The following is a 43,739-nucleotide window of genomic DNA, read 5'->3' on the forward strand; positions in this document are numbered from 1 at the left end:
AAGGCATTATCTGCTGTTGATGAGGCGTTACTGACTAGAGCGCCCTGGCTTTATTATGAGGCTGGGTACGATGAACGCTTCCGGCGCTCCTTCAATCTTGCAGCCGATGTGCAAGAAGCCATGCAGCACAATCAACTGTATCTGGTTTTCCAACCGCGTCTTACGTTAGCCGAAAAAACCCTGGCAGGTGCCGAAGTCTTACTTCGCTGGCAGCATCCGATCCGCGGGCTAATTCCCCCTAATGAGTTCATACCTGTTATAGAAAAGACTCCACTTATTAACCAGGTGACTCATTGGGTTATTGATAAGGCCTTGGCTCAGCTTGCCACCTGGGGCAGTGCCTTTATGGGAACGTTATCCATCAACCTGTCTCCCCGTGACTTTGATGATCGGAGACTGGTTGAATGCTTCGTCAAATCCTGTGCCGAACACCATATCGATCCCAATCGTATTGAGCTTGAAATTACGGAAGGTGAATGGCTGAGAAACAGCCCACACATCCTTATGCAGCTTACCGATCTCCGATTGCTTGGTGCTCACGTAGCAATTGACGACTTTGGAAGCGGTTACAGTAACTTTGCCTACTTGCATGAGATTCCGGCTGATGTTGTGAAACTCGACCGCTCGTTGATCTATGGCATCGAGACTGACGCAAGAAAACAGGTTTTAGCAGAGCATATAGTCAGTTTGGTCAGTCAACTGGGTTATCGCACGGTGGCCGAAGGTATCGAGACTGAAGAAAGTTTCAAACAACTTGAAGCGTATGGGTGTACAGAGGCACAAGGGTATTGGCTGACAAAACCACTAGCGTCTTCTGACTTTTCGCTTTGGTGTGACGCGTGGAAAGCGACAAGTGCTGGAGCCGCTTGATAAGCCCACTGAATGATAACTTCGAACTCAAGCTCTACTGCACGCCTGAGAGGTTATAAAGCCTGTCGCATCGTTGGCATGCCTACAGTCGTAGGCTACTCAGCGTGTTTCATTAGCCCATGAGCCCGTAGCTTGTGACAGCCAACCTGTTCAAAGGCGGATGGCTATCCGCGAATCCTGAGGCAAGCCATAGCAGCCATCATTAATGCCTAAAGTCACTTCAGGTATTAATGATGGCGCAGCAACCGTAACTTACTGGAGCCGATACAAAAATCGCACGCAGCCTTATCGGACATTTTTAGAGCCAATAGGCTGCTGGTCGAGTTGAGTGGCTACCCTTTACCCGATAGCCATCTGCTGTCAGGTAGTACCCCGTACTGAGGTCAAGTCGCTGGGACGACAAAATTACCATCGGGCCGGCGAAAGCCCAGCATGTTGCCATAACGCATGACGCCCCACGTCTCTACAACCGGGCCGGAGCGCAACATCATGCGTACTTTGACTTCACGTTGATAACTGGGAATAACGGTACAGGCCTTGGCCTGTTCGACGGGAATCTGAAAGGTGCTCTGCGGATCCAGCGCTGCCTGCGGACAACGATCGAAACCAAAGACCGGCACTTTTGCACCATTCACCACGATTTTGAAACCAGGGCCCATTGTGATCACGGAAGGGAGATCAGCCAATGCAAAGCCACTGGAAACACTCAGGGCCATCGTTGCCGCTAACATACGGATTGCCTTCATAGACTGGCTCTCCTCTACCTTATAAAGCACTACCACATAAGACTAGAACCGCTAATCACGGAGGGGTTCCCCAACGTCTTGTAGAGCAGGCCCAACGGTCCTGACGATACGGCGTCTATATTTCAAATGATCGCGTGATCATCTGAACTACGAAGCACCGTTTTACAGGTAAAGGCAATGCTCATTTACTAGACGCTAAGACGATGCGCAGAAGACACAGGCAAACACCCTTTTTTCAGGAAATATTGCATGTGCTGGAAGGGAGGTACTGCTGAAAGGAAAAGGTAGCACTACAACAAGCGCGAAGCCCTCCGTCCTGCGCGGACGAAAGGCTTGTGGAATAGCTTAATCGAGCAGATCGGCGGGAACATTACCCCCGTTTTCAGAAAGCTTTTGCAGTACTGCTTTGTGCAGCCACATGTTCATCTGCGCAGAATCCTGCAATTTGTCCGCTGGGCAATTCAGCTCTTTAGCCAGCTCCTGGCGGGCTGACAGGCTGCTGTCCAAATCAAGCAGCTTAAGCAGGTCAACAATAGAGGTCTTCCAATTGAGCTTCTCGGCATGATTAGCTGCTAATCCCTCCAGCTTGGCAGCAACATCAACCTGGCTCATGGCTTGGGGTGTGGCGCCAGTAGCTGCGCCAGCGGTCGAGGAAGACGTACCCGCAGGCGTACCCGCGGCTGCATCGGTGCTACCGGGCTGTTGTGCGGTAGGTTCGGCAGCGTGTGCTTCTTTACCAATACCAAGCTTGGACAGGATATTGCCAAATAGGCTCATATGAATTCCTCATTTATCAATCAAGACGATGACCTGCTTATGCAGGCCTTGCCTATCTTCCGACCGTCACGGTGAGGGATTAGTTTGAAATAAATGCATGCATTTTGAGATCACTACCCGTGAGGTCAAAGAGGATGTTTGTGGCAACGAGTCCCGTCAGTACATGACCATACGCTGGCAATACTAGTGAGCGCCTACCCAGCCCGGCAAAGCTTTATGCCTTCCTAAAATCATTAAGCGCTACCCGCACAGGCAGGGAAGTCTTGCCGCACTGCGCTAACGGCATTGTGCAAAGCATTCGAAAAGCTAAAGAAAATTATTGATCTCAAGAATAAGGGTCTCCAGGCCGAAAACAAGAGATCAATAAAAGCGCTAAGCAAATATTGCCCTCTCTAGGTGTCTAGGTGGGTGACGTTCTACCATCACGGCCACTAATCACCGATTCGCACTTCGTCTGGCTAATTTTCGATCAACGTCATTAAGTTTTTCTAACAGTGCGCGATAACCAAGCAAAGCGGTTTTCTGCGTAATTGACTTAATGGCGGTGACGTAATGCCCCCCTCATCAAACACTTCTCTTGCTGTTTCCTCTTTCCAGCGTGCGGCACCCTCAACGGCCGGTATCACATTAACGACTGTTGCAGTATGTGTTGTCCTGGGTGTTGCCGGTACGCTGTGGGCAGGCGGTGCATCAGCACTTAGCTGGATGCTTGCTGCTGCCCTCATTGTACTAGGCGCTCTAGCCGCGGGTTGGGGTTATGCTCGCCATCAGCAGGCGCAAAAGAACGCGGCACAAGCTTTTGCTGCGGATCTGGAACACTCCGTCAAACATAGTGCTGCGCAAGGCACTGAGCTGGATGGCGTCTGTATTGAGGTATTACCCGTCTGGGCCGAGCAGATCGAGGCGGCCCGCAGCCATACCGAAGATGCTATTACCCAGTTGACCCAGCGTTTCGCCGAGTTGGCCGGTCGTATCCATATGACTGTGGAAGGGTCTCAGGACGGTAATGCACAAGGCCTGGTATCTCTTCTGTCGTCCAGCCAGAAGGAGCTGGATGGCATCGTGACGGGTTTGCGTAAAGCTTTGTCCAGCAAGGAAATCCTGCAGCGCGAGATCACCCATCTGCATGATTTCACCGGCCAACTTCAGGCCATGGCCAAAGACGTTGCAGATGTTGCCAAGCAGACCAACCTCCTGGCGCTGAACGCAGCTATCGAGGCAGCCCGTGCTGGCGAGGCAGGGCGTGGCTTTGCGGTCGTCGCGGATGAGGTCCGTAAGCTTTCAACCCTTTCCGGCAATACCGGCCAGAAGATCAGCGAAACGGTGGAAACTGTGAACTCCGCCATTCTGCGTACCCTGGAAGCCTCCGAGCAGTATGCCCGCCAGGACGCCGAAACACTGGCAACCTCTGGTGAGGTGATTGAAAACGTCATTACTCAGTTCAATGCCAGTGCCAGTGGCCTGCTTCAACAGAGCAACACACTGCGTGAGCAGAGTGAAGCGGTAGGCGCTGAGATTGCTGACGTGCTGGTAGCCCTTCAGTTCCAGGACCGGGTCAGCCAGATGCTGAGCCATATCCGCAACGACCTCAACAAGCTTGAGCAGCATTTGCTTGAGCGTCGTTCGCTGGCCGCCCAAGGGCAGGCGTTGAAGCCTATCGATACCAAGGCCTGGCTCAATGAGCTGGCTAAGACTTACACCATGGCGGAGCAGTTGGCGGTACACCAGGGCAAGGCGCCCGCGTCCACTGCACCCTCCGACATTACCTTTTTCTAAGCCACCCCCTGTTCGAGACCATTATGAGCACGAAAAAAACCATTCTTATCGTTGATGACTCCATCTCGATCCGCCAGGTCGTCAGCATGACCCTTAAAGGGGCCGGCTATGACGTAATCGAAGGTTGCGACGGTAAAGACGCATTGACCAAGCTCGACGGCCGCAAAATTCATCTGATCGTCAGTGACGTGAACATGCCCAATATGGATGGCATCGCTTTCGTCACCGCGGCCAAGAAGCTGCCTGCTTACAAGTTCACGCCGGTCATCATGCTGACTACCGAATCGGGAGCCGACAAGAAATCAGCGGGACAAGCCGCCGGTGCCAAGGCGTGGATGGTCAAGCCCTTCCAGCCGGCCCAAATGTTGGCTGCTGTTTCAAAGCTGATTCTGCCATAACCCCTGCCGCGAGATCGTCACCATGACCGAAGCCGCTACTGAACTGCATCACCGCGTGGCCCTGGATGGCCCATTGACTATTTATACAGCAGCTGAGAGCAAGGCCAAGGTGCTCGATCCGCTCAAGGCCGGCACTCATATCGAATTTGATCTGGCGGGTGTAGATGAATTCGACTCGGCTGGCCTGCAGCTGCTCATCCTTGCAAAACAGGAAGCAGCCAGGCGTGGCTGCTCGCTTAGCCTGTGCGACCACAGCCCTGCGGTTGTCGAGTTGCTCGAGCTAAGCGGGCTAGTCAGCTTTTTTGGCGACCCACTTCTTATTCAGCCGCATCTCGCTTGAAGGCCACGCCGTGAATATCGATGACGTATTAAAGATTTTTATTGCCGAGAGCCAGGAACTCCTCCAGCAGATGGAAGATGCCCTGTTGCAGATCGAGCAGAATCCGCATGATCCGGACATCATTAATGCCATATTCCGTGCCGCTCACACTATCAAGGGCTCTGCAGGACTCTTTGGACTGGACGCTATCGTCAGCTTCACTCATGTGGCTGAAAGCGTTCTTGACCGTATCCGCAGCGGAGAAATGGCATTTAATGACACCCTGACAGCACTGTTTCTTCAGGTGTGCGATCAACTCAATGCCTTGATTGCTCATGTTGACGCTGGCGGCTCGCTCGATGAGCTTGAGCCAGCCCTCCAGAAGCAAGGTGTTGCACTGACGACGAACCTGAGTCACTACCTGTCCGGTGAGCTGGCCGTCGCTGCCGCTGCCCCACAGCGGGCAACGCAGGTTGTGCGTGAGTCATCCGATACGCCTAATGAACATTGGCACCTGTCTTTGCGCTTTGGTCCTGACGTCTTACGCAATGGCATGGATCCTCTGGCATTTTTGCGTTACCTCAATACCTTCGGGCAAATCGTTCATATCGTCACGCTGACAGAGCATGTACCTGCTGCTGATGAGATGGACCCGGAAACGAATTATCTGGGCTTCGAAGTAGCGTTTGCGACCGAGGCTGACAAGGAAACCATCGAGGGAGCCTTTGAATTCGTTCGTGAAGACAGCCAGATTCGTATTTTCCCACCGAACAGCAAGACAGTTGATTACATCCAGCTGATCAATGAGCTGCCGGAAGAAGACCTGCGCCTGGGTGAAATGCTGGTACGTTGCGGTGCCCTGACCCAGTCCGAACTGGAAAAGGCATTGCTCAAACAGTCCGAGCCGGAAGCATCGCCAGCGCCTATTGGTGAGGTGTTGATCAATGAGCAGAATGTCCAGCCACAAGTTGTGACCGCCGCGCTACAGAAGCAAAAGCAGGTCAAGGACAACCGTACGGCTGAAGGCAACCTGATTCGTGTAGATGCCAACAAGCTTGACCAGCTCATCAACCTGATCGGTGAGCTGATCATTGCAGGAGCGGGCACTCAACTGGCCGCACAGCAAAGTGGCGCAGCCCAGCTGGTAGAGTCTACTGGCGTGCTGTCCCGTCTGGTGGAAGAAGTGCGCGACTCCGCCTTGACCCTGCGAATGGTGCAGATCGGTACAACCTTCAACCGCTTCCAGCGCGTGGTACGGGATGTATCCAAGGAGTTGGGCAAGGATATCGTTCTGGAGATCAGCGGTGGCGACACCGAGCTGGACAAAACGGTAGTCGAGAAGATCGGCGATCCGCTTACGCACCTGATACGAAACTCCATGGACCACGGCATCGAGCCGGCGTCTGTGCGTCTTGAGCGCGGCAAACCTGCTCAAGGGACTGTGCGTCTGAATGCCTATCACGAGTCCAGCAGTATTGTTATTGAAGTATCGGATGACGGCGGTGGCCTTAATAAGGACCGCATCCTGCGTAAAGCGATTGAGCGCGGACTTGTCAGCGATAACCAGAGCCTGACAGACAAGGAAATCTTCAATCTGATTTTCGAACCGGGCTTTTCCACTGCCGATCAGGTCAGCAGCCTGTCAGGCCGTGGCGTAGGCATGGACGTAGTAAAGAAAAACATCACCGCCCTACGCGGTACGGTAGACCTGGACAGCATTGAAGGCGTAGGCACCACGACCCGGATTCGCCTGCCTCTGACGCTGGCCATTATCGACGGCTTCCTGATTGGTGTTGGCAAAGCTACCTATGTCGTCCCGCTGGATATGGTCGAGGAATGTATCGAGCTGACCAGCGATCAGTCTTCGGCGGCGCGCCAAAGCACGAGTGACTACATCGATTTGCGAGGCGATGCCCTCCCCTTCATTCGGCTGCGTGAACTGTTTGCCGTTGAAGACGAGCCGCCACGTCGTGAAAACGTGGTAGTCGTGAATTACGCAGGCAATCGTGCAGGCTTGGTCGTAGACCAGCTCATGGGTGAGTTTCAGACCGTTATCAAGCCACTCGGCAAGATTTTCGACAACAACCGTGCCTTGGGCGGCTTCACCATCTTGGGTAGCGGCGCCGTAGCATTAATCCTCAGTGTGCCGGGAATGATCGGCGCAATCGCACAACGGCAGGCTGCTCCCAGCACCGCCATGACCATTAATTCCTGATTGAGACAGCTATCATGAACGAAACGAGAAAAATGATGCTACTGGTAGTCTCTGCACTACTAGGCATCCTGGTCTTGGCAGGTGCTGCACAATACCAGATCAGCCGTGTATTCGAGGCAGCCAACTTTGGCAATCAGAACTCAATACCGAGCCTGCTAGCTATCGCCGCGATCAACGATCCAGCCAATAGATCTGTAAGAGCCATGTTTCTTCACTTACAGAGCAATGATCCCGTTGAAAAAGGCCAACTGGCTCAAGAAGTCAATGACCTGCAAGGAAAGGTTCAGGCTGCGCTGAAAGACTACGAAGCCCTGTTGATCAGCGACGAAGACCGTCGGTTGCTTGAACAGGACAGTCAGGCTGTTAGTGCGCTGGCCACGCTTCAGGATAAGTTGCTTCAGCTGTCCCAACGGGGCCAGTTAGACGAAGCCAGAGAAACAGTAATGGCCAACCGCCCGGTGTTTATCAAGCTGGCCGAAGCCTTGAATAATCATCGGCTGTTTAATCAGCGTGTGGCCGATGAAAATGCGGAGTTAGCTGCGAGCATCAAGGCTAACGCGACCATGATGTCTATTGCAATTGCATTGGTTACACTACTGGCGATCGGCCTGATCGGTTTCTTCATCATCCGCAGCCTGCAAAAAGTCGTGGCCGTAGCCAATCGTGTAGCAAAAGGCGATCTGCCGGATGATATTGCAGTCAAGGCAAGCGATACGACCAGCCTCATGGCAGCCATGAGCCGCATGGTGGGTACATTGCGTAGTCTGCTGGACGAAATGAACCATATGTCGAAAGAGCACGACAAGGGTGATATTGAAGTGTTCATCCCGGCTGAGCGTTTCGACGGCAGCTACCGCACCATGGCACAGGGCGTAAACGCCATGGTATCGAGCCACCTCGAAGTCCAGCAAAAAGCCATGGCCTGCGTGAAAGCATTTGGTGAAGGCAACCTGGACGCCTCTCTTGAGCGGTTCCCCGGTAAAAAGGCATTCATCAACGACAATATCGAGCAGGTCCGTGCCAACATCATGCAGCTGATCGATGAAATGCAGCGCATGTCCCGTGCTCATGACAAAGGTGACATCGACGTCTTCATTGAAGCGGCGCGTTTCAGCGGCTCCTATCAAGCGCTGGCAGAAGGCATCAATACCATGGTGGGTGGCCACCTTGAGGTACAACGCAAGGCGATGGCCTGCGTGCAGGCCTTTGGCGAGGGTAACCTTTCTACACCGCTGGAACGCTTCCCCGGCAAGAAGGCAGTTATCAATGACAACATCGAACAGGTACGCGCCAACATTCAGCGCCTGGTAGATGATGCCAGTGCGCTCAGCAATGCAGCCATGGCGGGCCAGCTGGCCACGCGGGCGGATGCCAGCCAGCACAAGGGTGACTTCCGCCGTATTGTCGAAGGTATCAACGGTACATTGGACGCCATTGTCAGCCCGGTTAATGAAGCCATGAGCGTAATGGCCGGTATTGCCCAGGGTGACCTTAGCCGTACGGTGCAAGGCAATTATCAGGGTCAGTTGCTGGAGCTTAAGCAGTCCATCAACAGTACCGTTAGCAAGCTGAACCAGATCATCACCGATGTCCGTGAGTCGGCCGATGCATTGGCCAGCGCCTCGGAAGAAATTTCGGCAACCGCCCAGTGCATGAGCCAGGCCTCAACGGAGCAGGCCGCATCGGTTGAAGAAACCAGCGCATCCATGGAGCAGATGTCCGCGTCTATCGGCCAGAATACCGAGAACGCCAAGGTTACCGACGGCATGGCCAGCAAGGCCGCTCAGGAAGCGTCCGAAGGTGGTAAGGCCGTGAAGGATACGGTCGCAGCGATGAAGACCATTGCCGACAAGATTGGCATCGTGGACGACATTGCCTACCAGACCAACCTGCTGGCCTTGAACGCAGCGATCGAAGCCGCCCGTGCGGGTGAGCACGGCAAGGGCTTTGCGGTTGTAGCGGCTGAAGTGCGCAAGCTGGCCGAGCGTAGTCAGATTGCAGCTCAGGAAATCGGCAACGTAGCCAAGGGCAGCGTTGACCTTGCCGAGCGTGCCGGTACATTGCTGGATGAAATCGTGCCCTCGATCGGCAAAACGTCCGATCTGGTGCAAGAGATTGCGGCCGCATCGGAGGAGCAGAGTTCAGGCGTCAGCCAGATCAACGCGGCCATGGGTCAGTTGAGCCAGATTACGCAACAAAATGCTTCTGCCTCTGAAGAGTTGGCGGCAACGGCCGAAGAAATGAGCAGTCAGGCTGAGCAGTTGCAGCGTCTGATGAGTTTTTTCAACAGCGATGGTCACACAGCTACGGCTGATCTTCAGCGTGCAATGGATCATGTTCGTCCGCTCACGGAGCAGGTACGCACCAAAGCTCAGGCCCATCCGCATGCTGCAACGGCATCCGGGACGTTACCAGAAGGCTTCATCCGCTTCCAAGGCTGATGGCCATAGGGCGCCTGCATCTCTGCAGGCGCCCTTCTATTTAAATCTTTTTAACCCAGGTTTCCAAAAGGTTTACCTGTGAGGCTGATCATGACTGTTTCAAAGAAGATGCTTCTTCTGGTGCTTTCCGCATTGCTCGGTATTGTGCTGCTGGCAGGAACAGGCCAGTACCAGATCAACCGCGTATTCCATGCGGCCAACTATGGCAATGACAATACAATACCTAGCCTGGTTTCAATCAACACCATCAGCGGCTATGTCGATGACGCAATCAAGAGCATGTATCTCCACATCTTGAGTGGCGACCAGACTCGTATGAGCGAGCTTGAGCGAGACCAGGCGGCACTTCGTAACCGAATCGAAGATGAGCTAAAGCACTACGAAACCATCGTATCGAATGATGAGGATCGTCGACTGCTGGAGGCGGACCGCCAAGCTATCAATGGGCTTAAAGATCTTGAAGGAAAAGTTCTTCCCCTGTCGAGGCAGGACCAGGCAGAGGAAGCCACGACCAGTCTGCTGGCTAATCTTCACGTTATAACTCAAGTCAATCATGCGTTGGATGTGCACCGTGACTTTAACCGGAAGTTAGGAACCCAGGGTGCGGAAACTGCCGATACCTTAAGAGGCACGGCTACGCTGATCTCCGTCTTGATTGCCTTGGCTACACTGGTAGCGGTAGGTCTGATCGGCTTTGTGATTACCCGCAGCCTGCTTCGCCAACTTGGCGGCGAGCCTGCCGATGTTGCAGCCATGGCTAATCGTGTTGCGGCCGGTGACTTGCCTAACGAGATTGCACTGAAAGCAGGCGACTCCACCAGCCTCATGGCAGCCATGAGCCGTATGGTAGAAAGCATACGGGGCCTGCTCACTGAAATGAATCGCATGTCTACCGAACACGACAAGGGTGAAACCGACGCGTTCATTCCGGCCGATCGTTTCGAGGGTAGCTACCGCACCATGGCACAAGGCGTAAATGATATGGTCAAGGGCCATATCGACGACCAGCGCAGCGCCATGGCCTGCGTAAAAGGCTTTGGTGAAGGCAACCTGGACGCTCCCCTGGCTCGCCTGCCGGGTAAAAAAGCATTTATTAATGACAACATTGAGCAGGTGCGCGCCAACATCAAAGCGCTTGTGGTCGATACCCAGCAGCTCAGTCAGTCCGCTATGGCAGGCCAGCTTGGGGATCGCGCTGACGTCGCTCAACATCAGGGCGAGTTCCGCCGTATCGTCGAAGGCATCAACGGTACCTTAGACGCCATCGTCGCGCCGCTAAGCGAAGCGATGGACGTCATGGGCGCGCTATCCAATGGCGACCTGGGCCGCACTATCCAGGGTGACTATCAAGGTCAGCTGCTAGAGCTCAAGCAGTCGGTCAATAGCACCGTTAACAAGCTGTCCCAGATCATCATGGATGTCCGTGACTCGGCCGATGCATTAGCCAGTGCATCGGAGGAAATTTCAGCCACCGCGCAGAGCATGAGCCAGGCGTCTTCAGAACAGGCCGCATCGGTTGAAGAAACCAGTGCATCTATGGAAGAGATGTCTGCCTCCATTTCGCAGAACACCGAAAACGCCAAGGTTACTGATGGCATGGCCAGCAAGGCCGCAAAAGAAGCCATTGAAGGCGGCCAGGCTGTTCGTGAGACCACCAGTGCCATGCAGAGCATTGCCGACAAGATTGGTATCGTGGACGACATCGCCTACCAGACCAATCTGCTGGCCTTGAACGCGGCAATCGAAGCCGCCCGTGCGGGTGAGCACGGCAAGGGCTTTGCGGTTGTAGCGGCTGAAGTGCGCAAGCTGGCCGAGCGTAGCCAGGTGGCGGCGCAGGAGATTGGCAACGTGGCCAAGGGCAGCGTTGCTCTGGCTGAGCGCGCCGGTACGTTACTGGATCAGATCGTTCCTTCGATTACCAAAACCTCTGATCTGGTACAGGAAATCGCGGCCGCATCGGAGGAGCAGAGCTCGGGCGTAGGTCAGATCAACGCTGCGATGGGCCAGCTCAATCAAATTACGCAACAAAATGCATCTGCCTCTGAAGAATTGGCGGCAACGGCCGAAGAAATGAGTAGCCAAGCAGAAAAACTGCAGCAGTTGATGAGCTTCTTCTCAGCCCATCGTGCCGCAGCCGATTTGCAGCGTGCCATCGATCATGTCAGGCCGGCCTCTAGCAGGCCGAGCCACAGCAGGGATCGGGTCATGGCGCAACGTCCACTTCGCACAGGCTCGTCACCGGAAGGATTCGTCCGGTTCGAGGAATAAAACATGAGTACCGATGTGACTACTGCGTTGCTCCCCTCAAGCGGTGAAGCTGAGCGTCAACACCTGACCTTTGTAGTGAAGGGTGAGACCTTTGCCGTGGATACGCTGTGCGTACGGGAGATTATCGAATACGGCCAGCTTACTGTCGTCCCGCTGATGCCAGCGTTTATCTGCGGGGTGATCAATTTGCGCGGGGCCGTTGTCCCGGTCATTGACCTGGAAGCACGGTTTGGGGGAGTACGTACGGCAACTACATCGCGTACCTGTGTCGTGATTCTCGAAACCCAGGACGAGGAGCAACCACAAGTCATTGGCATAGTGGTTGATGCTGTAAGTGAAGTGCTCGAAATCCCCCTGGAACAGGTAAGGCCGGCGCCAGCATTCGGGAGCCGTATCCGCACTGATTTCATTCAGGGAATTACCAAAATCAATGATGAGTTCGTCGTACTGCTCAACGTCAGCCAGGTGCTGTCGATCAGCGAGATTGCCGGGCTCGTCAGTAACCCACAAACCGCTATGGCCTTCGGTAGCGCGCGTACAGCGCTTCCGCAGCGCTCGTTGTAATTCTCGGAGTCATAGCCATGTTTAGAAACATGCGTGTTACCACCAAACTTGCCCTGGGCTTCGGCACTGTCGTTGCTCTTCTAGTTGTCGTGATTCTAGTGGGCATCGTCAATATGACGGCCATGAAAAAGTCATCAGACACGATGTCTTTGGATCGTTTTCCAAAGACCGAGATGGCTAATGTTCTGATTCAGAACACGCTCAATGTGGGGCGTCTGATTCGTAATATTTTGTTGGTCGATGACGCCAGCAAAAATCAGGAATACAGGGAGCGTATACAGAAGTATCGCGCGGCCAATGTTGAAGTCATGAAGAAGCTTGAGCAGAGCATCTATTCTGAAGAAGGAATCAAGCGCTTTAAGGAAGTTGTTGCCAAGCGTGAAATGTTACAAGGCAAATATGAGCCTTTGTACAAGTTAGCAGAAACGGATCACAACCAAGCCGTACAGTACCTGCTGACCGAGTTCACGCCAACGAATAACCTCTTTGTTGAGTCGCTTGAATCGCTGAATCAGTTCATGAAGGACGAAATGGATAAGGCGGGCGTCCAGGCCACTGAGTCTTTTGAGTCGGCGCGCATGCTTATGATCAGCATCGGCATTGCAGCGGTTATCATTGCCATGATCCTGGGCTTTGTTATTGCTCGTAGCCTCATCAAGCAATTGGGTGGCGAACCGGCCTATGCGGCTGAAGTCGTTAGCCGCGTTGCTGCCGGTGACCTGAGTGTCAACGTGGTTACCAAGCCCGGCGATACCACCAGCATGCTGGCGGCCATCAAAGGCATGACAGACAAACTGGCTCATATCATCAGTGAGGTGCGCGGTTCTGCTGATGCGCTGTCCAGTGCCTCCGAGCAGGTTTCTGCAACTGCACAAAGCATGAGTCAGGCCTCTTCTGAGCAAGCCGCGTCGGTTGAAGAAACCAGCGCATCCATGGAGCAGATGTCTGCCTCTATTGGCCAGAATACCGAGAACGCCAAGGTTACCGACGGCATGGCCAGCAAGGCCGCTCAGGAAGCAGCTGAAGGTGGTAAGGCCGTGAAGGATACGGTTGCGGCGATGAAGACCATTGCCGACAAGATTGGTATCGTGGACGACATTGCCTACCAGACCAACCTGCTGGCCTTGAACGCAGCGATCGAAGCCGCGCGTGCGGGTGAGCATGGCAAGGGCTTTGCGGTTGTAGCGGCTGAAGTGCGCAAGCTGGCCGAGCGTAGTCAGATTGCAGCTCAGGAAATTGGCAATGTAGCCAAGACAAGCGTCGCCTTGGCCGAGCGTGCCGGTACATTGCTGGACGAAATCGTACCCTCGATCGGCAAGACGTCCGACCTGGTACAAGAGATTGCGGCCGCATCCGAAGAGCAAACCTCAGGTGTAGGCCAGATCAACACCGCGATGAACCAATTGAGCCAAATCACTCAGCAGAACGCTTCCGCCTCGGAAGAGCTGGCTGCGACCTCTGAAGAAATGAGTGGTCAGGCTGAACAGCTGCAACAGCTGATGGAGTACTTCACATTAGGGGGCGCTGCGGGTGTGGCCCAGGCTGAGGCTCCGCGTAGCCAGCCACCTGCAGCTGCTCCTTCCAGGAAGTCTGCTCCTGCACGAGAGTTTCATCAGGCTGCAGGCCAGATGGCAGGTGTTCCCGCCGGCTTTGTTCGGTTCAAGGACTAATCGTCATGAGTGTGTACAACGCTAACCGAGTTGCCGTGACTGTAGAGCAGCCACGGCAATACCTAACCTTCTCGCTCAAGGGCGAAATGTTTGCCGTGAGTACCACCTGTGTACGGGAGATCATTGAATATGGCCCTGTAACCGCAATGCCGATGATGCCTCCCAGCATTCGGGGCGTTATCAACCTACGTGGCGCTGCGGTGCCAGTGCTTGACCTCGGGGTGCGCTTTAGCGGCACCCCTACCGAGGCTAACCGCCGTAGCTGTATTGTCATGCTGGAGCTGAGCGTAGAGGGTCGGCAACAGGTATTTGGGATCATCGTGGATGCCGTCAGCGAAGTCCTCGAAATTGCTTCCGATGCCATCGAGTCGGCTCCCCGTTTCGGCGCTCATATCCGTACCGACTTCATCCTCGGCATGGCTAAGCGCGAAAGTGGTTTCGTTATTATTCTAAACATAGACCAGGTTCTCAATGTCGAGGATGTGGGCTACTTGGCAGCCCAGGCCTGACTTCGGACGGTACTCCATGGATAACCTCGCCCTATCGGATAATGAGTTCAAGAAGTTTCGTGGAATGATTTACGAAACCGCTGGCATCAGCATGTCCGAATCGAAAAAACCGCTGGTCAGTGGCCGCTTGGCCAAGCGGGTTCGTCAGCGAGGTCTTGCCAGTTACAGTGCGTATTTTGATGTGCTGATGCGCGATCGGAACGAGTTTCAGATGGCGGTAGACCTATTAACCACCAACGAAACCTATTTCTTTCGGGAGCCCAAGCACTTCGAATTTCTGCGCACAGTGGTGCTTCCAGAGATACGTGACCGCGCATCCATCCGCATCTGGAGTGGTGCCTGCTCCACCGGCGAGGAGCCTTACACGCTCGCGCTGACCCTGGCCGACACGCTTGGTACACGTCCATGGGAAATTGTTGCATCCGACATTAGTACCCGAGTCTTGGAAAAGGCGCGTCGAGGCCAATACCCTTTGGAAGATGCTGAAGGTATTCCTAAAGCGCTACTGCATAAACACTGCTTCAAAGGCATCGGTCAAAATGAAGGCCTGTTTCTCATCGACCCGAACCTGACGGCACGCATTACCTTTCGACAAATTAATCTCAATACTACGCTGCCTGACGTCGGTCAGTTTGAGGTGATCTTTTTGCGCAATGTAATGATCTATTTTGATAACGATACCAAGCGTCAGGTAGTCCAACGTCTCGTAAACCATCTGCGGCCAGGAGGTTATTTCGTGGTGAGTCACTCGGAAAGCCTCAACGGCATTACCGATGCCCTCAAAATGGTCAAACCCTCTATTTATCAGAAGCCTCATGCCTGAGCCAACTCAGATCAAAGACGTCTATCTTAGGCCTGGAGAACTGCATTTCGGTGGCGGTGACACGCGCATCCGAACGTTGCTGGGCTCTTGTGTAGCCCTGGTTTTCTGGCACCCGCAACGCCAGTTGGGCGGCATGTGCCATTACCTGCTCCCTACACGCAGCAAAGGCCACAAGCCGTCCGATCGGCTTGATGGTCATTATGGTGACGAGGCGCTGGCGTTATTGCTACAGGCTATCCAAATGGCAGGTACACAGCCCTCCGAGTTTACGTTGCGCGTGTTTGGTGGAGGCAATATGTTTCCGGGAATCGTACGCAACGAAAAGGATCACATCGGCTTGCAGAACGTCAAGGCTGCCAAACGCCTCTTGCAGGCGCATGGGCTTGTCTGCAGTGCAAGCCACGTAGAAGGTATCGGTCATCGACGCCTGAGTTTTTCTATTTGGGATGGGGAGGTCAAGCTTGAACAGTCATCTCCTGTACAGCTTTCGCCTCGTTAAAGAGATCGCCTATGACCAGCATTAAGGTACTTATCGTCGATGACTCCGCTGTGGTTCGGCAGGTACTGTCTTCCACCCTGGGCGGCGATGCGGCCATTGACGTTATCGGTGTGGCGGCCGATCCGATTTTCGCTATGGATAAGATGAACAAGCAGTGGCCGGATGTCATTGTTCTGGATGTCGAAATGCCTCGTATGGACGGCATTACCTTTCTAAAGAAAATTATGTCCGAGCGCCCGACTCCAATTGTTATTTGCTCAACCCTTACGGAAAAAGGCGCGGCTACGACAATGCAGGCGTTATCAGCCGGTGCGGTCAGCTTTGTGACCAAGCCTCAGGCAGGGCTACGCCAGTTCCTGGTTGAAAGTAGCCATGAGCTGATCAATGCGGTAAAAGCTGCTGCCCGAGCGAATCTGCGAAAAATACCAGCCAAACCGGCGATGAGCGTCACGCCTAAACTGAGTGCAGACGCTATCCTGCCACCGGGTCAGGCAATGACCCGAACGACTGACACGGTCGTGAGTATTGGTACTTCCACCGGCGGCACACAAGCGCTAGAACTGGTGTTGACTGCCCTGCCTCGGGTCTGTCCTGGCATCGTCATTGTGCAACACATGCCTGAGCGTTTCACTGCCGCTTTTGCTGAGCGCCTGAATGGGCTGTGTCAGATTGAGGTACGTGAGGCACAACACGGCGATCGCGTCATTCCTGGACTGGCCCTGATAGCCCCCGGTGGGCGACATATGCTGCTCAAACGCAATGGAGCGCAGTACCAAGTGGAAATCGTCGATGGCCCTCCCGTGAGCCGTCATCGCCCTTCTGTTGACGTCCTGTTCCGTTCGACTGCGCGTTGCGCCGGCAAAAATGCACTGGGCATCATCATGACGGGCATGGGTGACGATGGCGCAAGAGGCCTAAAGGAAATGCGCGAAGCAGGTGCCAAAACGCTGGGCCAGGACGAGCAGAGCTGTATTGTGTATGGAATGCCCAAAGAAGCCTTTAAGCTGGGCGCAGTAGAACGTGAGTTGCCACTGGACCAGATTCCCGCGGCCATCTTGAGTATGGCCCGCTAAGCGCTTACCCGTATAGCTTCATAACGGCTCGGCTGCACGTGGCCGAGCGTGCCGAGCCATGTCGGTTACTGCTGCACAGGTATGCATCTCTGCGTATACCTGCCGGTCTATCACTACACCGACAAGTTAGTGATGTGATGGTCATTAATAACCGTCACGCTAGAGCATCACTCAAGACAGAACTCGATAGTGATAACGGTAGCGGGTTTCAAAGCCAAGCGAGCGGTATAAGGCCAGTGCAGCGCTATTGGAGCAGGTTACCTGCAAGTAGGCCTGCCTGGCACCTTGAGTTTTTCCCCACTCAATCAGTTTCTTGACTAGCTGTCGCCCATGACCGCGCCCACGCCAAGCGGGTGCCACCACCACGTCGAATAGCCCTACCCAGTCACCTTCTGCCACTGCCAGCCCATAACCGATAAGTTGTCCTTCTTCATAAACTGTTGCATAAGCGACAGGCCAGGCAATGGTATCGAGCAAGGCATTGTGCTGCTGACGGTGGATGGCATCTAAGCCATTTAGCAAGGCAAAGCCGTCGCTCCATGTAGAACTGCGCATGGGTTCCAATATAATGGTATCTCCATTCGCCCTTCGGTTTCCTACTGGCAGTGTCATTACCTCTGTAGGGTCGACCTGTTGGTAGCCAGCCGCCTCCAACTGCCTGTCCGGCTCATCACCTGCCAAAGGTGTTAACCGAAAGATCGTAGGTAAGCCCTGCCGCTGGTATAGCGCCTCAACATAAGACCGTACCGCATCAAACGAGGCCGTTGGTTGCCAGGCGTTGGCTGAATTGGCACGCTTGGTATAGCCATTCGCCAGACGCAGTATCCAGCCTTCGTAAAAGACTGTTTGCCGGGCAGGCCAGGCGTTAAAGGCGCACGCTTCAAGCGCAGAGATAACAGTCATAACTCTTTTCCTGTATGGGCTTAAAGCATGGCCCCATCGGAAAGCTCATTTCAAGTGAAATAGGATAAGCCTCCCCTACTCCTTGCTATGAGCAGTACAAATCCTGGTAGCGCCTCCGTTGGCAGGCGGATTAGCTTTTAAGATCAAGCTTAAGAGATTGACTGCTATACGTTAACTCAGGCGTAGTCAGATCTATAGGCATGGATTAAGCCAGATGGCTAACGTAAAGCCCTAACACCACTCTTCAGTCTAAGCAGGGCCGATACGTATTGGGCTCCATTGAGCCTATTCATCTATACCTCATCCTGACATTGATCGATTGAACGGTTTTATCGGCATATACAGTCGATCCCCAAACAGCCTGTTTTTCCACCGGCTGACCGCAGCCCACGTCTTTCCTGTCTTTGAGGAAGAAACCCGTTTACGACTCATTCTTATCAAATACATGAAGCAGGCTATTTCCGCCTTGGTAATACCTCATACTGACAGTATTGAGGGTGAGGTATATGGGCAAATGCCTTGCTTCGCTCCTTAAAGGCCAAGCAACCTGCTCCCTTTGAATATGAGGCTTTGGCCCAGCAGAAATAAGGCAATCACGGACGTTACAACTATCTCCCAGAGAGACCACCGCTGTACCTTTCCAGATAAGCAGAGGTAGATACGCCATCTTTACAATAAATGTGTCGCTCCGGAGACCTTACACCCCTCTAAAACGCTGCCAGCGCTAGTGAGATGTCACCATGGGTTCATACTCTTTTCGAGCGGTCTCTTAACAGGATGCTGAGCCAGCACTGCAACAGAGGAATACTCAGAACAACCGTTTTGATCATTAATGAGGTTGTGTCATGCCTTACCCACTTTTTGATGCTCACTGCCACATCATAGACTCTCGGTTTCCTCTTGAATCCAATCATGGATACACCCCTCCTCCGTATACAGCCGAGCATTACCAAATGGATGCCAGTGCGCTGGGCATTACAGGAGGAGCAGTCGTCTCAGGCTCTTTTCAGGGCTTCGACCAAACCTACTTGATCTCTGCTTTGGATACGCTTGGTCCCCACTATGTGGGAGTCACCCAGCTTCCTGAAACAGTAGGGGACGATACAATTCTGTCGCTAGAACAAGCAGGCGTCAGAGCAATACGCTTCAATGCACGGAGAGGAGGTTCTGCAGGACTAAATGAGCTGGAGCGTTTTTCTCGGCGTATCCATGAGCTGGCAGGCTGGCATGTTGAGCTTTATATCGACTCACGAGCGCTGGCAGATTTGATGCCACGTCTAAAACACGTTCCTAAATTGGTTATTGACCATCTCGGCCTTTCCACTCAAGGCTTACCTTCTTTACTTTCGCTAGTCGAAAGAGGCGCATGGGTTAAAGCAACTGGGTTTAGCCGAGGTGATCTAGACATTGCGCGAACATTAAAAGCCATCAGTGCAATAAATCCTGATGCACTTTTGTTCGGTACAGACCTTCCGTCTACGCGAGCGCCACGCCCCTTTAACCGTTGCGACATTAGGCTCATCCAGGAAGCTCTAGAGGAGTCACTGATGCGCAAGGTTTTTTACGAGAACGCTATCCAGCTGTATCGACCCAAGACGCACTAAAATAGCTGTAGCCTGTACGGGTAACAGGCTACGCGGCAACGCCTCGTTAATCTCGGTTGACCGAGCAAAGCCGAATTGAGTCGGCAAGAACGTCAATCGCCTGGGGACGCGGAAAACTTGCACGCCATGCAATGGCAATTGTTCGAAACGGTGCGGGTGAAGTGAATGGACGAATTTCTATTAGCCCTGACGCGTAGTGGTGGCTTTCCAATGCAGAAAGCGGAAGCACCGAAACCCCCAACCCTGAAGCAACCATATGACGAATCGTTTCAAGGGAAGAGGACTCAACCTGGGTATGCTTGGACTCAACGCCTGGCTTTTTAATTGTCGGACAAGCCTCCAAGACCTGATCACGAAAACAATGCCCCTCCCCTAGTAGTAACAGACTCATCTCATCCAACTTTGCATTTTCGATGCTCTTGAGGTCTGCCCAAGGATGCTTAGCCGGCATCATTACATAGAACGGCTCATCGTATAGCGGCTTGGTCAGTACGTCTGCCTCACTAAAAGGCAGCGCAACAATAATGGCATCCAGCTCGCCTGTTCTTAGCTTGTCACGTAAAACAGGGGTGAAGTTCTCCTCTATATAAAGAGGCATTTCAGGAGCGACACGATTTAACTGTGGGATTAAATGGGGGTAAAGATAAGGGCCTACCGTATAAATTGCGCCAACCTTAAGTGGCGCACTCAACTGATTTTTACCCGCCTTGGCAAGATCACGAATGCCTTGCGCCTGCTCTAGAACTTTTTGCGCCTGAACAACGATATTTTCACCAGTAGGCGTCAGGCGCACATTGGTCTTACTACGTTCAAAAATCAAAATGCCTAGTTCGTCTTCAAGCTTCTTGACGCCCACCGACAACGTTGGCTGGCTAACGTGACAGCGTTCCGCGGCACGACCAAAATGTTGTTCTTGAGCAAGCGTTACGATATAGCGCAGTTCTGTCAGAGTCATTTGAGTCTATTCACTCACACAGTTAAGTTTGTTGAATCATTTATCGGCCGACTGGCAGATTTCTTTTGCATTACACATGGCATAGCGTCCTTTGCGATAAGGGTTACACCATGCCTTTGCGCCGAAGATATTTACTTCCCTTTGCAAATGATCTTTGCCGTGTTTATGTTTTGAATCTGCCAGGAACTTAACCTAAGTGAAAGTGTCTAGTGGTTCTCACATATCACAAGGACGGTAGGCGATATGGTGGTGCCTCATCACGAACAGGCTCAGGACATGATCCGCGCAGGATTAGCGCCCCTAACTTGTCATTTCACGCCCAAAACAGCGCTAGGGTTTATGACCTTTACAGCATCCGATAAATCGGGTCGCATAGTTTACAGGTCAGAACGCCTTGTCCCTTTGTTTTATGCCAATCGCCGCGCCCTTCGTCTCTACTTATGTAAAGTCCGAAGAGAGCTTATCAACAAGGGATTTTCCTTAAGCGCCTGGGATGACAATATGTCTTTACAGGATTTAGGGAATTGGTCTGAACGACTAAACTCTACACGTAATAATCGCACCCGCTAGGACAAGCCAAGCGCAAGCTTGAGGTATAGACAACTTCGTCTTTGCATAAAAAACGCCCTCATGGGCGTTTTTTTGTAGCCGTATATTTTACAGGTGCAAGTCATCAGGTGACTCTTATCCTTATTCGATGCTGGCTTTACTGCCTATTACTAATCCCTCTGCAAACCTGTCTCCTCAGGTTATAAGGCACGGCTATCAACTGTCGTAGTGGGAAGTTGAAAGCTGTCAGTTTCTAACAAACCGTAGATCAAATAGAGAAGACGGATAGAGCTATGCCCCACTCCTTCTATTTTCCTGCTTAATCGTTTATCTCATTAATAAGTTTCCCTACTAGGGACTTTCACTTACTGATAACTCATCAGCCTACTACTCGCCTCTCTTACAAATCTGTTTGCAGCAAAGAGTTGAAGCTAGCGCTGCTCTTTAGTCAGTAATTTAACAACTTCTTTAGCATTACCGGATAAATATAAATAGTCCCTACTAGGGACTCGAATAATAGGCGTGCTAGTTGTGCTCAGGAGATTCCCTACTAGGGACTATTAGCTAGGCCTAGAAATGAGCAAACACCTAAACAAATAAGCATTAAAAATAGGTGCTTGTCTGTTACGATAACGATAATACATAGCCTCAACGAAGAGGATGGAAAATGGCCCGGAGCGGATCGGCTGTGCAGAAAGAAGAAAAGAAGACGGTTGTGATTGCTATCGCTAATCACAAAGGGGGAGTAGGAAAGACAACGACCTGTATTAACCTAGCAGATAACTTGGCCCAAATGGGCAAACTGGTCTGTGTAGTTGATATGGATCCTCAGGCTAACGCCAGTCAGCATATTGGCATGTCTCACCCTGCAGAGATAAATTATACAACTGCCGAGCTACTGACGAATCCTGAGCTGCCACTGACTTATTTCGTGCATGACGAAACCCGAATAGATGGCGTAGCACTCATCTACGGAAGCATGGCATTGGATAATGCTGACGATGCGTTACGCATGGAACCGCGCCCTAATGAAGTCTTGCGGGATCGCCTTCAACCTCTACTAGGTAAGGCTGATTACATTATTATAGATTGCCCACCGAGCCTCAGACTGCTCACATCAAATGCGCTAGCAGCAGCCACGCACTTATTGATTCCTGTCGAATCAGGATCACCTTATGGTCTATACGGCTTAGCCGACTTGACCAAGCGCGTTCAGCAAATCACGCGTATAAATCCAACATTGATAAATCTAGGTGCACTGCTAATTCGCCATGATGATCGCCAACTGGTTTGTCAAAACATCGAGCAAAAAGCGATGGGACTATTTGGAAAGCTTGTCCCTGTAAAAATAGGCACGACAACCAAGATCAATCAGTCATCCACCGTTCAAACCTCTTTGCGAATGTTTGACTCGACGAACAAAGTGGCCAAGCAATACAAAGAATTGGCCAAATACATCGATAACGAGACTGCAGCCTAAGAGCACGATATGGAAAAGAAATCGACTTCTTCACAAAACGCACCTAAGCAAAAGCTGGGCTCTATCCTTGCTCAAGGCTTGGTCAGCCAGATATCTCGTCATTCGGCTGTCCAACAGGTGGAGGATTTGAAATCCCACCGGGTGCCTCGCTCAATTCCTGTAGATCTGGTTGATGCAAACCCCTATCAACCACGCTTAGTCTTTGATGAGGAGTATATTGAAGAGCTTGCGTTCTCGATCGAAGAGGAGGGACTGTTAAGCCCAATCAATGTGCGCATTGCTGGCGAGCGTTATGAGCTGATTGCAGGTGAGTGCCGACTACGTGCTCACAAAAAGCTCGGCAAGAAATATATTGATGCACTAGTAGAAGTTGTCGATGATTTCGAAAGTGCACTGCGCAGCCTCTTTGAGAATATACATCGTAAAGACCTATCCGACTTTGAGAAATACCATGCTATTACTCGAATGCGTACGTCTTTCACCCAGGTGAACGATCTACAACGAAAGCTCGATATCAGCAAATCACAGCTTTATCGCATTATGGCCTTTGGTGCCCTTCCAGACTCCAGCCTCAATATGTTGAAGGCGAATCCTAAAATGCTCGGTGCTAACGCAGTCGATGCATTAAAGCCTGTTATCAAAGAAGTTCAGGCGGCAGGCTTGGACTATGAGTCTGCGTTGAACAAGGCATTGAGAGACCTTGCCAATGGAAAACTGGCACAAGCTGGATTGGCCAAGCGTATTCGTGAAGACCTACTGGCTAGATCGACCGCCACGCCTAAAGCTCCGGCACCGAGCGAAGACATTGTTATCGGGGAGAAAAAGGTTGCTCGTGTTTCAACCAAAAAGGACAGGGTTATCTTTGAATTGGATCGTAAAACATTTAGCGATGCCCAATTAAGCGAACTGAGAGCTCTGATCAGTAATCTGGCTGAACAGGGAGCAGACCCCAGTGAATGATGATAAAGAACAGCCTGCTCCAGAGAAAGCAGAGCGGAAGGGTAGGGCACCCCGTGAAACAGCGCTTACCCGGATACAACAACGGGCTGAAAAGGTAATTGAAGAGAAGGTAAATCAGCTACCACTTTGGGCAGATGATCTTCGTAGCGCGCCGAATGAAATGCTGCGTAGTGCCTTGTTCACTGTAGGCAATCGAAACCAAGCCAGAGAGTTCATTAATGGCCGTGAACTACATTGCTACGGCAATGCACGAATTTACTATACCGGCCAGGAGCTTCGCCAAGAAGACGACATGGATGTCTGGCTCCAGGTTGTGCATATGGCCCGCACAGAAAAGTTAGGCAATCGCGTAAGCTTTCGTCCTTCAGAAATGAAGAAGGAATTACGTTGGCCAAGAGGCAAGGACTACACACAAAAATTATTAAACGTGCTGGAGCGTCTTAAAGCGACGTCTGTACGTATTGAATCGACCCGACTCGGTAAGGGTGTTGGTGTTTCTCTATTACGGCGCTTTGAGTACACAACGGAAGAAGGCGATCTTAGTGACACTTGGCATGTTGAGATTGAGCCTGAAATGGCCATTCTTTTTGCAGCTGATGTCTATACAACGCGTCTGGATTGGCAGTCACGCTTGGAATTACGGCCTTTGGCAAAGTGGCTGCATGGTTTCTATGGTACCCACCGTGAGCCGTATGGCATTAAGGTAGAGACTATTAGAGAGTCATGCGGATCTAAAGCCAAAACAGAGGCAAAATTCAAGCAAATGCTACGTGATGCGTTGGATGAGCTTAAGAATATTGATTTTCTCAAGGAATGGGATATAGGTAAGGACAATATTGTTAGGGTGGTTCGAAACAATAGACCATTACTCAAAGGCGAATAGTTTCTAAAACTAAAAAACGGAGCATTAGGCTCCGTTTTTTGTGTCAGCCCCGTTGATAAACGGTCTGCAATTTAAATTTTGCCGCTGTGTTCAGTAAGCCTTATGAGGCCTAAGCCCTCACTAACCCGTTTTTAGTAGGCTCAGGAAGCTTTATAAGGCGCCAAAACGAGAGCAAATGTCAGGATGAGGTAGTTTCTCAGCCTAATTTTAAGGTTTCGCTCGCTTAATGTCAGGATGAGGTAGTTTTTGAGAAAACTAAGCGTGAGGTTTGGTGAGTATTTACTGGAGCATGTAAGCGGTTTTTTTGAGAATTCTTGCTTTGGACTCTTCAATATTAAAAAAAATCCTTACAAATCAATCACTTAACCAAATATACCTCATTCTGACATTCGCTTTAGGTAGGTTAAGGATCATAACAGGGGGTATTGCCCGATACGGAGAAGCAGAAAAAAAGCTTAAGAATTAGAGAGTTATCTCTATAAAAATGGGAAATAGGCCAGCCTATTCGCTGGAAAAGGGATTATTGAAAGCTTCATCTAAAATGATAAAACTCTTAAATATCAGTAACTTACATAAAAATCTACGTCATCTTGACATTCCATACGTCAAGATGACGTATCAATACCTCATAATGACACCGTTACGCTAATCTAAAAATATTGTTTAAAATCAATAACTTAAATAGGTATGGGTAATTTTTTAGCAGGCCATACGTCAACATGACGTACAAATACGTCATGTTGACAGGCAAATACCTCATGTTGACGTATAAAAACGTCATGTTGACGTTATGCTGTTTGATAAAAAAACGTTATCTTTCAGTTACTTAGGACGGATATCCACACCCTATAACCTTCTTTTAACCTTAAATAACCTTCTTTTAACCAGGCATAAGGATCTTTCTAGATCTTTTTAGAGAAAGGGCTATGTGCATAGCCTTCTACAACTGATTGAGTCGTAAGCAATGAGTGCTTAGTTTTTAGAGGTGAAGACCCTACTTATACCTCAAGCTGACAGTGTTCCCTTAATCATCCACAACTTGCTTCGGATTAGGCCCTGGTGTTCAAAGCAGCATCGTTACAGTGCTTGTAAACGCTGCTAAGGAGATCCTGAATGGACATTTGCGTAGAAAACATTAAACACCTTAGCCGTGATGCTACTATTTTATAATACCACTACTTACATATGAATGCATCAATAATACTTCATATTAACTTAACTATAGGATTTATATACAGCAGACATAGATGATCTAATTAGGATTTCTGTTAATATGAGGTAGATATGAGGAGTGGTATTAGAAAATATGTTTAGGGATCTTGAGTCAGCCTACGAGCACCTTAAACAGGCTGTCGCTTATCTAAATGCCCACTGGTCAACCTGTGTCATTTCAGGCGAAGTATGGTCGCTCCCTATTTTGAGTGAGCAAGTAGCGCTAAAAGAAATCACTCCTGTCTTAGTGCAAGGCAGGCAGGCCATAGAGATAAGCCAAACGATGCTTCAACAGTTTGAGCTGGAGGCTGATCAAGCCCCGGGAACTGTCAAACGGTTACCCGGATGGTTTTTGCTGAGTGATTCTGTTCTTGAGCAGATACGTAACGTTAATCGGATGAAAGATGTTGTGCAGGCTGAGATCGAGCGTGTAAGGCTAAAGAAGGGGCTGGCCGAGACTGCACGTACTCGTTTGGCGCGAGAAGCCTTGGGAGCGCGTATCAGCCTTAAACAACTGACACGTCATATTCAGGCCTTTGATGCTACGCCTCGCTTGTTAAGCTTTACCTGGGCTGGTCATACTGGCAAGACAAAGCGAGTACCGGTTGGAGAGGTGAGAAGCCGATTGGAAAGGCTGGCTCAACTACAGATGCAAGGCAAAGGCATAGACATTCAGGATACGCCTGCGGGTACTGCTTTACGGGTGATCCATAATCTGGCTGATCATGCCCGGCTGGTAAAGGTTGAAAAGGTAGCACCTCATCCACGAGTCAACATATTTTTTAGCCACCGCTCCCGATACGATGCCATGCTGCATGCCAATTTGCCTTTGTTCTTTTTGGCAGGCGAACAGCAGACTGAGATCGTTGGATTAAAAGACTTTAATTTCGAGAACCGTATTGCGCCGCGGCGCAATAATAAAGACAGCCAGCGAATTCCTGTGCTTCCTGAATACGGTCTGTATATAGATGAGGATGAGCTGTGGGGGCGGGCGAGTCCGAGCATGCAGCTCAGTCCGCTCGCATTCGAAAGTACATACCGAGCACGGCTAAAAAATAAATCGTGAGATATGAAAAAGGCCTGCTTCAAGCAGGCCTTTTCTTACCGCGTCTGAACGTCTGTTAGTTAACAGCGTCTTTCAGCCCTTTACCGGGCTTGAAGCCAGGCACTTTAGCTGCTGCGATTTTAATAGTCTTGCCAGTCTGCGGGTTACGACCTTCACGAGCGGCGCGCTCTTTGACAGTAAAGGTACCGAAACCAACCAGAGCAACATCGTTACCCTTGGCCAGCTCTTGGCTGATCGTGTCGGTAATAGCGGTCACAGTGGCTTGAGCTTGAGCCTTGGTTAGGCCTGCGGCTGCAGCCACTTGATCGATCAATTCCCCTTTATTCATGCAAATACTCCAGAGTAGTCAGTTGTCTTGATGGAATCGCAGCCTTGCTTTCCATTATGCGTTATCTCTCATCCCGGATGGTATAGGAAGCCTGCCAAAGAGATAAGGGTCTTCAACAGACAACCTGATGCCCAATAAGGTCTTTTTCTCATTCAACAGCGTGAACTCCTTTTCATTCTGTGTAATGGAACTGTCAGGATGAAGTGTATCCCGCTCAGCATACCGCATTCCGGCCTTATGGCTGGAGTTTCTCTGAGACTATAGGGTAGCGATCCCATACGTTTTGATCACTGAGCGAGCGTACTAGCTTGACGTACTCGGCGTGTGACCATGCCAGAGGTGTGGCACTGTCGGTTCCCTTGCCCTTGGTGTAATGATGGCGTTCATTATTCCCTACGCCATCCCAAACCTGTTCCGGAAGCATGAATCCCTCATTAGCAAAGAGCTCCATGGCTTTGACATAGGTGTTTTGGAGATCCCTTAGCTGACCATTGGAAAGCGTATTCTCTCCGCCAGGTTGCTGTGCTTTGGCAAGAGCCAGTGCGTAATGACCACGCTCCCCAGTGAAGATAGGCCATACCCGCCCACGCAGACCTGAATTCATGACAGGTTGTTCAGTCGCTGGATAATTGATACCCGTGGTCTCACTCTCACCGTAACCGTCGTTTCCGTAACGCCTCCAGCCAGGAAATTCTCCGGAAACGCCGGGATAGGTAAAGGTGTACTTGACCTTCAGGTTTTCTGGCAGGGTTTGATCATCCAGCACGCTCAGGCTGCTCACGATATGGGGATCAGTGGCAGAGCGAACACCATAACGGACAAGTTCCAGAAACCCTGCATCCAGTATCTGGTTTTCTGGAAGGCCTGGCCGGCTATTATTATCTAACAACAGCTGGCCATCATTAGGGTTATCGTTTTGTGTGATACGCAGGTAATACTGCTTGTCTCCAAAGATGCCTTGTTGGGTGAACATACTGGGCTCGACATGATTGGAATAGCGTCTGGCAGCATCCAGATAGGCTTTTGCTCCCGCCATATCACCAGTCTGAGTTGCCAATTCTGAGGCTGTCACAAGACCAGTAATCACGGCAGCCGTTGTAGAAGGGGAGTAACCCCATTGCTCCTCCCAGCGGTCCTGTTGTGTTTGCGGAGGTTTCACTGTCCAGTCATTCCAGCCCAGCTTGACCTGTCCACCTTGGGTGAGAAAGTCTGCGGCCGGCTTAAGCATCTCTTGATACCATCGCGTGATGTCGGCGTTGGAGAGCACACCGCTTTTCCAGAGCTTGTAACCCAACATGATGGGCATGGCGGTTTGATCGAGTTGCACGCCAACCCACTCGATAGTGCCGTCGACATGGGTTTTCTGGAGAAACCAGCCGGTTGCGCCGGACTCGGCACCTCTTGTGCTGTCATTCTGTTTTTGCTCATGGATATAGGCAGAGCCATCAGCCTGCATAGGAGGCGTGTCTTTCGTAACCTGTACCTGTTTGAGGTATTCAAACGCCACCTTGGAGGTTTGCGTATCGCCTAAAGCTAAGAGGGCCATAGCGCACTGATAAAAATCCCTTGGCCATACCGCCTTATAGCCTGTAGTACCTTTATCAGCTGGAACAGTTTCGCCCCAGGGATTGGATAGTGAGGCAATCAGTGCACCTGCATGGGTCTTGTCTTCTTGAGCTTTTAGCACCATTGCACTGACATTTAGCAGCTTGCCGTTATCGGTCGTCTGTTGGCGCATGGCAGCTAAATGGGTTAGCGAGGCTAGATAATCCTGCCAACCTATGGTGTCTCCCTCACCGTTATAATGCGCAAGCACCTGTTCGTAACCTCGCTTCAAGGTCTTATCGGCGGCTTGGTCGGCAGCTTGTCGATCACGCCCGAATCCGACCACGATATCGATGGTGGTCGTGTCACCTGTACGGGGTAGACGGGCCATCATGGCAACGTTGCCTGGTGTATCGCCGGTCGTGGTGTAGAGCGATTCGAGCGATCCCTTTCTCCGCAATTCCTCCAGGCCATCTGAGGCACCTACAAAGCCTACGGTTGGCGACTCCAGACTGCGGCTGGCCTTGACCACAAGCGTGGTTTCCTGCTCTTGTGCATACAAGGCATGCTGTTCTGTAAAGGCACGATCTCCGCTGCCGCTGTTGTTCATAGCCGGATCAACATGAAGATAAGCCTGGAGTGCCGGATTGGGGCTATGAAAGATGACTCGCATGACCAGTGCATCGGAGTCTGGATCTGTAAACACATGCTTTTCGATTCGGTACTGCCCATTCTTGGCACGGTTGATAATCCGGTAGGCAAGTGATGCAGGCCTGCCTTCGTTATCCGTCGACAGGTACTGGGTTTCACTGACGGTATCAGTCTCTTCAAGGTCAATAAAATCGGGGCCCTTTACCACCACTTGCATGGCCCGCAGCTGGGCTTCATGGATGAGGCCAAACATCGTTTCCGTCACAATGCCATTGGCGAGAGAAAACCAAACCTTGGAAACCGGCCCTGTGGGAGCGTCACTGGAATAGGCCCCGTTGTGGTACTGCTCATAAGACGTACCAATTCCGGTCTTGCCTGAATAAGACCAGAAGGGGGATTGACCCGGCGCGCCGGGCGCAATGGCTGAATCGGCATAAATGACAGTGGAAAGGCTTACACAAACGGTAAGCAGGCTGTTTCGAAGCAATGTGACGTGCATAGGACCTTCTTGCTTTTCTTATGTGGCTATAAAGCGCGTAGCGCCTATGATCCGAAGTCCCGGAGTGGTACTCGAGCAAGCGCAGCGCAAGTGCTAGGCAACTATAGACAAGGATTGTGCGACTGCCTGGTAATGTCGACTTAGGCAGGCAAGGAGTTTTAAATAAGCGTTTGCTTTACAGGGAGTGTTTTATTTAACGTACCGACCTTTGAAGCGACCGCTATGGACGTAACCCTATGACTATTGAACCGGCTGATCTGGCCCAGTACATTGATCACACTCTGCTGGCTGCCAATGCCTCACGCGAACAGCTTCAGCAGTTGTGCCTGGAAGCGCGCGAGCATGGCTTCTATTCCGTCTGTGTAAACTCGGCGCATGTGTCGTATGCGGCTGAATTACTAAAAGGCGCTACGTCGAAAGTGTGTGCTGTGGTGGGGTTTCCGCTAGGGGCAATGTTGAGTGAGGCCAAGGCATTCGAGGCTGAGCGTGCCATTGCTCATGGTGCGCAGGAAATTGACATGGTGTTGAATATAGGCTGGCTGAAGGACGGTTTGCTAAGCGAGGTCCGTGACGACATTGCACAAGTATTGAATGCCTGCGGTTCCGTTCCGCTCAAGGTCATTCTGGAGACCTGCCTGCTGGATGACGAGCAAAAGGAACAGGCATGTGTGATCTGTCGGGAGCTGGGTGTCGCTTTTGTAAAGACCTCGACTGGCTTTAGTCATCATGGCGCGACCCTTGAGGATGTTCGTCTGATGCGTCGAATCGTTGGGCCGGACTTGGGCGTCAAGGCGTCTGGCGGTGTTCGGGACTACGCAACCGCCGTTGCCATGATCGAGGCGGGCGCAACTCGGCTTGGCACAAGCTCGGGAGTGGCAATCGTACAAGGGGCTGGGTCTGATAAGGCCTATTGATCATTGTCCGCCAGGTAGCCGCCTGGCGGACATTTTGTACGTAGAGGAGCGGATTTAGCTGCTTTCCCGTACTACCAGATCAAACCCGAGGTCGATCTGGGTAGGCTTGGTGCGCTCTGCCATGAGCTCCAGGAGTAGCATGGCTGAATGATGGCCTACAGCCTCACGCGGTGTTCGGATAGAGGTCAGACGCGGCACCATATGGGCTGAAGCTGGCAAATCATTGAAGCCAACCAGTGCGACCTGGTGGGGAATGGAAATACCCTGGCGTTGAGCCTGAAAAATGGCGCCATGGGCAAGGTCGTCGTTACAAAAGAAAATACCGTCCACATCCGGATGCTGCTGCATGAGGTCTGCAAACAGGCCTGCGCCTAGCTCGATAGAGGAGGGGCGGGAATCCATGATTTCCAAAGCAGAGTCATGTACGCCCGCCTCTTGCAGGGCTTCCCGAAAGCCCTCTCCGCGCCTTAGTGCGCGTGGATCGAGTTGGGCTGCAATATAGGCTATTCGCCGACGACCACGCTCAATAAGATGGCGGGCTGCGGCCGCCCCCGCGGCATATTGCGAAAAGCCAGCGCTACACGTATCCGTACTCGAGTCCAGATCCATCATATGCACGCATGGAACACCGCTGGTCTCCAACAACTGACGTGCATTTTCAGTTCTATCAAAGCCTGTCAGCAGGATACCCCTCGGCTGATAAGCCAGATAATTACGGATCAGTTTTTCCTCCTCTTCAGGCGAGTAATGGTAGTTACCAATCAATACCTCAAACCCGTGAGGTCTTAAAACCTGATGGATAGCCTCAAGGCTCTCGACGAAAAGCTGGTTCGACAGTGAGGGGATCAAGACGACAACCGACTGGCTTTGTGCAGAAGCCAAGGTACGCGCAGCAGGATTGGCGACATAGCCAAGGGTACGGGCTGCTTCGCGAACCTTGTCGACCAGTTCGGGTGCAACCGTTACGACGCCTCGTAGGGCGCGGGAGGCAGTAATGGGCGAAACGGCAGCCAATCTGGCAACTTCGGCCAGGGTAGGGCGGCCCGTAGTACGGGAACCAGTTTTGGGCATAGGGGTTATCAGCTGATTGTTGTTATCGGTTTTGCCTCTAGGGCACCTTATTTATAAGTTAGCGCTGTCTTGATTTCACTGCCAGACTAACCTTGTACTTTTACCACGCGCCCTATACGAAGCGGCCATTGACTCTATTAACAGTCAGAATCCTTTGCTCTAGAGCGGGAGCCTTAGTCCTGATATGTCTTTCTAACACTCAAAAAAAAGCCGCCTCTGGTTTCCAGAGGCGGCTTTTTATCTGTGCACCATTCGTTTCCAGACTGGATGTCTTATAAAGAGATGAGATGAAAACGGTTGGTCTCTAAAGCGGGATAGCAGCAGCGTTCAAGCAACGACAGAAGTCGTCTCCCGCTTGTCCCATTCTTCTTCTACCTCGCAGAAGCACACATCTGCAGCTGCATGCAGCCGGTCTAGTTGAGCCTCGGTCAGGGCGTGCAGGGGAAGCGTTTCAAGCAGCTGGATAAGCGTATCAAATTGGGTAACGTCCATCATGTCCTCGTGGGATAATCAGATCGATATGCGTGTTAACTTCTGTGAGTACGCGGCAGGCCTTCTCACAGCAGCTTTGTTAATTTCTAAGAAGTTCATTCGACTTCACAGGACCAGACTCACTATTCAAGATGACTAGCCACTGTGAGACACATGGACTGCCAGGCAAACGACCTTGGCCGCCGCCGATTCGAGTTCCATGGGTTAGGGGCGCGCATTCTAATGAGGACCGCCCATTCTCTCTAGGGGGTTCTGCCCAATGGCATGCAAATATTTCTGTAATAATCGGTTGACGTCTGAAAAAGTCTTTTGATGACACGGACTTAGCAACCCAAAAAAAATTAAATTTTTTTGAATTGCTTTTCGCTTCGCTAGATGAACTGTCAGTCCAGATTCTTATTGCCTTGAATCAAGCAAACACTGGACTTGCAATCAGTCATGGCACCGCTATGCGTTGAGGTAACAGTGCTCTCTAGGACCAGGGTGACCTTAAGTCGCCAGTTGGTTGAATTGCCCCACTGCATCGACTACACGCTGCGCACCGTCCTGAATATCCACGATGACAACGCCTGCTTCAGATGCCAAAGCCAAGCCTTGCTCTGCCTGATCCTTACCGGCGGACATACGGGAAACCGCTTCCTGAGCCAGTGCCTGGTTTTCCTGTACAACACTGACAATTTCTTCAGTTGCCTTGCTGGTTCGGGATGCGAGTTGGCGAACCTCATCAGCCACAACAGCAAATCCACGACCTTGCTCGCCAGCCCGGGCGGCCTCGATGGCAGCGTTGAGGGCCAACAGATTGGTCTGTTCGGCAATACCGCTAATGGTTTTGACGATTGAGCTGATGACGAGCGATTGCTTGTCCAGTGCCGCGATCCCTTCAGACGCATGATCCATTTGTCTGGCCAGCTGCTGCATAATATTAATGGTCTGATTGACCACGTCTGCGCCTTTCTTGGCAACAGCATCGGTGTGTTGCGAATTCCCATAGGCAATGCCCGCTGCTTCGATCACCGCATTTTCACGATTAACCTGATCTGTAATAACCGTTGCGAATTTTACGATCTTGCACAGTTTGTCTTCGGCATTGAGGATCGGATTATAGGAGGCCTCGAGCCAGACTACATGGCCATATTTGTCGACTCGCTTGAAGCGACCGCTAACAAACTCGCTGCGATTGAGCTTGGCCCAGAAGTCCTGATATTCGGCAGAGTTGTACTCGGCAGGCTCACAGAAGGTGCGGTGATGTTTGCCTTTGATTTGATCCAGCGTATAACCCATGCCACTCAGGAAACGATCATTCGCCGTAATCACTTCTCCGCTCAAGTTAAACTCAATCACTGCAGTGGAGCGTAACAGGGCTTTTATCAGGCTTTCGTGCTCACGAGACGTCTCGATCGTGCGTGTCAGGTTGTTGGCATAAATATAAAATTGATGCACCTGACCCGATGTATCGCGTATTGGCTGCCATAGGCAACGCAGCCAGGCCTCTTTACCGTCTGCCCTCAGCAAGCGCACAACACCGCTAAAATGCTCGCCCTTCTGAAGCGCAAGTTTCATGCGACGGTAAATATCGGTTTGCTTGATGGGGCCTGGGACCAACTCATCAATATTACGGCCAACGATGTCATGGCTTTTGTACAGCATTTCGAGCATGAACTGCTCATTGACCTGTTGAATCACGCCTCTTGGATCGAGGGTAAAGCCAATCATCGACGTATCAAGGCTTTCTTTGACCTGTTGTACGACCGAGAGGCTTTCCCGCAGGGCGGCCAATTCCTGTTTGAGACGTTTGAAAAACATGATTGATCCTTGGATGAATGGCCAGAAGGGAAGCCTTGAGTCAGTTATCGGCGTCGGCACGACTTAGTGAAAGGCTATAACCCCTTAAATGTTCACCGGCAGACCAAAGGCATAATTTAGCGGCTGACCTGTGTGGCCGCTGCTAAAGGCACAATCAACTGTTTGCCAATTCGACGGCGCGGACCATCTCGCGAGGCGGCAAGGGTTTGGCAAACAAATAGCCTTGGTATGCCGTACAGCCGTTTTCGGCAAGCACTTGGCGCTGGGCTTCGCTTTCAACGCCTTCCGCCACGATATCAAGGCCAAAGGTCGTTGCCAGACCGGAGATTGCCTGAATAATGGCAATGCTTTCCGCCCCTGGGAGTTGCTGCACAAAGCTTTGATCGATCTTGACCTGATCGATAGGCAGCTTCTGAAGATAATTGAGCGACGAATACCCTGTACCAAAGTCATCCAAGGCAAAGCGGACGCCTTGTCTTCTTAGTGTTTCGATATGAGAGCACGCCTGATCAAGATCCAGTATCAAGGTTGCCTCGGTCAGCTCTATTTTGATCAGGGAAGGATCGATATGCTTATCTTTGAGGACATCCATTATCTCATTGGCAAAGCTGGATTGACGTAAATGAGACGCGCATATATTGATCGAAACAGGCAGGTGGGCAAGCGAAGGCTCTTTGGACCAGGCCACTAGTTGCGAGCACACTTCATCAAGTAGCCAGCGGTCTAACTCGGTCAGTAGGCCTGTGCTGCTGGCCACCTCCAGAAAAGCTGAGGGCCCTACCAGTCCCCATTGCGGATGTTGCCAGCGGAGAAGGGCCTCAAGACCAATAAGCCCCTTTTCATCACTCCACTGCAACTGGTAATAAGCCCGAAATTCATTGTTGAGCAGACCCTGCCGAATCTGTTGCTCCAGTTGCAGGCGAGAGGCGATGCTGCTTTGCATGCTTGGATCATAAAAACGAATAGCATTCTTGCCATCATTCTTGGCCGAGTACATGGATATGTCAGCCTGCTGAAGCAGGTCGTGACTTGCGCTTCTGCTATCAAACAACACAATGCCTACGCTACCGCTAATAGCCTGACTGCCCTTCTCGAACTCGAAGGGGCGTTCCAGTGCAGCTAGCGCCTGTTGACCTATGAGGCTGGCATGATGCGCAGCGGTCTGCTCATCCTCGGACAGCCCCTCAAGCAAGATGACGAACTCGTCACCTCCCAGGCGAGCAACAGTATCGGTGGCTCGCATGATCTGTTTCAAGCGGTGTGCTGCTTCTTTAAGGACGGTATCGCCTGCATCATGGCCATATAGGTCATTAATATTTTTGAAGTTGTCCAGGTCTATGAACAGCAGGGCTCCACCGTGTTTATTTCGCTGGCACGAGAGTTGGGCGGTCTTGAGCCGCTCCAGAAAAAACCGCCGGTTAGGCAGATCGGTCAGAGTGTCGTAAAAGGCCAATCTACGTATCTGCTCTTCATGCTGATGTCTGGCAGTCACATCGCGCGTCACCATAACTATCGAGCGCTTGGTGGCCGAGTCTGAATCGATGGCCTGTGCCTTGCCCTCGAAAAAACACTCTCCAGACGGTGAATTGATTCGATATTCCACCGTAAGAGGAGTAGGGCTGCTTAAAACGTTTTTAACCCAGGTCGTTAGGTAATTGGCTTGAGCATCCGGTGATGCGCCCTGCAAGCAATGAGCTACTTTAGCCAGATGCTCCTGGATCGTCTGTTCGTCATGTAAAGAGGAAACGGGTTTTTGTAAGCGGCCGTCCTGATCAATCACCAGCACAAGATCTGGAATTGACTGCGTGATAGCGCTCAGGCTGGCCTCACTGCGCGCTAACGCGAGATCAGCATGGTGATGCTTTTCCTGGTCGCGTAATAAAAGCCAGACGAGCATGCCTGTGGGAGGCATTGTCAGCATCATGGCCAACAGCGTGCGCTGCCCAGTTTGGCCAAAAGGGCCATAGATCCAGTGGAGCATTACCAAAGCCAAGGCATGTACGACTATACCCAACAGCAGTATTTGTAAGGGTCCTTGTCTGAACCAGCCGCGCTGGCAAGCCATGCGATAGGCAAACCACAGCAATATGGCTATGCATGCATTCAGTACACCCGGATACGCTCCAACGCCACCCAGCCAGAATCGATAAAGTGCAGTTATCGCCACCGCGACGCTCGCGACCAGAGGCCCTGTCATGGCTGCTGTTACAGAGAGAATAGCTAGTCGTGCATCTACGAATACCCCTTGGCCTATAGGTATAGGGTGAGTCATGAGTGCGATACAGATCAGGCCTGTCGCACACCCTAGAATCAGGTCCGATGACAAGACCTTGTGCGGCCAAATACGCCAGAGATAGTCGCGTAACCAGCATAAAGCCAAAAGCAGAGCAGCATTAGAAAGAAAATCCACAAACATAGCGACCTTGCTCTCCTTCGACTAGGCGCAAACAGTACTGGCATTCAGATAGAGGTCTGAGTCAGAATCGGTTGATAAATGCTACCCAGTCGTCGGATAAGGCTAATTTGAGCGGATCGCTTGGAACTCTTAGGATGACTGAGGTTGAGCCATTTCAAGACAGCAGTTTGAGCGCAGGTTTTAGCAGGATGTTCATTGCTACAGGGATGTTGATCGTAGCGCTTGTGCTGGGGCACATGGGAAGCAGCTACAGGAGCACACGTACGGTTCGCCTTGATCGGCGGCTGGCTTATATTGGGCTACTCGCTTTTATGCTTGCGGGAGCCGTTGTCTTCTTTGGCTAGAGTCTAGGCGAGGAAAGCGTAGTTTGATCGATGAATGACGACTAAATAGGTCCTCTATGCCATAAGGCCCTTATCAGTAAGGCACTGATATCGCTGATAAACAGGTAATGCCATCACGTAGCCGGTACGGAAACGAATGAAGACCTTTGAAAGACGGCAGTCCGCTGAGGCCATTTCCTCCTTGCCTGCGCTCCTTTACGGCTTGTCTGCCTCTCTCAGTCGCTGCGTTGTCAGGGTCAGCCCAAGCCGAAGACTCTCCAGACATGCTGGTGTGGAAGTCTTGTATCAGCTCTGCTGTCATCAAGCGGTGAGAGGACAGGATGTATCCAGGTTCGTTAGATCTTTTTGATAGCAGTGATCAACGAGCCGGAGAATGCTGACATCAATGCAGCAGACCTCCGCGTTGTGATACCTCAAAATCTAAGCAGTCTTGCATCCATTGTTTCGCTATGTCATGCCTAGGGCAAACAGGTCACGCAGAAGGAATCGATAGCGAGGAAAAGCTCAATGCTGTTATCCAAGCAGGATGAGACCTGATCCAAGGCTACTCCGTGTCACCGCCATTGCCTTTAAACGAACTTGCTGACCGGCATTACACGCGTGTTGTGCTGCTTCACTGCGTGTAAGTACCACGACCCATGATCGTCGCAGGCGCATCACCCAGCGTCTAGTAATCGCCAGGTTACAGAGCATTCCCTTTCTTTCCGGGCTGTAAATGTTAGCGGCTTCTCCCTTTACGTATTGCTCCTGCTGCTTTCGTTGCGCTCCACTGAACTCTTTTAGATATTAGAGTCCGAGTCCTGGCATTTAATAGTGTCAAGACAATTTCACTGTGTTTGTTTTTCAAGATGTAACTGGTTGGGGCTGAAGAAGATCTGGTTGTAGCAGTGCTTTCTGCTTGACTCGATTAGGGAGCAGACCTTGTTTGCAGCACTTCAGGCCAATAAGCCATCTGTGTTTGAAATGTGCTCAACCAGCGCAAATTAGTCATGTAGCCGCTTTATGCGGCGCGTCATGTCCAGTGTATTAGGACGGGTAGTCAATGAAGAAAGTTAGTACAAATACGTTGTACTGTGGTTTGTTGGGTTTGGCGTTTGTGCTGCATTTTGGATTGCTTGAGCAGAATCCTCAAAATCCTATTGGTATTAAATACCTGACAGAACTCTACCTGGCGATGTGTTTGGGGTTTAGCGCCCTGTTTCTAGTAGGGACTGTTGGGGCGGAGCGAAAGGATTACAGCGTCGCTTTTCTGTTCTGTTTGTTTTCGGCTTTTACCTTTACTTTCCTTCCAGCCTTGTTTGCTGAACTCTTTTATGGCCAGCCCCTGGTATATGGCGTAATTGAAGAGCGTCGGGTACTGCTATGTTTTAGCGTTATTCCTTTGCTGTATCTGGCCAAGCGAATGTCAGCGGCACAGTTTGAAAACGCTATTCTGATCGTGGCGCTAGGCGCCGTTCTGCTGTCCTGGCTTTGCTATTTCGAGGTATTGCCGGATCTGCGAGACGGCATGGACCTGGACCTAAGCCGTCCGGGACGTGCATCCACGGGTGCATTCGCCTTGATCATTGGCTATTGCTTGAGTATCTATTTCTGGGGCAAGGGCAGGTCTCCTATCGATGGTAGTCCGCGCTCCGGCTTCCAGCATGGAATACTGGCGCTCGTATTTCTGGCGACACTGGTATTTGTCACACAGACGCGGCAGGTCATTTTGTTGTGCATTATCTTTACCTTTCTTTGCCTGCGGGCCAAGTCCGTCAAGCTGGCGGTAATAGGTGGTTTGCTCATTTCGCCTTTCGTGATTGATCCTCAGCTGCTTGAGCTTTTTGGCGTCAATATTGATTTCTACATGGAGTCAGCGCAAAACGGCGCCACCGATAATGTTCGTGAGGCCACTATTGCCCAAGTCATGGATCACCTTCATGAGTACAACTGGGTACCCAGCGGGAGCCTTAGCCTGATGTGGAATGACGGGTTCAAGCGGTACTTCAGCTACTACTTTTTCCTATCAGATGTCGGTGTGATCGGTACGCTTTTCCGCTTTGGCTTTCTTTCCATCGCCATCATTCCGGTCAGCTTCCTGGTGTACTTCAAGGTGGCCAAGCGACTGAATCCCAGCCTCGATTTTACCTTGGCCGTGTTTCTGGCTCATCTTTCCATATGGCCTTTGCAAGGCATCTTTGAATATCAGGAGGGTATGACCGCCCTGCTATTTGTCTTTCAGGCTTTAAAGACCTTCCATACCCAGGCGTCTAATGAACCGTCTATAAAGCTGCCCGTTCAACATGGGCGTGAGCCTCTACACTTGGCTTAAGTTAAGTTCAGAAATAAAAACGGTCCTTTGAAGGGCCGTTTTTATTTGAGCTACTTGCTGAACCCGAGACGGCTAAGGGCAAATTATTTTGGCTTGGTACGCGAGATCACTTGGGCGTGCCCATTCATCCAGTCCAGCTTATCGATAATTATGGTAAGGCCTAATTGCTATAGCATTTGTTGTAATGCAATGAAGCACGCGCGCTGGAGAAAAGGAGTGTTTGTCACTTTGAATGGAAATGTTCAGACTCCGCGTAGTCGAAATATCATCTGCATCGGTTGATGAGTCGACTCGGTAGGGGAGTCAGGCACCAATGATATTGACGGAATTTGATTACTACCAATTGCAGAATCGACTGGACAATATTTGTGGGGCGCGTCTTTGTGCTGCCAACATCGATAGCTTTTACAGCTTTCTCGAAGAGTTGCGTCGAGCGCGTAATGTACCTGAACTGGAACTGGCTGCTGCCAAGATCGATGGCTTCATGATTGCTCTGGAAGGTGCAGGGCTTGTGAATGGAACGTCTGCCATGTTGATTGGCGGCTTCGTAACACGGGTACAAGCCTATCGCCTGGCCATGTTAAACGCAGAGTAAATCGCTATTGGTTTTCTAACCAATGGCCAGGCTGAACGTGGTCATCAGGTGGCCCTGAGTTACTGTAATCAAGGGCAAAGCCAAATAAGGTTATTCTGTTAGACCTGTCTATCAACCACTCCTGGACTGAAAGTGCCTTGATTGCCGAGCGTATCCAGCAGGACACGGCATTACCCGGGATTGAAGCGGAAAACGCAGCGCTTCGCTTCACGATAAGCGCTGGCATTGAAGGCTGCTTTCCTTGGACAAGACACAGGCGTATAGATTATTCAGGAGCTGCCGGTCCAGCACTTATCAAACCAGTACGGCTAGGCGTAATAGATCTACTTAGCTGTACTGGCTCAATAGCCCAACGCACTGTCAACCTAACAGGCCAGCCCGCGAAGGAGGAACTGGCCTAAGCACTCTAGGTATACCACCGGCAGAAGGCCGAGCACTTACCAGCCCCGTACATCAGGAGCCATTTTTCCTACGGCCTGATGTGCCGCCTGATGCAGCTCGGGTGCGGAGGTTTTGTCTGAGTTCAGAATATTGGCCTCTTCTGCGCTGGGCTGAAGTGGTTTCTGACGAAACAGCAATGTATAGAAGGAGGCGGCACAGGCATATCCGCCTGAAAAAGAAGCATGACGACCATCGGCAATGTACAACTTGGCCGCTGAATCGCTTGTAAAGGTGCTTTTCCACGATTCGCCGCAAGGAGAAAGCTGGGCGCCCATCTTACGAGCCAGGCTTACATACTCCTTATAGAGTAGTGGTTGCTTGTCCGGCTGGCTCTGGTTAGCCCAGGTTTCAAACAGAATGGGTTTGGCATGATGGGCACGGATCAGATCGTTGAATTTCAATGCGTACTCTTCAAAGCGTTCGGGCTGAAGCAACGGGCGTGCGGCATGCTCCTGTAGGACGACATAGTCGTACTTATTATCCTTGAGCTTGCTTTGTACTGCTCCGCTGTTCCAATGCTGTTCAAGGGTATAGGAGGGTTTGGCAATCGAGTCCGCTTCAATGGTGCAGAACGACGAGGTACGGTCATGAGCGCGTGAGGCCATACCCATCAAGATGGTTGTCAGACTGTTTGCGTAGGTATAGCTGTTACCAATGAACAACAGGCGAAGGGTGCATGAGGGTGCATCACTACTCTGAGCAGCAGCGGCAGGGTGTGCGCCGATAAGGCATCCAGTAAAGAGAGTGGCAAGTGTTAGGGAACGGGTAAACAAAACCCTATCCTCCATCGATTTATAATGTTTAGGCACAGACATAAGTTGCAAACAGCGCGCTAGAGCGTTTGCGGCGGCGTATTGTGCGAGGAGGGAGAGGGATTGATAAGGAGTGACTGTGCGAGGAGTCACGTCCTGTTATCTAGAGCAAGCGAAACGGCGAACGCGTACAAAATTAAGAAAAATATATACCAGCTAAAATATTTATAATAATGGCTATTTAGTAGCAAATTTCAAGATTAAATACGTAAAATTTTCAAACTTCAGCAATTTGTTCCTGTATCCATTGCCGGGAAAGATTAGTGCTCTGTACTATCCTCATCGATATACCGGGCTGCTTTTTCCTGGTCCAGAAAGGCTGTGTATTGATCTTCCGTAATCCTGGTTTCAAGCAGCAGCTGCCGAGCATAGGATTCGACAGCCGTCTTGTTCCAGCGAATCTCCCCCAGGCTCTCGGGGTTCTTGATATGACGGATATAACGCTTCCAATACGCGTCCACGGTGGGTTCTGCTTCCTGCTCATGGGTGACGGGGCGCGTGGTATATCATAATTAGCAGATTTGTGAAGCGAGGCATGTAAATCACAGCCAGCTTTATGTGCGGATGTCTTGCTGTTTTGGTTGTACGAGTCCGGCGCGGTAGACGATATAAAGCAGCGCTGCCATTGCTAGGGGAGCAATAGGCTGCTTGTTCAAGTCTGGTTTAGGTATCCAGATTCAATTGCTGTCCGCTATGCCCAGGCTTTTCAAGAACATCCGCCACCTCGGCAGCAAGATGCAGGAGCTCGTAATCTTCTTCAAGGCTGGTCGAGCCCTCATCACATCCTCGTTCATCCAGAATAGGACAATTGACCAACGTCCAGTGAAGTGGGCTGCTATCAAGGCGCTCATGAATTTTCTGGCAAACACGTCGCCACCGCGGATCGACCTCGTCATTTTCCAGCGCAGCAAAATCGCCTACGAGCATCAGTTGGGAAACCTTGACCTTACGTAAACCACTGATCAGTGCGGCTACAGCATCGATCAAGTAGCTGGGGTCTTCTGCCTCGACTACCCGTGGCGGCTCCAGCACAGCCACGACGGCTCTCATACCTGCCACGCCCTGGCTGACTTTATACGCGCTGAATACGTTTCCGGAAGTCGACGGTGGGTAAGGGCGGGGCGGCAATGCTCTAAGATTCGCCTGTAAGGGCACGGCTTCATGTTGACGATTAAGCAACTCGTTAATCAATGCCTGGCCCAACGGGCTTTGCGCGCCGTAGACCGCGACCTTGAGCGCGCGTGCTGCTGCATACGTCATGACTACCTCGTCACTATCAATCTAGATGACTGACCGGGCGAACCGCTCAAGGTTCTACGGCAGGCTTACCGGTCATCCTACATGCGTAGGGTACATCGGCCAGCCCATCATGAACTTTAATAGCTCAAAGAGGTGTTATTTGCCGGTAGTGTTATGAGCGCTATGCCTGAAGCAAGGCAAGAAAACAGGCCTTGGAGCATTGAGCAAACTGCTTTGCGATGATTGCTTTGACGAGATGATAAAAAGATTGCTGTGCCTCTGAAGACCGCCCACTTTCTGCCGATAGCCTGAGTAGCCACACGTAAATCCGATGGCCGGACCTCACCTCTAGTAAGGCAGAATTATATGTTGAGTAGAATAAAGTTCAGTCACAAGATTCTGGCAACGGCCTCGGTAGTGCTGATCGTCGCCTTCTCGCTGTTCATGGTGTACAACGATTATCTGCAGCGTACGGCAATCACACGTGAATTATCCGTTCGACTGAATGAGCTGGGCAGCAGTGCTTCAAGCAACATTGTCAATTGGGTGGGCGGGCGTATTACGTTGCTTGAGGGGGAAGCACAGGCGGTTCAGCGTGATCTCACACCTCAAGCGTTTACGACCGTATTGGAACAGAAAGCCTATACCTCCAGCTTTGACCTCACGTATCTGGGGCAGGCAGATGGTACGTTTACCGTTCGCCCCTCTGTAAGTATGCCGGCGGGCTATGATCCAAGAACGCGTCCCTGGTATCAGGACGCGCAGAGTAAAGCCGGCTCGATCCTCACCGAGCCCTATGTTGATGCGGCATCTGGTGGGTTGATCATGAGCCTGGCTACGCCTGTCACTCATGATGGGAAACCGGCCGGCGTTTTGGGAGGTGATCTGAGCCTCCAGACTATGGTGGGTATCGTCAACTCGCTCGACCTGGGCGGTATAGGCCATGCCATTCTGGTCAACAGCCAGGGCAAGGTGCTGGTCAGCCCTCACAAAGATGAGGTGATGAAAACCCTCGACGAACTCTTTCCCTCCGGTGCGCCAGCACTGGATAGTACGCTCAAGCGCGTCGAGCTGGGCGGCAAGGCTCATCTGCTGGTCTTCAAGCCGGTCACTGGCCTTCCGTCGGTCAACTGGTACCTGGGCCTGATGGTTGACGAAGAAAAGGCCTACGCTCCGCTCAAGGAGTTCAGGACCTCGGCGCTGCTGGCCATGGTGATTGGCGTTGTGCTGATCATGCTCTTGCTAGGCCTGTTGATTCGGGTACTGATGCGCCCGCTCAATACCATGAGCCAGGCGATGCAGGATATCGCGCAAGGTGAGGGCGACCTGACCCGGCGTCTGGCCATTAACAGCCAGGACGAGTTTGGTGTCCTGGCCGCGGCCTTTAACCGCTTCGTCGAGCGTATTCATGGCTCGATCAGCGAGGTCTCTGCCAGTACTCGCCAGCTTAACGATGTCTCGCATCAGGTACTGGCGGCCTCCAATTCCTCTCTACAGAACTCGGATAACCAGGCCGGGCGTACCGGAAGCGTAGCGGCGGCGATCAACCAGCTGGGCGCAGCTACACAGGAAATCGCGCGCAATGCCGCCGATGCGTCTGTGCAGGCTACCCAGGCCCGTCAGCAGGCTGAAGAAGGCCGGCGTGTCCTGGGCCAGACCCTGACCGCGATGGAAACCCTGTCTACCAACATCAGCGCCTCTTGCGGGCGTATCGGTGA

The 43,739-nt window shown here is 51.5% G+C and carries 36 protein-coding genes and 3 pseudogenes (1 of these 39 cut by a window edge); 25 read left to right on the forward strand and 14 right to left on the reverse strand.

What is annotated here, in order from left to right:
• Positions 1-870 carry the 3' end of a sensor domain-containing phosphodiesterase gene (locus tag IEX86_RS15860; protein WP_188867112.1) on the forward strand. Its footprint begins 912 nt before the window's first position, so 870 of the gene's 1,782 nt are visible here — the last part of the coding sequence; its start codon lies beyond the left edge, outside the window; its stop codon occupies positions 868-870.
• 383 nt (positions 871-1,253) lie between these two features.
• Here IEX86_RS15860 and IEX86_RS15865 read toward each other — a convergent pair whose 3' ends face one another.
• Together IEX86_RS15865 and IEX86_RS15870 are read right to left on the reverse strand one after the other, a co-directional pair.
• Positions 1,254-1,616 carry a hypothetical protein gene (locus IEX86_RS15865; protein WP_188867113.1) on the reverse strand — a complete coding sequence of 121 codons (363 nt, stop codon included), beginning with the start codon at positions 1,614-1,616 and terminating at the stop codon, positions 1,254-1,256.
• A gap of 345 nt (positions 1,617-1,961) precedes the next feature.
• Positions 1,962-2,393 (reverse strand): DUF3597 domain-containing protein, encoded by a 432-nt coding sequence (locus IEX86_RS15870; protein ID WP_188867114.1) that lies wholly within the window; start codon positions 2,391-2,393, stop codon positions 1,962-1,964.
• A gap of 978 nt (positions 2,394-3,371) precedes the next feature.
• Between IEX86_RS15870 and IEX86_RS15875 the strand changes: the two genes are divergently transcribed.
• The 14 genes and pseudogenes from IEX86_RS15875 (at position 3,372) to IEX86_RS15930 (ending at position 16,948) form a co-directional block, all read left to right on the forward strand.
• Positions 3,372-4,169: a methyl-accepting chemotaxis protein gene (locus IEX86_RS15875; RefSeq protein WP_373290453.1), complete on the forward strand. Its 798-nt coding sequence runs from the start codon at positions 3,372-3,374 to the stop codon at positions 4,167-4,169.
• A 23-nt stretch (positions 4,170-4,192) separates the two neighbouring features.
• Entirely contained in the window at positions 4,193-4,567 is a 375-nt protein-coding gene (locus IEX86_RS15880) for a response regulator (protein ID WP_188867116.1), read from the forward strand.
• Positions 4,568-4,589: 22 nt separating this feature from the next.
• Positions 4,590-4,907, forward strand: coding sequence for an STAS domain-containing protein (locus IEX86_RS15885; RefSeq protein WP_188867117.1), 318 nt, complete (start codon positions 4,590-4,592; stop codon positions 4,905-4,907).
• Positions 4,908-4,917: 10 nt separating this feature from the next.
• Positions 4,918-7,101, forward strand: coding sequence for a chemotaxis protein CheA (locus IEX86_RS15890; protein ID WP_188867118.1), 2,184 nt, complete (start codon positions 4,918-4,920; stop codon positions 7,099-7,101).
• 35 nt (positions 7,102-7,136) lie between these two features.
• A pseudogene (locus IEX86_RS25040) lies at positions 7,137-8,342 on the forward strand (MCP four helix bundle domain-containing protein); the annotation flags it as partial.
• A gap of 99 nt (positions 8,343-8,441) precedes the next feature.
• Complete coding sequence (locus tag IEX86_RS25045; RefSeq protein ID WP_373290454.1) at positions 8,442-9,542, forward strand: methyl-accepting chemotaxis protein; 1,101 nt, start codon at positions 8,442-8,444, stop codon at positions 9,540-9,542.
• Between the two features lie 90 nt (positions 9,543-9,632).
• Positions 9,633-10,661: pseudogene (locus tag IEX86_RS25750) on the forward strand (MCP four helix bundle domain-containing protein); the annotation flags it as partial.
• Between the two features lie 51 nt (positions 10,662-10,712).
• Positions 10,713-11,810: a methyl-accepting chemotaxis protein gene (locus IEX86_RS25755; protein WP_373290455.1), complete on the forward strand. Its 1,098-nt coding sequence runs from the start codon at positions 10,713-10,715 to the stop codon at positions 11,808-11,810.
• A 3-nt stretch (positions 11,811-11,813) separates the two neighbouring features.
• Complete coding sequence (locus tag IEX86_RS15905) at positions 11,814-12,374, forward strand: chemotaxis protein CheW (protein ID WP_188867121.1); 561 nt, start codon at positions 11,814-11,816, stop codon at positions 12,372-12,374.
• Between the two features lie 17 nt (positions 12,375-12,391).
• Positions 12,392-14,044: a methyl-accepting chemotaxis protein gene (locus IEX86_RS15910; RefSeq protein WP_188867122.1), complete on the forward strand. Its 1,653-nt coding sequence runs from the start codon at positions 12,392-12,394 to the stop codon at positions 14,042-14,044.
• A gap of 5 nt (positions 14,045-14,049) precedes the next feature.
• The gene (locus IEX86_RS15915) at positions 14,050-14,553 is read left to right on the forward strand and encodes a chemotaxis protein CheW (RefSeq protein WP_188867123.1); all 504 of its coding nucleotides are present in this window, start codon (positions 14,050-14,052) and stop codon (positions 14,551-14,553) included.
• Positions 14,554-14,569: 16 nt separating this feature from the next.
• On the forward strand, positions 14,570-15,376 hold the full coding sequence (locus IEX86_RS15920; protein WP_188867124.1) for a CheR family methyltransferase: 807 nt from the start codon (positions 14,570-14,572) through the stop codon (positions 15,374-15,376).
• Positions 15,369-15,875 (forward strand): chemotaxis protein CheD, encoded by a 507-nt coding sequence (locus IEX86_RS15925; RefSeq protein WP_188867125.1) that lies wholly within the window; start codon positions 15,369-15,371, stop codon positions 15,873-15,875. The genes IEX86_RS15920 and IEX86_RS15925 overlap by 8 nt, the downstream gene beginning before the upstream one ends.
• A gap of 11 nt (positions 15,876-15,886) precedes the next feature.
• The gene (locus IEX86_RS15930) at positions 15,887-16,948 is read left to right on the forward strand and encodes a protein-glutamate methylesterase/protein-glutamine glutaminase (RefSeq protein WP_188867126.1); all 1,062 of its coding nucleotides are present in this window, start codon (positions 15,887-15,889) and stop codon (positions 16,946-16,948) included.
• A 171-nt stretch (positions 16,949-17,119) separates the two neighbouring features.
• Here the strand turns inward: IEX86_RS15930 and IEX86_RS15935 are convergent, their stop codons facing one another.
• Positions 17,120-17,851 (reverse strand): GNAT family N-acetyltransferase, encoded by a 732-nt coding sequence (locus tag IEX86_RS15935; protein ID WP_188867127.1) that lies wholly within the window; start codon positions 17,849-17,851, stop codon positions 17,120-17,122.
• A gap of 845 nt (positions 17,852-18,696) precedes the next feature.
• On the opposite strand from IEX86_RS15935, the gene IEX86_RS15940 reads away from it, so the two are divergent.
• A complete protein-coding gene (locus IEX86_RS15940; RefSeq protein ID WP_188867128.1) occupies positions 18,697-19,455 on the forward strand; it encodes an amidohydrolase family protein in 759 nt (252 codons plus the stop codon).
• A 46-nt stretch (positions 19,456-19,501) separates the two neighbouring features.
• On the opposite strand, the gene IEX86_RS15945 is transcribed toward IEX86_RS15940, so the two are convergent.
• Positions 19,502-20,410 (reverse strand): hydrogen peroxide-inducible genes activator, encoded by a 909-nt coding sequence (locus tag IEX86_RS15945; RefSeq protein ID WP_188867129.1) that lies wholly within the window; start codon positions 20,408-20,410, stop codon positions 19,502-19,504.
• A gap of 1,237 nt (positions 20,411-21,647) precedes the next feature.
• Here IEX86_RS15945 and IEX86_RS15950 point away from each other — a divergent pair.
• The 4 genes from IEX86_RS15950 (at position 21,648) to IEX86_RS15965 (ending at position 26,560) form a co-directional block, all read left to right on the forward strand.
• Entirely contained in the window at positions 21,648-22,439 is a 792-nt protein-coding gene (locus tag IEX86_RS15950; RefSeq protein ID WP_229685373.1) for a ParA family protein, read from the forward strand.
• 9 nt (positions 22,440-22,448) lie between these two features.
• Entirely contained in the window at positions 22,449-23,399 is a 951-nt protein-coding gene (locus tag IEX86_RS15955; protein WP_188867131.1) for a ParB/RepB/Spo0J family partition protein, read from the forward strand.
• Complete coding sequence (gene trfA / locus IEX86_RS15960; RefSeq protein WP_188867132.1) at positions 23,392-24,282, forward strand: plasmid replication initiator TrfA; 891 nt, start codon at positions 23,392-23,394, stop codon at positions 24,280-24,282. The genes IEX86_RS15955 and trfA overlap by 8 nt, the downstream gene beginning before the upstream one ends.
• Positions 24,283-25,588: 1,306 nt before the next feature.
• Entirely contained in the window at positions 25,589-26,560 is a 972-nt protein-coding gene (locus IEX86_RS15965) for a DNA replication terminus site-binding protein (RefSeq protein WP_188867133.1), read from the forward strand.
• Positions 26,561-26,615: 55 nt separating this feature from the next.
• Here IEX86_RS15965 and IEX86_RS15970 read toward each other — a convergent pair whose 3' ends face one another.
• Positions 26,616-26,888: an HU family DNA-binding protein gene (locus IEX86_RS15970; RefSeq protein ID WP_010798836.1), complete on the reverse strand. Its 273-nt coding sequence runs from the start codon at positions 26,886-26,888 to the stop codon at positions 26,616-26,618.
• A gap of 235 nt (positions 26,889-27,123) precedes the next feature.
• Complete coding sequence (locus IEX86_RS15975) at positions 27,124-29,583, reverse strand: glucan 1,4-alpha-glucosidase (protein WP_188867134.1); 2,460 nt, start codon at positions 29,581-29,583, stop codon at positions 27,124-27,126.
• Between the two features lie 236 nt (positions 29,584-29,819).
• Here IEX86_RS15975 and deoC point away from each other — a divergent pair, with 236 nt between their 5' ends.
• On the forward strand, positions 29,820-30,497 hold the full coding sequence (deoC, locus tag IEX86_RS15980) for a deoxyribose-phosphate aldolase (RefSeq protein ID WP_188867135.1): 678 nt from the start codon (positions 29,820-29,822) through the stop codon (positions 30,495-30,497).
• Positions 30,498-30,551: 54 nt separating this feature from the next.
• Here deoC and gntR read toward each other — a convergent pair whose 3' ends face one another.
• The 5 genes and pseudogenes from gntR to IEX86_RS16000 all read right to left on the reverse strand — a co-directional run bounded on the left by gntR (position 30,552) and on the right by IEX86_RS16000 (position 36,279).
• Positions 30,552-31,568, reverse strand: coding sequence for an HTH-type transcriptional regulator GntR (gene gntR / locus IEX86_RS15985; RefSeq protein WP_188867136.1), 1,017 nt, complete (start codon positions 31,566-31,568; stop codon positions 30,552-30,554).
• Between the two features lie 327 nt (positions 31,569-31,895).
• Entirely contained in the window at positions 31,896-32,060 is a 165-nt protein-coding gene (locus IEX86_RS15990) for a hypothetical protein (RefSeq protein ID WP_188867137.1), read from the reverse strand.
• 489 nt (positions 32,061-32,549) lie between these two features.
• Positions 32,550-32,978, reverse strand: coding sequence for a methyl-accepting chemotaxis protein (locus tag IEX86_RS25760; RefSeq protein WP_373290456.1), 429 nt, complete (start codon positions 32,976-32,978; stop codon positions 32,550-32,552).
• Between the two features lie 108 nt (positions 32,979-33,086).
• Positions 33,087-33,863, reverse strand: a pseudogene (locus tag IEX86_RS25765) (PAS domain-containing protein); the annotation flags it as partial.
• Between the two features lie 154 nt (positions 33,864-34,017).
• Positions 34,018-36,279 (reverse strand): putative bifunctional diguanylate cyclase/phosphodiesterase, encoded by a 2,262-nt coding sequence (locus tag IEX86_RS16000; protein WP_188867139.1) that lies wholly within the window; start codon positions 36,277-36,279, stop codon positions 34,018-34,020.
• Between the two features lie 188 nt (positions 36,280-36,467).
• Here IEX86_RS16000 and IEX86_RS16005 point away from each other — a divergent pair, with 188 nt between their 5' ends.
• The 3 genes from IEX86_RS16005 (at position 36,468) to IEX86_RS16015 (ending at position 39,529) form a co-directional block, all read left to right on the forward strand.
• Positions 36,468-36,623 (forward strand): hypothetical protein, encoded by a 156-nt coding sequence (locus tag IEX86_RS16005; RefSeq protein ID WP_188867140.1) that lies wholly within the window; start codon positions 36,468-36,470, stop codon positions 36,621-36,623.
• Between the two features lie 1,042 nt (positions 36,624-37,665).
• Complete coding sequence (locus IEX86_RS16010; RefSeq protein WP_229685374.1) at positions 37,666-38,934, forward strand: hypothetical protein; 1,269 nt, start codon at positions 37,666-37,668, stop codon at positions 38,932-38,934.
• Positions 38,935-39,247: 313 nt separating this feature from the next.
• Positions 39,248-39,529 (forward strand): hypothetical protein, encoded by a 282-nt coding sequence (locus IEX86_RS16015; protein ID WP_188867141.1) that lies wholly within the window; start codon positions 39,248-39,250, stop codon positions 39,527-39,529.
• Positions 39,530-39,966: 437 nt separating this feature from the next.
• Here the strand turns inward: IEX86_RS16015 and IEX86_RS16020 are convergent, their stop codons facing one another.
• The 3 genes from IEX86_RS16020 to IEX86_RS16030 all read right to left on the reverse strand — a co-directional run bounded on the left by IEX86_RS16020 (position 39,967) and on the right by IEX86_RS16030 (position 42,042).
• On the reverse strand, positions 39,967-40,743 hold the full coding sequence (locus IEX86_RS16020) for a hypothetical protein (RefSeq protein WP_188867142.1): 777 nt from the start codon (positions 40,741-40,743) through the stop codon (positions 39,967-39,969).
• A 299-nt stretch (positions 40,744-41,042) separates the two neighbouring features.
• On the reverse strand, positions 41,043-41,243 hold the full coding sequence (locus IEX86_RS16025; protein WP_188867143.1) for a hypothetical protein: 201 nt from the start codon (positions 41,241-41,243) through the stop codon (positions 41,043-41,045).
• A gap of 202 nt (positions 41,244-41,445) precedes the next feature.
• Positions 41,446-42,042, reverse strand: a complete 597-nt coding sequence (locus IEX86_RS16030; protein ID WP_188867144.1) for an NAD(P)H-binding protein — start codon at positions 42,040-42,042, stop codon at positions 41,446-41,448.
• A gap of 345 nt (positions 42,043-42,387) precedes the next feature.
• On the opposite strand from IEX86_RS16030, the gene IEX86_RS16035 reads away from it, so the two are divergent.
• Positions 42,388-43,739 (forward strand): methyl-accepting chemotaxis protein (locus IEX86_RS16035; RefSeq protein ID WP_229685375.1); only part of this gene is annotated, 1,352 nt, incomplete at its 3' end.

The organism is Pseudomonas asuensis (assembly GCF_014646755.1).
GTDB lineage: Bacteria > Pseudomonadota > Gammaproteobacteria > Pseudomonadales > Pseudomonadaceae > Chryseomonas > Chryseomonas asuensis.

Excerpts from the sequence above, each read along its gene's own strand:
- IEX86_RS15865 (WP_188867113.1), bottom strand. The coding sequence starts at position 1,616 with ATGAAGGCAATCCGTATGTTAGCGGCAACGATGGCCCTGAGTGTTTCC.
- IEX86_RS15870 (WP_188867114.1), bottom strand. The coding sequence starts at position 2,393 with ATGAGCCTATTTGGCAATATCCTGTCCAAGCTTGGTATTGGTAAAGAA.
- IEX86_RS15875 (WP_373290453.1), top strand. The coding sequence starts at position 3,372 with ATGACTGTGGAAGGGTCTCAGGACGGTAATGCACAAGGCCTGGTATCT.
- IEX86_RS15880 (WP_188867116.1), top strand. The coding sequence starts at position 4,193 with ATGAGCACGAAAAAAACCATTCTTATCGTTGATGACTCCATCTCGATC.
- IEX86_RS15885 (WP_188867117.1), top strand. The coding sequence starts at position 4,590 with ATGACCGAAGCCGCTACTGAACTGCATCACCGCGTGGCCCTGGATGGC.
- IEX86_RS25045 (WP_373290454.1), top strand. The coding sequence starts at position 8,442 with ATGGCGGGCCAGCTGGCCACGCGGGCGGATGCCAGCCAGCACAAGGGT.
- IEX86_RS25755 (WP_373290455.1), top strand. The coding sequence starts at position 10,713 with ATGGCAGGCCAGCTTGGGGATCGCGCTGACGTCGCTCAACATCAGGGC.
- IEX86_RS15905 (WP_188867121.1), top strand. The coding sequence starts at position 11,814 with ATGAGTACCGATGTGACTACTGCGTTGCTCCCCTCAAGCGGTGAAGCT.
- IEX86_RS15910 (WP_188867122.1), top strand. The coding sequence starts at position 12,392 with ATGTTTAGAAACATGCGTGTTACCACCAAACTTGCCCTGGGCTTCGGC.
- IEX86_RS15915 (WP_188867123.1), top strand. The coding sequence starts at position 14,050 with ATGAGTGTGTACAACGCTAACCGAGTTGCCGTGACTGTAGAGCAGCCA.
- IEX86_RS15920 (WP_188867124.1), top strand. The coding sequence starts at position 14,570 with ATGGATAACCTCGCCCTATCGGATAATGAGTTCAAGAAGTTTCGTGGA.
- IEX86_RS15925 (WP_188867125.1), top strand. The coding sequence starts at position 15,369 with ATGCCTGAGCCAACTCAGATCAAAGACGTCTATCTTAGGCCTGGAGAA.
- IEX86_RS15930 (WP_188867126.1), top strand. The coding sequence starts at position 15,887 with ATGACCAGCATTAAGGTACTTATCGTCGATGACTCCGCTGTGGTTCGG.
- IEX86_RS15935 (WP_188867127.1), bottom strand. The coding sequence starts at position 17,851 with ATGACTGTTATCTCTGCGCTTGAAGCGTGCGCCTTTAACGCCTGGCCT.
- IEX86_RS15940 (WP_188867128.1), top strand. The coding sequence starts at position 18,697 with ATGCCTTACCCACTTTTTGATGCTCACTGCCACATCATAGACTCTCGG.
- IEX86_RS15945 (WP_188867129.1), bottom strand. The coding sequence starts at position 20,410 with ATGACTCTGACAGAACTGCGCTATATCGTAACGCTTGCTCAAGAACAA.
- IEX86_RS15955 (WP_188867131.1), top strand. The coding sequence starts at position 22,449 with ATGGAAAAGAAATCGACTTCTTCACAAAACGCACCTAAGCAAAAGCTG.
- IEX86_RS15965 (WP_188867133.1), top strand. The coding sequence starts at position 25,589 with ATGTTTAGGGATCTTGAGTCAGCCTACGAGCACCTTAAACAGGCTGTC.
- IEX86_RS15970 (WP_010798836.1), bottom strand. The coding sequence starts at position 26,888 with ATGAATAAAGGGGAATTGATCGATCAAGTGGCTGCAGCCGCAGGCCTA.
- IEX86_RS15975 (WP_188867134.1), bottom strand. The coding sequence starts at position 29,583 with ATGCACGTCACATTGCTTCGAAACAGCCTGCTTACCGTTTGTGTAAGC.
- deoC (WP_188867135.1), top strand. The coding sequence starts at position 29,820 with ATGACTATTGAACCGGCTGATCTGGCCCAGTACATTGATCACACTCTG.
- gntR (WP_188867136.1), bottom strand. The coding sequence starts at position 31,568 with ATGCCCAAAACTGGTTCCCGTACTACGGGCCGCCCTACCCTGGCCGAA.
- IEX86_RS15990 (WP_188867137.1), bottom strand. The coding sequence starts at position 32,060 with ATGGACGTTACCCAATTTGATACGCTTATCCAGCTGCTTGAAACGCTT.
- IEX86_RS25760 (WP_373290456.1), bottom strand. The coding sequence starts at position 32,978 with ATGCAGCAGCTGGCCAGACAAATGGATCATGCGTCTGAAGGGATCGCG.
- IEX86_RS16000 (WP_188867139.1), bottom strand. The coding sequence starts at position 36,279 with ATGTTTGTGGATTTTCTTTCTAATGCTGCTCTGCTTTTGGCTTTATGC.
- IEX86_RS16005 (WP_188867140.1), top strand. The coding sequence starts at position 36,468 with ATGTTCATTGCTACAGGGATGTTGATCGTAGCGCTTGTGCTGGGGCAC.
- IEX86_RS16010 (WP_229685374.1), top strand. The coding sequence starts at position 37,666 with ATGAAGAAAGTTAGTACAAATACGTTGTACTGTGGTTTGTTGGGTTTG.
- IEX86_RS16015 (WP_188867141.1), top strand. The coding sequence starts at position 39,248 with ATGATATTGACGGAATTTGATTACTACCAATTGCAGAATCGACTGGAC.
- IEX86_RS16030 (WP_188867144.1), bottom strand. The coding sequence starts at position 42,042 with ATGACGTATGCAGCAGCACGCGCGCTCAAGGTCGCGGTCTACGGCGCG.